This window comes from Wolbachia endosymbiont (group A) of Lasioglossum morio (genome assembly GCF_947250585.1).
GTDB classification, from domain to species: Bacteria; Pseudomonadota; Alphaproteobacteria; order Rickettsiales; family Anaplasmataceae; genus Wolbachia; species Wolbachia pipientis.
Genome location: NZ_OX366327.1, coordinates 115,343 through 173,013 on the forward strand (window position 1 = coordinate 115,343; position 57,671 = coordinate 173,013).

At 35.3% G+C, this 57,671-nt stretch carries 55 protein-coding genes, 5 tRNA genes and 1 pseudogene (2 of these 61 running past the window's edge); 32 read left to right on the forward strand and 29 right to left on the reverse strand.

Annotated features, from left to right (window positions below):
* A protein-coding gene (locus OOK89_RS00585) for an acyl-CoA carboxylase subunit beta (RefSeq protein ID WP_007548724.1) crosses the window boundary here: on the forward strand, positions 1-615 show its end. It extends 912 nt beyond the left edge of the window; 615 of the gene's 1,527 nt are visible here — the last part of the coding sequence; the start codon falls outside the window, past its left edge; it ends in the stop codon at positions 613-615.
* 53 nt (positions 616-668) lie between these two features.
* Here OOK89_RS00585 and OOK89_RS00590 read toward each other — a convergent pair.
* Positions 669-741, reverse strand: a tRNA-Thr gene (locus OOK89_RS00590).
* Between the two features lie 19 nt (positions 742-760).
* Here OOK89_RS00590 and OOK89_RS00595 point away from each other — a divergent pair.
* Genes OOK89_RS00595 through pdxH form a run of 3 tightly spaced genes read left to right on the forward strand, consistent with a single transcriptional unit; the run spans position 761 to position 2,295 of the window.
* Positions 761-904 carry a hypothetical protein gene (locus OOK89_RS00595; RefSeq protein WP_162530961.1) on the forward strand — a complete coding sequence of 48 codons (144 nt, stop codon included), beginning with the start codon at positions 761-763 and terminating at the stop codon, positions 902-904.
* On the forward strand, positions 870-1,685 hold the full coding sequence (gene mutM / locus OOK89_RS00600) for a bifunctional DNA-formamidopyrimidine glycosylase/DNA-(apurinic or apyrimidinic site) lyase (RefSeq protein WP_006280314.1): 816 nt from the start codon (positions 870-872) through the stop codon (positions 1,683-1,685). The genes OOK89_RS00595 and mutM overlap by 35 nt, the downstream gene beginning before the upstream one ends.
* Positions 1,686-1,701: 16 nt before the next feature.
* Positions 1,702-2,295 (forward strand): pyridoxamine 5'-phosphate oxidase, encoded by a 594-nt coding sequence (gene pdxH, locus OOK89_RS00605; RefSeq protein ID WP_012673369.1) that lies wholly within the window; start codon positions 1,702-1,704, stop codon positions 2,293-2,295.
* Positions 2,296-2,298: 3 nt separating this feature from the next.
* Here the strand turns inward: pdxH and OOK89_RS00610 are convergent.
* Positions 2,299-2,375, reverse strand: a tRNA-Met gene (locus OOK89_RS00610).
* 62 nt (positions 2,376-2,437) lie between these two features.
* Here OOK89_RS00610 and OOK89_RS00615 point away from each other — a divergent pair.
* From OOK89_RS00615 to OOK89_RS00625, 3 genes are all read left to right on the forward strand, one after another.
* The gene (locus tag OOK89_RS00615) at positions 2,438-4,600 is read left to right on the forward strand and encodes a ComEC/Rec2 family competence protein (protein WP_264719048.1); all 2,163 of its coding nucleotides are present in this window, start codon (positions 2,438-2,440) and stop codon (positions 4,598-4,600) included.
* Positions 4,601-4,661: 61 nt separating this feature from the next.
* Positions 4,662-6,359, forward strand: coding sequence for a hypothetical protein (locus OOK89_RS00620; protein ID WP_264719049.1), 1,698 nt, complete (start codon positions 4,662-4,664; stop codon positions 6,357-6,359).
* Positions 6,350-7,294: an RluA family pseudouridine synthase gene (locus OOK89_RS00625; protein ID WP_264719295.1), complete on the forward strand. Its 945-nt coding sequence runs from the start codon at positions 6,350-6,352 to the stop codon at positions 7,292-7,294. The genes OOK89_RS00620 and OOK89_RS00625 overlap by 10 nt, the downstream gene beginning before the upstream one ends.
* Before the next feature lie 11 nt (positions 7,295-7,305).
* Here the strand turns inward: OOK89_RS00625 and OOK89_RS00630 are convergent, their stop codons facing one another.
* The 3 genes and pseudogenes from OOK89_RS00630 to OOK89_RS00650 form a co-directional block, all read right to left on the reverse strand.
* The gene (locus OOK89_RS00630; RefSeq protein WP_007549043.1) at positions 7,306-7,656 is read right to left on the reverse strand and encodes a diacylglycerol kinase; all 351 of its coding nucleotides are present in this window, start codon (positions 7,654-7,656) and stop codon (positions 7,306-7,308) included.
* A gap of 97 nt (positions 7,657-7,753) precedes the next feature.
* A pseudogene (locus OOK89_RS06565) lies at positions 7,754-8,533 on the reverse strand (EndoU domain-containing protein).
* Positions 8,534-8,582: 49 nt separating this feature from the next.
* Positions 8,583-9,779, reverse strand: a complete 1,197-nt coding sequence (locus OOK89_RS00650; protein ID WP_264719050.1) for a phosphoglycerate kinase — start codon at positions 9,777-9,779, stop codon at positions 8,583-8,585.
* Positions 9,780-10,683: 904 nt separating this feature from the next.
* Between OOK89_RS00650 and OOK89_RS00655 the strand changes: the two genes are divergently transcribed.
* The 7 genes from OOK89_RS00655 (at position 10,684) to OOK89_RS00685 (ending at position 19,901) form a co-directional block, all read left to right on the forward strand.
* Positions 10,684-11,205: a cytochrome b gene (locus OOK89_RS00655; protein ID WP_010082022.1), complete on the forward strand. Its 522-nt coding sequence runs from the start codon at positions 10,684-10,686 to the stop codon at positions 11,203-11,205.
* Between the two features lie 5 nt (positions 11,206-11,210).
* Entirely contained in the window at positions 11,211-12,239 is a 1,029-nt protein-coding gene (locus tag OOK89_RS00660) for an NAD(P)H-dependent flavin oxidoreductase (RefSeq protein ID WP_012673374.1), read from the forward strand.
* A 122-nt stretch (positions 12,240-12,361) separates the two neighbouring features.
* Positions 12,362-13,585 (forward strand): hypothetical protein, encoded by a 1,224-nt coding sequence (locus OOK89_RS00665; RefSeq protein WP_264719051.1) that lies wholly within the window; start codon positions 12,362-12,364, stop codon positions 13,583-13,585.
* Between the two features lie 94 nt (positions 13,586-13,679).
* Positions 13,680-14,054 (forward strand): hypothetical protein, encoded by a 375-nt coding sequence (locus tag OOK89_RS00670; RefSeq protein ID WP_022626145.1) that lies wholly within the window; start codon positions 13,680-13,682, stop codon positions 14,052-14,054.
* 44 nt (positions 14,055-14,098) lie between these two features.
* A complete protein-coding gene (locus OOK89_RS00675) occupies positions 14,099-16,453 on the forward strand; it encodes a VirB4 family type IV secretion/conjugal transfer ATPase (RefSeq protein ID WP_010082026.1) in 2,355 nt (784 codons plus the stop codon).
* Positions 16,434-19,283: a hypothetical protein gene (locus OOK89_RS00680; RefSeq protein WP_264719052.1), complete on the forward strand. Its 2,850-nt coding sequence runs from the start codon at positions 16,434-16,436 to the stop codon at positions 19,281-19,283. Before OOK89_RS00675 ends, OOK89_RS00680 begins: the two co-directional genes overlap by 20 nt.
* Before the next feature lie 123 nt (positions 19,284-19,406).
* Positions 19,407-19,901 carry a WBM0748 family T4SS-associated protein gene (locus tag OOK89_RS00685; RefSeq protein ID WP_264719053.1) on the forward strand — a complete coding sequence of 165 codons (495 nt, stop codon included), beginning with the start codon at positions 19,407-19,409 and terminating at the stop codon, positions 19,899-19,901.
* Here the strand turns inward: OOK89_RS00685 and OOK89_RS00690 are convergent.
* A complete protein-coding gene (locus tag OOK89_RS00690; protein ID WP_007551030.1) occupies positions 19,898-20,389 on the reverse strand; it encodes an SH3 domain-containing protein in 492 nt (163 codons plus the stop codon). The two genes, OOK89_RS00685 and OOK89_RS00690, sit on opposite strands and share 4 nt — an antisense overlap.
* 70 nt (positions 20,390-20,459) lie before the next feature.
* Between OOK89_RS00690 and OOK89_RS00695 the strand changes: the two genes are divergently transcribed.
* Entirely contained in the window at positions 20,460-21,824 is a 1,365-nt protein-coding gene (locus OOK89_RS00695; RefSeq protein ID WP_264707396.1) for a pyruvate dehydrogenase complex dihydrolipoamide acetyltransferase, read from the forward strand.
* A gap of 69 nt (positions 21,825-21,893) precedes the next feature.
* Positions 21,894-22,718: a hypothetical protein gene (locus tag OOK89_RS00700; protein ID WP_151807644.1), complete on the forward strand. Its 825-nt coding sequence runs from the start codon at positions 21,894-21,896 to the stop codon at positions 22,716-22,718.
* Positions 22,719-22,763: 45 nt separating this feature from the next.
* Here the strand turns inward: OOK89_RS00700 and OOK89_RS00705 are convergent, their stop codons facing one another.
* Together OOK89_RS00705 and recR are read right to left on the reverse strand one after the other, a co-directional pair.
* Complete coding sequence (locus OOK89_RS00705; protein WP_264719054.1) at positions 22,764-23,984, reverse strand: KAP family P-loop NTPase fold protein; 1,221 nt, start codon at positions 23,982-23,984, stop codon at positions 22,764-22,766.
* A gap of 3 nt (positions 23,985-23,987) precedes the next feature.
* On the reverse strand, positions 23,988-24,587 hold the full coding sequence (recR, locus tag OOK89_RS00710) for a recombination mediator RecR (protein WP_425383625.1): 600 nt from the start codon (positions 24,585-24,587) through the stop codon (positions 23,988-23,990).
* Positions 24,588-24,955: 368 nt separating this feature from the next.
* Here recR and OOK89_RS00715 point away from each other — a divergent pair, with 368 nt between their 5' ends.
* Positions 24,956-25,066 (forward strand): WPE palindromic element domain-containing protein, encoded by a 111-nt coding sequence (locus OOK89_RS00715; protein ID WP_080717651.1) that lies wholly within the window; start codon positions 24,956-24,958, stop codon positions 25,064-25,066.
* 599 nt (positions 25,067-25,665) lie between these two features.
* Here the strand turns inward: OOK89_RS00715 and ndk are convergent.
* Complete coding sequence (ndk, locus tag OOK89_RS00720) at positions 25,666-26,085, reverse strand: nucleoside-diphosphate kinase (protein ID WP_174515674.1); 420 nt, start codon at positions 26,083-26,085, stop codon at positions 25,666-25,668.
* Positions 26,086-26,203: 118 nt separating this feature from the next.
* Between ndk and OOK89_RS00725 the strand changes: the two genes are divergently transcribed.
* The 3 genes from OOK89_RS00725 to OOK89_RS00735 all read left to right on the forward strand — a co-directional run bounded on the left by OOK89_RS00725 (position 26,204) and on the right by OOK89_RS00735 (position 28,841).
* Complete coding sequence (locus OOK89_RS00725; protein WP_264719055.1) at positions 26,204-27,025, forward strand: hypothetical protein; 822 nt, start codon at positions 26,204-26,206, stop codon at positions 27,023-27,025.
* Entirely contained in the window at positions 27,026-27,973 is a 948-nt protein-coding gene (gene hemH / locus OOK89_RS00730) for a ferrochelatase (RefSeq protein ID WP_264719056.1), read from the forward strand.
* Between the two features lie 70 nt (positions 27,974-28,043).
* Positions 28,044-28,841: a hypothetical protein gene (locus tag OOK89_RS00735; RefSeq protein WP_264719057.1), complete on the forward strand. Its 798-nt coding sequence runs from the start codon at positions 28,044-28,046 to the stop codon at positions 28,839-28,841.
* Between the two features lie 3 nt (positions 28,842-28,844).
* Here the strand turns inward: OOK89_RS00735 and gshA are convergent, their stop codons facing one another.
* On the reverse strand, positions 28,845-30,005 hold the full coding sequence (gene gshA, locus OOK89_RS00740; RefSeq protein WP_151807649.1) for a glutamate--cysteine ligase: 1,161 nt from the start codon (positions 30,003-30,005) through the stop codon (positions 28,845-28,847).
* A gap of 115 nt (positions 30,006-30,120) precedes the next feature.
* On the opposite strand from gshA, the gene hslV reads away from it, so the two are divergent.
* Positions 30,121-30,675, forward strand: a complete 555-nt coding sequence (hslV, locus tag OOK89_RS00745) for an ATP-dependent protease subunit HslV (protein WP_006280198.1) — start codon at positions 30,121-30,123, stop codon at positions 30,673-30,675.
* Between the two features lies 1 nt (position 30,676).
* The gene (gene hslU / locus OOK89_RS00750) at positions 30,677-32,167 is read left to right on the forward strand and encodes an ATP-dependent protease ATPase subunit HslU (protein ID WP_264719058.1); all 1,491 of its coding nucleotides are present in this window, start codon (positions 30,677-30,679) and stop codon (positions 32,165-32,167) included.
* Between the two features lie 68 nt (positions 32,168-32,235).
* Here the strand turns inward: hslU and OOK89_RS00755 are convergent, their stop codons facing one another.
* Together OOK89_RS00755 and OOK89_RS00760 are read right to left on the reverse strand one after the other, a co-directional pair.
* Positions 32,236-33,177: an FKBP-type peptidyl-prolyl cis-trans isomerase gene (locus OOK89_RS00755; RefSeq protein ID WP_264719059.1), complete on the reverse strand. Its 942-nt coding sequence runs from the start codon at positions 33,175-33,177 to the stop codon at positions 32,236-32,238.
* Positions 33,170-33,961, reverse strand: a complete 792-nt coding sequence (locus OOK89_RS00760; protein WP_264719061.1) for a polyprenyl synthetase family protein — start codon at positions 33,959-33,961, stop codon at positions 33,170-33,172. The genes OOK89_RS00755 and OOK89_RS00760 overlap by 8 nt, the downstream gene beginning before the upstream one ends.
* 145 nt (positions 33,962-34,106) lie before the next feature.
* Between OOK89_RS00760 and acpP the strand changes: the two genes are divergently transcribed.
* The 3 genes from acpP to OOK89_RS00775 are packed head-to-tail and all read left to right on the forward strand — an operon-like array spanning position 34,107 to position 35,781.
* Positions 34,107-34,367, forward strand: coding sequence for an acyl carrier protein (acpP, locus tag OOK89_RS00765; RefSeq protein ID WP_006279836.1), 261 nt, complete (start codon positions 34,107-34,109; stop codon positions 34,365-34,367).
* 13 nt (positions 34,368-34,380) lie between these two features.
* Positions 34,381-35,652, forward strand: a complete 1,272-nt coding sequence (fabF, locus tag OOK89_RS00770) for a beta-ketoacyl-ACP synthase II (RefSeq protein WP_015589434.1) — start codon at positions 34,381-34,383, stop codon at positions 35,650-35,652.
* A 3-nt stretch (positions 35,653-35,655) separates the two neighbouring features.
* Positions 35,656-35,781: a hypothetical protein gene (locus OOK89_RS00775; protein WP_255324783.1), complete on the forward strand. Its 126-nt coding sequence runs from the start codon at positions 35,656-35,658 to the stop codon at positions 35,779-35,781.
* Positions 35,782-35,821: 40 nt separating this feature from the next.
* Here the strand turns inward: OOK89_RS00775 and OOK89_RS00780 are convergent, their stop codons facing one another.
* Entirely contained in the window at positions 35,822-36,046 is a 225-nt protein-coding gene (locus OOK89_RS00780) for a hypothetical protein (RefSeq protein ID WP_010082031.1), read from the reverse strand.
* Here OOK89_RS00780 and OOK89_RS06570 point away from each other — a divergent pair.
* The 3 genes from OOK89_RS06570 (at position 35,955) to thyX (ending at position 39,025) form a co-directional block, all read left to right on the forward strand.
* Positions 35,955-36,728, forward strand: coding sequence for a CPBP family intramembrane glutamic endopeptidase (locus OOK89_RS06570; RefSeq protein ID WP_416635899.1), 774 nt, complete (start codon positions 35,955-35,957; stop codon positions 36,726-36,728). The two genes, OOK89_RS00780 and OOK89_RS06570, sit on opposite strands and share 92 nt — an antisense overlap.
* Positions 36,729-36,883: 155 nt before the next feature.
* A complete protein-coding gene (gene murA / locus OOK89_RS00790; protein WP_006279833.1) occupies positions 36,884-38,161 on the forward strand; it encodes a UDP-N-acetylglucosamine 1-carboxyvinyltransferase in 1,278 nt (425 codons plus the stop codon).
* Between the two features lie 9 nt (positions 38,162-38,170).
* Positions 38,171-39,025, forward strand: a complete 855-nt coding sequence (gene thyX, locus OOK89_RS00795; RefSeq protein ID WP_015589436.1) for an FAD-dependent thymidylate synthase — start codon at positions 38,171-38,173, stop codon at positions 39,023-39,025.
* 72 nt (positions 39,026-39,097) lie between these two features.
* Here the strand turns inward: thyX and OOK89_RS00800 are convergent, their stop codons facing one another.
* The gene (locus OOK89_RS00800; RefSeq protein ID WP_264719063.1) at positions 39,098-40,882 is read right to left on the reverse strand and encodes a hypothetical protein; all 1,785 of its coding nucleotides are present in this window, start codon (positions 40,880-40,882) and stop codon (positions 39,098-39,100) included.
* Positions 40,883-41,026: 144 nt separating this feature from the next.
* Between OOK89_RS00800 and priA the strand changes: the two genes are divergently transcribed.
* Positions 41,027-43,369, forward strand: a complete 2,343-nt coding sequence (priA, locus tag OOK89_RS00805; RefSeq protein WP_264719065.1) for a replication restart helicase PriA — start codon at positions 41,027-41,029, stop codon at positions 43,367-43,369.
* A 9-nt stretch (positions 43,370-43,378) separates the two neighbouring features.
* On the opposite strand, the gene petA is transcribed toward priA, so the two are convergent.
* The 7 genes from petA to OOK89_RS00840 form a co-directional block, all read right to left on the reverse strand.
* Complete coding sequence (gene petA, locus OOK89_RS00810) at positions 43,379-43,978, reverse strand: ubiquinol-cytochrome c reductase iron-sulfur subunit (protein WP_264719066.1); 600 nt, start codon at positions 43,976-43,978, stop codon at positions 43,379-43,381.
* An 86-nt stretch (positions 43,979-44,064) separates the two neighbouring features.
* Entirely contained in the window at positions 44,065-46,773 is a 2,709-nt protein-coding gene (gene gyrA / locus OOK89_RS00815; RefSeq protein WP_264719067.1) for a DNA gyrase subunit A, read from the reverse strand.
* 52 nt (positions 46,774-46,825) lie between these two features.
* Positions 46,826-46,898 (reverse strand) — tRNA-Val (locus OOK89_RS00820).
* Between the two features lie 81 nt (positions 46,899-46,979).
* Entirely contained in the window at positions 46,980-47,855 is an 876-nt protein-coding gene (locus tag OOK89_RS00825; RefSeq protein WP_264719068.1) for a tetratricopeptide repeat protein, read from the reverse strand.
* Between the two features lie 29 nt (positions 47,856-47,884).
* On the reverse strand, positions 47,885-48,121 hold the full coding sequence (locus tag OOK89_RS00830; RefSeq protein WP_264719069.1) for a hypothetical protein: 237 nt from the start codon (positions 48,119-48,121) through the stop codon (positions 47,885-47,887).
* 1,087 nt (positions 48,122-49,208) lie between these two features.
* Positions 49,209-49,610 carry a DUF1284 domain-containing protein gene (locus OOK89_RS00835; RefSeq protein WP_264719070.1) on the reverse strand — a complete coding sequence of 134 codons (402 nt, stop codon included), beginning with the start codon at positions 49,608-49,610 and terminating at the stop codon, positions 49,209-49,211.
* The gene (locus OOK89_RS00840; RefSeq protein ID WP_264719071.1) at positions 49,607-50,134 is read right to left on the reverse strand and encodes a biotin transporter BioY; all 528 of its coding nucleotides are present in this window, start codon (positions 50,132-50,134) and stop codon (positions 49,607-49,609) included. The genes OOK89_RS00835 and OOK89_RS00840 overlap by 4 nt, the downstream gene beginning before the upstream one ends.
* Positions 50,135-50,219: 85 nt before the next feature.
* On the opposite strand from OOK89_RS00840, the gene OOK89_RS00845 reads away from it, so the two are divergent.
* Positions 50,220-50,807, forward strand: a complete 588-nt coding sequence (locus tag OOK89_RS00845; RefSeq protein WP_006279823.1) for a nitroreductase family protein — start codon at positions 50,220-50,222, stop codon at positions 50,805-50,807.
* Complete coding sequence (dapF, locus tag OOK89_RS00850; RefSeq protein ID WP_264719296.1) at positions 50,788-51,576, forward strand: diaminopimelate epimerase; 789 nt, start codon at positions 50,788-50,790, stop codon at positions 51,574-51,576. Before OOK89_RS00845 ends, dapF begins: the two co-directional genes overlap by 20 nt.
* An 8-nt stretch (positions 51,577-51,584) precedes the next feature.
* Here dapF and sucD read toward each other — a convergent pair whose 3' ends face one another.
* From sucD to hemF, 8 genes are all read right to left on the reverse strand, one after another.
* Positions 51,585-52,460 carry a succinate--CoA ligase subunit alpha gene (sucD, locus tag OOK89_RS00855; protein ID WP_015589444.1) on the reverse strand — a complete coding sequence of 292 codons (876 nt, stop codon included), beginning with the start codon at positions 52,458-52,460 and terminating at the stop codon, positions 51,585-51,587.
* 3 nt (positions 52,461-52,463) lie between these two features.
* Positions 52,464-53,615: an ADP-forming succinate--CoA ligase subunit beta gene (sucC, locus tag OOK89_RS00860; RefSeq protein WP_264719072.1), complete on the reverse strand. Its 1,152-nt coding sequence runs from the start codon at positions 53,613-53,615 to the stop codon at positions 52,464-52,466.
* 37 nt (positions 53,616-53,652) lie between these two features.
* Positions 53,653-53,853 carry a 30S ribosomal protein S21 gene (gene rpsU / locus OOK89_RS00865; protein WP_006279819.1) on the reverse strand — a complete coding sequence of 67 codons (201 nt, stop codon included), beginning with the start codon at positions 53,851-53,853 and terminating at the stop codon, positions 53,653-53,655.
* A 199-nt stretch (positions 53,854-54,052) separates the two neighbouring features.
* Positions 54,053-54,126 (reverse strand) — tRNA-Pro (locus OOK89_RS00870).
* Between the two features lie 217 nt (positions 54,127-54,343).
* Positions 54,344-55,030, reverse strand: coding sequence for a 16S rRNA (uracil(1498)-N(3))-methyltransferase (locus OOK89_RS00875; RefSeq protein WP_006279818.1), 687 nt, complete (start codon positions 55,028-55,030; stop codon positions 54,344-54,346).
* Between the two features lie 28 nt (positions 55,031-55,058).
* Positions 55,059-55,130: transfer RNA gene (locus OOK89_RS00880), tRNA-Glu, on the reverse strand.
* A 68-nt stretch (positions 55,131-55,198) separates the two neighbouring features.
* Complete coding sequence (locus OOK89_RS00885; RefSeq protein ID WP_264719073.1) at positions 55,199-56,410, reverse strand: hypothetical protein; 1,212 nt, start codon at positions 56,408-56,410, stop codon at positions 55,199-55,201.
* Positions 56,411-56,491: 81 nt separating this feature from the next.
* Positions 56,492-57,316 carry an oxygen-dependent coproporphyrinogen oxidase gene (gene hemF, locus OOK89_RS00890; RefSeq protein WP_064124995.1) on the reverse strand — a complete coding sequence of 275 codons (825 nt, stop codon included), beginning with the start codon at positions 57,314-57,316 and terminating at the stop codon, positions 56,492-56,494.
* Positions 57,317-57,476: 160 nt separating this feature from the next.
* On the opposite strand from hemF, the gene OOK89_RS00895 reads away from it, so the two are divergent.
* On the forward strand, positions 57,477-57,671 hold the 5' end (the start) of the coding sequence (locus OOK89_RS00895) for a response regulator (RefSeq protein WP_151807519.1). It continues 2,286 nt past the right edge of the window; 195 of the gene's 2,481 nt are visible here — the first part of the coding sequence; its start codon is at positions 57,477-57,479; its stop codon lies off the right edge, out of view.

Sequence of the window (57,671 nt, forward strand, 5' to 3'; positions counted from 1 at the left end):
TTTGCTCGTAATATCATAACTGGTTTTGGTAGAATTGGAGGAAATACTGTCGGTATTGTTGCAAATCAACCTATGCACCTTGCAGGATGTTTGGATATTGATTCTTCAAGAAAAGCTGCAAGGTTTGTAAGGTTTTGTGACGCATTTAACATTCCCATCATCACACTTATTGATGTTCCAGGATTTCTGCCAGGTACAAATCAAGAATACAATAATATAATACAACACGGAGCGAAACTGCTTTACGCTTACGCTGAAGCGACCGTGCCAAAAATTAGCCTTATCACTAGAAAAGCGTATGGTGGTGCATACATTGTTATGAATTCGAAACATCTAAAAGGTGATATAAATTATGCCTGGCCAACTGCTGAAATAGCTGTGATGGGCCCTGAAAGTGCAGTTGAAATTATATTTAGGCATGAAAAAGACCAGCAAACGTTAATCAAAGAATATAAAGAGAAATTTGCTAATCCATTTTTTGCTGCATCACATGGATACATTGATGACATTATAGTACCAAGTAAAACAAGGTATCACTTTTGTAAAGCATTAGAGCTACTCAAAAACAAGAAGGTAGAAAGGATATGGAAAAAGCATGACAACTTACCTCTGTAACTTTCTTCTAAGCCTTGCTTACAAGTTATGCAATATTATAAGTGTAATCAGTGTGCCGTTACCAAGACTCGAACTTGGGACCTCGTCATTACCAATGACGTACTCTACCACCTGAGCTACAACGGCAGGCTTATGTATTATGATAATGAATAATACAAAAAGGAATAAAGAAAAAGAAGAGGAGAAAAAAAGATTAGCGAAAGCTTTAAAGCAAAACATTTTGAAAAGAAAAAAACAGCAACAGAGTAGACAAGATGCCAGAACTACCGGAAGTGGAAGTCATATCTAACTTCTTGCTTGATAAAATTAAAAACAAGCAAATTAGTAATGTTATAGTTAATAATTGGAATTTACGTGCCCCAATAACAAAAAATATTGATGATATGCTAAAGGGCAAAGTCATACGCAACATCAAGCGTAGAGGTAAGTATACGATCTGGAATACAGATGGTAGTATGGCTGTAATCATACATCTTGGCATGAGTGGAAAGCTTATATATGCTGAACACGATCAAGCGCAGAATAAACATGATCACGTAGTGTTTTTGTTTTCTGACAATACTTCAATAATTTTTAATGACCCAAGAAGATTTGGATTAGTTATTGTTTTAAATAAAGAACAGGAAATAAATTTTTTTGACGATTTCGGAATAGAGCCCCTCACGGATGAATTCAGTGGAGACTATTTACAGGAGTTGCTGAAAAACAAAAAAGCAAATATCAAATCAGCATTAATGGACAATAAATTAATAGTTGGCGTAGGCAACATATATGCTTCTGAGAGCTTGTTTAGAGCCCGCATATCACCACTCAGGCCAGCAAAAAACTTGACCTATAGAGAGTACGAAAAACTTGCTGCTGAAATAAAAAATACTCTGAGTGATGCAATTGCTGCAGGCGGCTCAACACTGAAAGATTATGCACAGCCATCTGGATCTGCTGGATACTTTCAAAATAACTTTTACGTATATGGTAAAGTTCAAAAACCTTGCAAGATTTGCAATAATATCATAACACTTATACGACAAAATGGCCGTAGCACTTATTTTTGCAACGCGTGCCAGAATTAAGATTTTATTTTTTGATATGATATTTTCATCTGAAAAAGATCCGATTGATTTATTTTCAAAGTGGTATAAAGAAGTACTCAATTCGTCATATAGAGAACCAACTGCAATGACGCTAGCAACGTGTAGCAAAGACTGCATTCCATCTGCAAGAGTAGTATTACTAAAGGAATATAGTAAAGAAGGTTTTGTGTTCTTCACTAACATAAATAGTAGAAAAGGAAAAGAATTGACCGAGAACCCTAAAGCTGCATTAGTGTTTCACTGGATAGAATTTTCTAGGCAGGTAAGAATTGAAGGAGAGGTTAAACTCCTAAACAGTAAAAAAGCTGATGAATATTTCTCTTCTCGAGCACGTGATAGTCAAATTAGCGCATGGTGCTCAAAACAATCGAGCATTCTGAAAGATTGGCAAGATTTTGAGCAAGCTATAAAATTAAAGGAAAAAGAATTTCACAATACACAAGTTTCTCGTCCTGACTTTTGGGTGGGATTTTGCGTAATCCCAAAAGTAATTGAATTTTGGCAAGAAGGTGAATATAGGAAGCATATTAGATTTAGATACACTCTTGTTGAGGGAAGCGATTGGAAAGTGGAACAACTATATCCTTAAAAATGGTTGCGGGAGTAGGATTTGAACCTACGACCTTCAGGTTATGAGCCTGACGAGCTACCGAGCTGCTCCATCCCGCGTCGTTGCTTATTTAGTTATTATATATACAAATAATGAAAAAAGAAAAATAAAATTTCACCACATGCAAATATCGACACACTTATTAACTTTTCTTGACATAATAGTTAGTTATATACGTAACAATCTGCGCAATGAACAATATAACTTGATACTGTGGTTTCCTGTTTTTCAGTGTGTAGGAATTCTAACCTATTTTTCCCTAAGTTTTGAACCAAGCTGCATATCTATTTTTCTTTTGCTTTTACCCACACTAATTTTGATTGCAATATTGTATAAAAGGTACGCGATATTGTGTATCGCTTTAATTGCAGTGCTCATAGGATTTACAGCTAGTAAATTAAGAACAGCTTTAGTTGATACTCAAATTCTTGATAAAGAGAGATATGTAAAAGATATCGTTGCCACAGTGAAGGATATTAACGACAGGGGCTCATATAAACAATTTCTGCTTTCTGTTGAAAAATCCCCTACTATCTCAAAATCCTCTCCTGTTATCCCAGTGCCCCCTTTTGTCATCCCAGTACTTGATACTGGGATCCAGAAAAAAAAGATATGGATTCCAGCGTCACGCGCTGGAATGACACCGGATAGAGCTCTAGATAACATCAGAATATCAGTTAGAACCAAAGTGGAAAAAGGCATTAAAATAGGCGATCAAGTAAAATTATCAGCAAAACTCTTCCCTCTAAAGATTGCGCCCTCGGAGTATGCATACGATTTTGCAAGAATAGCATATTACCAGAAAATAAGTGCAACAGGCTTTGCAACAAGCAAAATAGCCCTGCACAAAAAGGCTGAAGCAAGGAAATTTCAAGAATATATAGAATCTTTCCGTCAATACATTTATGAAAACCTGCAGCAAAATATCAAGAAACCACATGCGGATATAATCTCTGCATTACTGATCGGTAAAAAAGATGGCATAGATCAAAAAACTATGGACGCGATACGAGATTCAGGTATAGCACATTTGTTTGCCATATCTGGTTTGCATTTATCATTCGTTGCTGGTCTGTTTTTTGTAGTGTTTCGTAATTTATTCGCAATATCTGAAACTTTGACTCTTAAGTATAACACCAAGAAAATATCTGCATTCCTTACTATCTTGCCAACCACGTTTTATTTGTTGATTACCGGTATGCAAATTTCTGCTCAGCGTGCCTACATCATGGTGATTTTAGTACTCGTTGCAATAATGATAGAGAGAAAATATCGAGGGTTAATAGCAATTGCGTTTGCTGCTGCAGTGATACTTATCATAGAACCTGAAGCAATTTTAAAGCCAGGCTTTCAGATGTCATTTTCTGCTGTTTTGGCACTGGTTGCCAGTTATCAAATTAATGCTAATAAATTATTCAAAATAAAAATAATGAAATATTTTGTGTCGATAATGATCAGCTCAGTAATAGCAAGTTTAGCAACTGTTCCGTATACGATATATAATTTTAATTATTTTTCAATTAGTGGCATTATCACAAATTTAGTTGCTATACCAATAGTTACATTAATTATTATTCCACTTGGAATAATTTATGTCTTATTGATTCCTTTAGGTATTGAATGGATTATAGCGCCATTTATAGAGCGCCCAATTAACAGCATTTTGTATATAACAAACGCTATCGCTAGTCTTCAATATTTGGTTATTCCCATTCGTACTTTTCCTGCCTCATCAATTATTATAATAACACTTGGTTTATTGTGGCTATGCTTATGGGAAAGAAATTGGCGTTTCTTCGGAATTTTCTTTATTGTGCTGGGTATTTTCTCTGGTGCTATGTATAGAACTCCTGATATCTTGATAAATGCTGATAATGTTGCTGTAAAAGAAAGTGATAACTTACTATATTCTCTCACCAGGAAAAATAGGAACTTTGTTGTCAAAACATGGGCGAAGCAAAATGGGCAGAACCAAATTTTGAATCATAAAAAATACAATAACTCAGATAAAAGGCTAAAGTGTAACGATTATGGCTGCATATATAATAAAGGAAATAATAAGTCAGTGTTGCTAGCTTATAAAAAAGAAGATATTTCAGAAAATTGTGATAAAGTTGATTTAACAATTCAATTAAGTGAGTTTGACTATTCAGCTTGCAACGCTAAAATTATTAAACATGCTGATCTAGAAACGTATGGCACACATTCTGTTTGGTTAACAAATCGTTACGTAAAGATTAATACAGTGCGCTCCAATAGGCCTTGGCACATGTTGAAAAATTAAGAAACTTGATTTTAAGGTTTGGTTAATGTATACCTAAATAAGTTTAAACTAGAAAAATGTTATGGTTACAGACACTCAAGATCCTTTCAAAGACTATTTTGATTTTTTAGGATTTAGAAAACTTTCTGACCAGCCCAGTAGAATTTTGAGCTCTATAAGAAAGTATTCTGGTACTATATCGATAGCAAGTACCATTGCTACTCTTATAGCATTTACTGCCTTTTCTATTCAGCCTGTTACAGTAAGTATTGCTGGGTTTGCGTTCACGCCAGCACCTCTTGCCTTTATTCCTCTTATAGTTCTCTTATTTACTGCTGTTATAAACTTTATAAATACACAAAAAATAAAAGAGAATGAAATAGATAAAAAAATAGGAAACTATCAAGTTGATGAACAGTACAGCCAGATTGCTCAAGAAGCTAAAAAAATTGAAATTGTAACAAATTTAGATAAAAAGGGGGAAAAGCTTTCAATAGTTTTACCAATTTCTAAGACGCAGAGAGAAATACTAGAAGATATAGAAGCAGAAAATAGAAATAGGATTCTCTTGTTTACTGGATCATATGTATTTGGTACTATTATAGTAGTTTCAGCAATATCACAATCCATTAATGCTCCAATAATATTAATAGCTTTATTAGTCGCTATTCTTTTATGCATCATATCAACACTTAGCAATCTAATAAGTAATAGCGTGGATCATGAAAATCATACTATTAGAAAACACAGTTCTTTAGGTCTTCTATTTCCATACTGGTCTGGAAAGGGCATGGTTGTATCAGTAGTAGAAAATAAGCTTGGTAAAAGGGAAAATGAACTAATATCTCTAATGAAAAAACTACTTAGTCCGCTTTGCAACTCATTTGACAGTAACCTTAAAAAAGCTTGCGATTTACTTGATAATAGTCTTTTAAAGCCTGCAAATATTAACATTAAAGAAACGCTTGATCACCTAAAAAAAATCAGAGAAGACATCAAAAAAGATTTAGATTGGCTACATGCAGAAATTTCAGAAGTTTTAAACAACACTAAAGAATTGACAAAAAAAGCACATTCACTAGATATTGAAGGTACTTTTTCTAGGTTAGAGAATGCTATTAAAATTGCTGAAGATAAAATTGAACGATTTGAACCAAGCCGCTTTGTAGGCTGGCTTCAATCAACTACGCAGTCTAATAATAACGAGTTCCTTAGCATGCTAAAAAAGTTAAAAGAGGATACAGAAGAGGAAAAAACGGAATTGAAGGAGCAATTAAACGTAGTAAGGAATGAATTAGAAGAAATAAAAAAGAAGCAAGCTCAACCAAGTACGCCTGATTTAGAAGCTAACAATGGAAATAATACTAATAAATTATTAGTATTAGAAAATAAAGTCAAAGAACTACGTGACACAGTTAGAAAGTTAGAGCTGGAAGCAGAACAAAATAAGCTGCAGCAAAAGAAGGAAAAGTTAGAGCAAAAAAAATCTGAACAAGAAAAAACAGATGAATGGAAAGAAAAAATCAACGGCAAACCAAGTGACTTTCTATATTATTTATTAGAATCTATTAAGCTGGAAGAAAAAGATAATAAAGAAAAAAAGGTTGAGGCAACATTACGAGATTTTGATAATAAAGTTACAATCTACTGGAAAGATGGCTCTCAAACAATTTGCCATATTAAAAAACAAGGTGATCTGCAAATTGAGTCTAGTGCAACAATGTTTACAGACCCAAATGTTCAAGCAGCATGGGAAATGGCGCGGGGTAAATCACTATAGATCACTCAATAATAACCTTAAGTGTTAATAATGATAAAGAGAAATTAAGGTTAGACACCTATATAGCTGAAAAATGCAACATATCACGCAGCAAAGCGCAAAGATTGATACAAAATGAGCAGGTGAAATTACTTGGCATACCGATAATTAATAATGATCACATAGTAAAACCAGGTGAAGAGTATATAGTACATCTCGTTCAACCTGACATATCCACATCAATTGAGCCTAATTATGACATAAAACTTGATATCGTCTATGAAGATGAGGACATTATAGTTCTGAGTAAACAAAGTGGATTAACAGTGCACCCAGGTGCTGGGACAAACAATGATACGCTTTTGAACGCAGTTATCGCTCACCTTAATGTAAGACCAGGAATTGTTCATAGACTCGATAAAGATACTAGTGGGCTAATGGTAATTGCAAAAAATGAAGCAGCCCATAGTTTTTTGTCTGAATTGTTATCGAATCGCAAAATAAAGCGGGAATACTTAGCAGTAGTTTGGGGAACATTATCTTCTCAGCAGGGAACTATAGAAACTAACATTGCTCCAAAGCGTGGTAATAAAGAAATGATGTGTGTTACAAAAACAACGGGCAAATTAGCAATCACTCATTACTCAGTAGAGAAAGTTATAGGACAAGCAAGCCTCGTTAAATGCACTTTAGAAACAGGTAGAACGCACCAAATTCGAGTCCACATGAGCCACATAGGACATTCCATAGTTGGTGATCAAGTTTATGGAAAAAATAGTAGTAAAAGCACAAAATATGCTAAAAACTCTAGTTTCATTCGTAATTTCAATAGACAAGCACTACATGCTTATACACTGGGCTTATATCACCCCAAAAGTAAGGGATACATGGAATTTGTCTCTGATTTACCGCAAGATATAAAAACTTTAATTGGTGAGTTTGACAACATATCTTAATAACATTCGTATTAACCTATCAATATTATCATCCATGTTATCAGGAAGTTAATTAATGAAAGAAAAACTGCTGCACTACCTAGATCTTTCACCTTTTTTGAAAGTATGTGTTGTTCACTGGAAATACGCTCAATTGTCGTTTCAAAAGCAGTGTTAACAATTTCCACAATTAACACCAGGAATAGGCTGCTTATCATTACTGCACGTTCTAGATTACTTACATCCAAAACAAACAAAATTGAGACACATACTATAAAAAGCAGTAACTCCTGTCTGAACGCAATTTCTGATATAAAAGCTGATTTTATTCCTTCACAAGAGTATTGAATTGCTTTTATTAGACGAATAATGCCCTTCTTCATTATTATTCACAAAACCCTTTAATCAAAATTTTAACTCATTTGGATTTGCTACACCCTATAGCATTTTTATCATTTGTTCACCCTATTGGTTTTGAAATTAAGATTTACCGCAACTACAATAAGTACTCTTATCATCACATTTTGGTGTTAAGTCAGGATAGAACGTGAGTATAGCATCATTCTTTCTTACAAACACTGATTGATAATTGTCATCTTCCATTTCATATAGACACATTCCATCTTTTCCTAATTCCTTAAACGCCTTAGTTGCAGAAATTATCGGCATGAAGGTTATATGCGTATCCATTTGGGCATTTAACTTTCACTTCCCCATCCTTACCCAAATATTTCATTCCAAATGTATAAACCGGCGGCTTAATATCTGATTCATTGCACAGGATTCCAACTGCCCATTTATCCTCTTGAGCTTCAACATATCTACCTACAAAATGCATACCACCTAATTTATCGTTTGGCTCACCACAAAAAATATGTCCAAACCCTATAGTTTCTTTTTCACTTCCACTATTTGTAAACCAAATGTTAGCCAGTTCATCTTTAAGTAACTCCAAATCCGCATCTGGCGTAATCACTTATATATTCCTTTCACTACTTCTTGATGCTGCGGACAACTAAGTAAAATTTTGAAATCTTCTTTATCTGGATGTGCTCCCCAATCTCCACAAACTTTCAACACTCCTCTATCGAAGTCAGTTAATTCTGAAACGGTGGCTGGTTGTGAACTGAAAAATGGTTCAAAATTGACTTCAACATTTTCTTCTACATAGCCGGTGTGAAAATAATGATCCTTAATATAAAAAATAAATCCTATTATTGGTATTATTAAACACAAAATTAGTTTAACTGTCTTCGACATAATCACGTTCACAAAAAAGCTAGCCTATAAGAAATAATTTAAAAAAGTTTTAATCTAATCGTTTTTGCAGAGCAGCAACTCCCGGCATTTCATCGCCACTTAACCAATCTAAAAATGCTCCTCCACCAGTGGAAACATATGTAAAATCCTTATCGGTAAGGCCTGCAGCGCTTATTGCAGATAGACTATCGCCTCCCCCTATTATGCTGGTTAACTTTCCTTTGTGCGTTAAGTCACTTACGACTTTCATTATCCCTATTGTACCGCTTGCAAAAGCTGAATGTTCAAAAACACCAATAGGTCCATTCCACAGCAGAGTCTTACTGCTTGCTATTATACTGCTTATTGTACTCAAAGTTTGTGGTCCGATATCCAAAATTATATCACCGTCCAAAATGGACTCAGTTCTTCTTGAAATACTAGTGCTGTAATCAGAGTTTACTGCAACCAGAACGTCTTCTGGCACAACTATTTTGCAATTGTTTTTATTTGCTGTTTCAACAATATTATGTAGAAGGTCGTCAACACCATTTTGAAAGAAAGATTTCCCTATATTTACTTTGCTAAATGACAAAAAATTATTGGCTATTGCACCACCTAGAACTAGGTAATTAACCTTTTCTGTTAGCTTCATAAGCACTTTTATTTTAGTTGATATTTTAGCTCCCCCAACTATCGCAGTAATAGGTTTAGCTTTAAACGATACAGCTTTTTCAAGATACTTTAGCTCATCTTGCAAGCAAAACCCTGCATAAGAGGGTAAAAATTCTGTAATGCGTGAAATAGAAGCGTGAGCTCTGTGAGAGCAAGAAAATGCATCATTTACATATATATCCGCTAGAGATGCTAGTTGTTTGGCAAAATTTGAGTCACTTTGCTCTTCCTCTTTATAAAATCTTAGATTCTCTAGTAATATTATATCTCCTGCATCCATAACACTTACTGCTTTTTGTACTTTTTCACCAACGCAATCGTCAATGAATTTCACTTTTTTATTTAGTAACTGCGATAAAGTGTCAATTACATTTTTTAGCGACAGATTATTGTCTCTGGCCTTTGGGCGTCCAAAATGTGATATAATAATAATCTTTGCACTCGCATTCACTAAATACTGAATAGTAGGCAATGCTCTCAAAATACGAGTGACATCACGAATTTCTCCATCTTTTATAGGAACATTGAAGTCAACTCTAAGTAAGACGGCTTTATTGTGAAGATCACAATTTTCTATACTAGGTATGTTCATTACAAAATTGAAGCTATAAAGTCACTATACAGCAGTTTGATCTAAAGTAAAGTTTTAAGCTTACGAACGTTTAAGGAAATTTGCATGCCAAACGCTTGACACTGGAACCTTATCGTCATGCCATCACGAACCGTCATACCGCCGCGGCGCTAACAAGAGATCCCGCTAACAAGCAGCGGGATGACGAGCTTATCGTCACGCTGCCACGAACCGTCATACCGCCGCGGCGCTAACAAGAGATCCCGCTAACACGTAGCGGGATGACGATTGTCGTTTAGCCATAAATATTTAAGAAATTTACTAAACAGAAAAAAAGGCAAAAGAAGCCCCGTGGTTGGCTAATTACTTACATTATACTTTCAAGTATGGCGTTTTTTTATTCTAAACGCTTAATAACCGCGATTTAGCTGCTTTTTAATGCAACTAACCTTTAGTCATAAATGTTTAAGAAATTTACTAAACAGAAAAAAAGGCAAAAGAAACCCTAGGGTAGCTAATTATTCACTATCCATTTTTTAAGTTGGCGTTTTTTGATGTTTTAAATGCTTTATAAGCGTATTTCAGCTTGTATAGGTAAAAACCTAGAAATTTGATAAAGACATAGAGTGCACATAGTGCAAAAAATTAAACATGAGACGCCAGATACGTTGAGTTTTTTTGTCATTTAATCTGTACAGAGAAGATAAATAAATAGCTTCAGTTTCATGATAAGGGGGCTGGCGAAGGGTGTCAAGTAAGTTTTGCATTTGATCCGTTTCTATGACTTAGATGCCAGTGCCTGCTACTTGACTCTCGGCTGGGTCGAATTTGTATAGCTACATTGTCGGTAAATCTAAATTGCTTTAATAATTTTGATTGAAAAATAGTTTTTCTATTATATAAATGCTACTTTAGGGTAATCAAAATGGAAGACGATAAATATAGCCTAGGTTTAAGGGTTATCCATTGGTTGATGGCTGTTTTTATTATCGGTATGCTTTGTTCTGGACTTTATATGAAAAGCCTGCCACTTAGCAATGAAATTAAGTTCAACATATACGCTATTCATAAGGCTTGCGGTATCACTATTCTTGGATTAATCATAGTACGCATATTTTTTCGCGTCTTTACTTATGTTCCACCACTTCCAGCAAATTTTTCTCGGTTTGTAATCAATATAAGTAAAGCAGTACACTTTGGTTTATATTCTTTGATGGTGCTAATGCCACTATCTGGCTATGTCATGTCTTCTGCTTCTGGCAAACAGATCAAATATTTTTTTCATATCCCTTTGTTGATTAATCAAAACAAAGACCTAGCTAACACGGCTAATGAGCTACATTCGATGCTTGCATATTTTATGGTACTCTTTATAATCTTACATATACTTGGCGCTTTGAAGCACACATTTATAGATAAGCAAAACATTTTTAAACGTATGATATAGGTTATATGTTAAGTAGCCTCTGGAAAAAAGGAACAGATTTTCTTGGCAGTGAGTTTGCTATAATGGGTGGTGCTATGAGCTGGGTTTCAGAGAGAAACTTGGTCTCAGCAATCTCAAACGCTGGTGGTTTTGGTGTGATTGCATGTGGTGCAATGTTTCCAGACTTGCTAAAAAAAGAAATCATAGAGACGCAGCAATTAACTAACAAGCCATTTGGTGTAAATCTAATTACTATGCACCCAAAGTTGAGTGAGTTGATAGATGTGTGTATTGAAACGAAAGTGAGCCATATAGTGCTTGCCGGTGGACTGCCAACAAAGCCTAATATAGAAAAAATCAAGGGTGCAGGCATTAAAGTTATGTGCTTTGCACCAGCATTAAGCCTTGCGAAAAGGTTAGTAAAAATGGGAGTAGATGCATTAATAATAGAAGGAATGGAAGCAGGTGGGCATATAGGTCCAGTTAGCACTTCTGTTCTTGCACAAGAGATATTGCCTCATTTTAAAAATGAACAAATACCAGTGTTTGTTGCAGGTGGAATAGGAAGAGGTGAAATGATAATTAATTACCTGGAAATGGGAGCAAGTGGCTGTCAAATAGGTACATTATTTGTCTGCACTAATGAGTCAATTGCCCACAAAAATTTCAAGGAAGTGTTTATTAAATCGGCCGCACGTAATGCAATACCTTCTGTACAGATAAGTGCTGATTTTCCTGTAATTCCTGTAAGAGCTATAGCCAACAAAGCAAGTGATGACTTCATGAAGCGTCAAAAAGAAGTTATTGATGAATACCAAAAGGGACAGATCTCAAAAGAAGATGGGCAGCTTGAAATAGAAAAATTCTGGGCTGGAGCTTTAAGAAGAGCAGTAATTGATGGAGATGTTGAAACGGGATCTTTAATGGCTGGCCAAAGTGTTGGCATGGTTGATAAGGAAAAGCCTGTAAAAGAAGTAGTGGATATGTTAGTTCAACAAGCAAAGAATCATATTAATAGCAAATCTGTAGAAGTAGAAAGCCCAGAAAGCAAATAGTTAAGCGACCTTCCAATAAGCAAGTTGCCGCAATTATTTATAATATGGCATAATTGCCCAGTTTTAATGTAAAATTAACGCTAAAGAGGTATCTATACATTTTGTTATGTATGGAGGAGTCTATGCTAAGTTCTAAAAAAGATATTAACCAACAATTGCACGACACTATATACAAAAAGGTAACAAAAGAAAATCATAAATATGGAAGCCCACAAAAGGGAGATGGAACTATCAAAAAATGCATAGAGTTGTTCAAGGAAGGAGCTAGTCCTGAGGTATTAACTGAATTAGAAAAATCGCTGAGAGAACAATTAGAAAAATCACCAGAAAAACAAGAGGAATATCAAAAACATTATAAGTATTATATCGAAAACTTTCTTCCTGCATTGAAAGATGAAGTAATAAAATCAGAAGAACTAGCTGTACCTACAGTATTTAACAATGAAAGAGAACAATCACAAAGACCACAAACAATAAGAGGAAAAATAGTAAAAACAATTTTGGATATTACTAACAGGAGCAGCAGTGTAAGCTCAATACCAAATGCTGTTGAAGAAAATATTGAAGATCAAATGCAGCTAAAACATATTGAAGAGCAAAACAACACACAAGAAACACCCTTGAATGTAGCTGAGAAAAAAAGTGGTGATAATAAAATATTTAGTAATTCAGATGTTGCAGAGGAAGTGTTTGAAAAATATAGCAAGGTTGTGAAAGAAATAGAGGAGAAGAAAACTTCTAAACTCAGTAGTGGCAATGACTCAGATAGTGGAATAGACTCACCTAGAACGAGTAAAGAAAGTTTGAAATCACCAGTAAGTAGCAGAAGGAGCAGTTTAACTTTAGTAACAAGCACTTCATCTGAGGAAAGTTTAAACTCAACATTGAGCTCTGTTGAAGGAGATAATGGCTTACAACCAGAGGGTGGAGAAAAAACTGAGTTATTAGAATCAAATTTGGAATCCCCAAAAGAAAACGAGACTCAAGTGCAGCCAGAGCAGACTGTAAAAAAAGAGCCAAAAATGCAAGAAAATGAAAACTCAGATGGTCAAGCAAATCCAGATCAAGTTAAGAAAGATATCCTACTTAAAAACCAACCCAATAACAGAAATCTTCACGTTGCACTTGTAGCAGGTTGTGCTCTCTCCACAATAGGGTGCATTGTTGCAGGAGCAATGACATCAGGATTGATAGGAGCAGGACTACTTGCTATGGTTGCAGTGCTTGCTATAGCAGCAGTAGCTGAATTGCATTCAAACTTCCTATCAAGTAAATTAACATCCATTAATGTGAGTCCTCTTGTTGATGATAAGAGCTTACAGCATGTTCGCAGCGGTAAAAATTAAATATGTGTTACTTGTAGTGGATAAGTGAATTCAGTTCTTGCCTATTGATATAAAAGTTGTTATATTTGAGGAATGTTTAAAAGGTGTTTAGTTGATGCGCATTCAATTGAATAAAGTTTTGGTTTTTATAGCCTTATTAAGTTTCATTTTTGCATCATATTCTAGCGAAGCAAGTTCGGCGAGTGATGAATTAAAGGGTATACAAGAAACGGTAAAAAATTTTATTTCTTCATTTTCAGTTAAAGATACTGTAGAAAATATGAGTCCTTCAACAATCATAGGGTTGTGTATAGCTGCAGTGATACTTGCAGTAGTGTTCAGAGGTCTAATCTTTTTTATGATAATGTTTGGTGTACTGGTCCTGATGTTCGGTAGTACAGAAAAGGCAACAGACTACTTAAAAGAAAAATTTAACTTTGCAAAAGATATAAAATTACAATCCGATAGCGAAAAAAAAGATAAAAATTAAGATAGTATTTTTATCTTTTTTAATTATCTTTATTGAATACGCATATGCAGTTAAAAGTACCAACAGTTAACTCTAAGCTTAAAAAAAAGAACAACTTAGCATTACTAGAAAGCATTGATTTAGATTTTGTTCCTTATGCTTGTCATTACGATGAAGAAACCATACTAACAAAACAGGGAGAATTGTTAAAAATAATCAAGTTAGAAGATTATTCTTCTGTTGATAACTACAGCGACCTCAGAACTGAAATTAGAAAAAGCATATCAAAAAATATTAATAGCCTGTGTTTTACCGTTTGGATTCATACCGTTAGAAAGCGCAATAAACTGAGCTTGAAATGGAATAAAACTGAAGACTTCTCTGACAACCTACATTCAACGTGGTTTAATAAACTAACTGATAGTAAATTACAGTATATAAATGAACTATACATTGTAATATTGTTTAGCGATTTTGGCAAGCATACTAATAATTCGTTTTTTTTCAATAGAATAAAGAATAAGCATAAGTTGTCTTTACAAGAAAGCCATCAGGAGTTGCAAAAGATAACTGACGTAATTCAAAATGATTTAGGACCTTTTGGAGCTAAAAAACTGAGTCTAAGGTTTAGTGAAGGTAAAATATATTCTGAAATGATAGAATTTCTCCACTATATTGTTACATTAACGCACAAAGATTATCCAATACATGAAAGGGACCTGTCGCAATATATTAGAAATTTTAAAATAGCTTTTGGTTTCAATACGTTTCAAACAATATTTGAAAATCAACAGAAATTTGGCTCTATTTTCAGCATAAAAGAATACCGGGAAATCTCTTTAGGTAATATAGATAGATGCTTGCAGCTTGAATCTGAATTTATCATTACAGAAATAATGATATTTACTAGTAATAACAAAGCAATAAAAGAATTTAAAAAACAAATCAACATGCTGCAAATTAGTGAGGATAATACCTTACTTAAAAGCTCAGGAATTGAAGAAATAATAGAGCTTGAAAAGACCTCTAGTATAGACTTCTGCCAACAGAAAATTATTTTTACAATATTTGCAGATGATAGGAATAAGTTAGCTGAAAGTATTAGTGATTTATCTTCTATAATGTCATTAGTTGGCTTCATGATGTTTAGAACTGATTTACATATGGAAAGTCATTTTTGGGCACAACTTCCAGGCAATTTTGCTTTTATTACGCAACCGAAAAATATCTTAACAAAATACGCTTGCAGCTTTGCTATGCTGCACGATTTTACGTCAGGTACATTAAAAGGAAGAAGGTGGAAAGAAGCGGTAATGATTTTTTTCTCAAAAAAAGGAAATCCTTACTTCTTTAATTTTCATGGAAAAAGAAATAATGGCCATACTACGATACTCGGAGCTCCAAATTCAGGCAGAACTTCACTCATTAATTTTCTATTATCAGAATCAAGAAAGTTTAACCCAAGAATTGTCATATTGGATAACACTGGAAAATCAATAATTTTTACTAAAGCAGTGAGTGGTAAATATTACATAATCGATCCAAAATATAAGGACAAAAGCCTAAAATTTAATCCACTAAACATTGAAGATAGTGCTTCCAATCGCAATATGTTGGTTGAACTGATCAGAAGAATGGTAGCCGATACGAGCTTGGTGGACGTAGAAGAAAAGATAAGAAAAATTGTGGATTCTATATTTGCTATACCCAAGGAATCACGTTCTATTTCACAAATTTCTGAGGTGCTCTTGCTCCTTGGGGGTAAGATAAGTAGATGGTGTGACGATGGTGACTTTGCTTACTTATTTCAAGATGGTGATGAATCAGATATTGACTGGGAAACAAAAATTATATCTCTCAACACCGCAAACCTTACAAAACAAAAGGAATGTATGTCCGTGATACTTTACTATTTTTTATATTCTTTTGAGGCAAAATGTGATGGCTCGCCTGCAATACTTGTTTTGGATGAAGCATGGGAGATAAGTAATATTTTTCCTACAGAGAAAGAGTTTGATAACTGGATGCAAAGAATGACGGAACTAAATGTTGTAGTAATCCTAAGTACTGAGAATTTAAATCTCGCATTTGCTAGCAAATTTACTCAATATTTAGATAAACATGTTGATACAAGAATCTTGATGCCGAACGTCAATGCAAATAGATTATACATGAAGGCATTTTCTCTATCGAAAGAGGAGCTGAATATAATTCTGCAGACGCCAACACAGGAAGGTTTATTTTTGATAAAACAGTACAAAGGATTAGTAACCTTAAATCTGGATTTGAAGGATATGCAAGAAATACATGTACTTTCAGCTAACAAAGAGACTATAAAGTATATGTATGAGGCAATAAAAGAAAAAGGAGAAGAAGTTAATGAGTGGTTACCGGTGTTTTATGAGAAGTGTAAAGCTTAATTTCTTATTGATATTCTTATTGATATTTGGTCTTTCATATCAAGGGTCTGCTGATTGCCCATGGAATGCGAAAAGTAATACTGAAGTTTCTTCAACATTTGGATGGACAGGATGGCGTAAAGAGATCCAAGTTATAGCTATAAAAGATCAAGGCATTGATGGTTATTTCAATCCGAAAATTAAGGTATGCAGTAAGGGTGGAGAGAATTATCCGGAGTATTGCTATGAATTATATAGTGGAACTTCATGTAAAATAATATATGGCAATGGCACAACTCAAGCTTCCGGTGCTGGTGTTTCTGCAATGACTTTCATTGATTGGGAAGGAAATAAGACATCCATTGGTGCAAAAATGGGAGAAGGTTTTAAATGGAAATGGGCAGATGGTCTAACTGATGAAGAAAAAGAGAAATTTGCTAATTCTCCTAAGATATGTGCTTGCATGCAAAAAGGTGCTTGTATGAGTGGTGCTTCTGCATGGGGTGCTAAAGCATTTTCAGGATATAATATTTTCCGCCCAGGCAATATGGAAAACGTTTGTGATACTTGCTATCAAACAGAAATAAAATGTGCTCCTGTTCCACTTGCACCTGGTCCTCCTCCATTTTGTGAGCAACTTGCAATGTCGCTTCCACAAGTTAGAATTGTTCCTATAACAGATAAAGATAATGATTACTTCAACCCTAAAGTTAAGGTAATAGCTGGTGATCTAATAGAAGAAGACGGAAAGATTGGAAAAGAATTAGATTTCCCTAAAGGGTATGGAGAAAATAAAGCTGAGTGGCGCTCTATTTTAGACAAAGATGGCATCACGTACTACTTCAAAACCTATAGAAAAAAGGGCCAGCTCTGCGCTGAATACCATGGAACTCAAAGTATAGACAAAAAAAATCCACAGTTCGTCCGCTGTTTCCCTGCACCACCTGCTCCAGAGCCTGAAGTAGTAGAAATAGTACAAAGTAACACGTCTGGAAAGCAGAGTGACACGTTAAAGATAAGAATGAAGATGAGCGAGAGCACTTGTACTTATGAAGCACGTGGAACCTACAGTGATGGTTTATGTACTTTTAATGTTAATACCGCTGTAAATATTGGCCCCCTATCTTTAAAAGTAGTAAAACCAGCAATAGTAGCAAAAACAACTGATAGTAATATTGATAATATTATAGAAGGTATATTAGAAAGTAATCCGCAACAATTTAAAGTTCTGAAAGAATATGGCTATGTTCCTGATGTGCAAATTAAATGTTCTAAAGGCGGAAGTTTTTATAGTTTTAATGATTTTGAGAAAAAGTTAAAAGACAAATCTATTCAATGTGAATTTAATAACTCTGGGCAGCCGGAAATAGAAGTAAAGTATAAAGGAAATTCTAACAGTAAAATGCTTTGTCTTTCTGGATGGCAGCCAGAACCAGAGGAGTTTGTTCTTAAAAGAGAAAATAAAATAATACCACTAAAATTAATGGGAACAAGATATACTAAATACAATGCTGTTTACTCCAAGGAATCAAATCAGTTCTATTATCTTCCAAGCAAGGAAAATAAAAGAGCCGATCTCTTAAACAGAGATCAGAGTGAGTTAGATAAAATAATATTCAATAAACAAGGGTATGTTTTCTTCCCTGATGAAAATAAGCAGGAAAAGGGAAAATGCAGTTACTGTGTAAAAAGAAATGATGAGATAGACGATACATTTAAATCTAGTAAAGGACTGAAAGTAGTATACAAATTGACGGATGTAGAGCATAGAGAAAAATGTAATCAAGGTGATGATGGTTGCATCTGCTTTAATGGAACATGCAGCCGTTCAACACGATATGTAGATAAAGAAAACACTCAATCTTTTTATACAAAGATTTCACAAGATGCAAATGGCGTTGTCACGCAACAAGAAGCACCAATTAAAACAAACAGAACAGAGGTCTTTTACGCTGATAAATTGTGTAGGTTCGATTTAGAAGGTCTCAAAAAGAAATTAAAAGAAAAATTAAAAGAGATAATCAAGGAACATCTGAAAAATAAGAAACCAGATCTTGAAAAAAATAATGAAAAATCCTATGATCATAAAAATAAAGATGTTTATACAGATGACTTATCAATAAAATTTGATCGTATTAAAATAGAAGCGTGGGGAAGTGGTGAAGCAGGTCATATACAAGGTAGTGGCTGTGACAATCAAAAATGCCATTCTACTGAAAGCAGAGTAGGGATGCCAGGAGATTATATTAAAGCTAAACTGAAAATCGATCCTAATTATCCTATAATTAAGGTGCAAGTCACAGAGGGAGGGGGTAACCAGGAAAGTAACCTCTCAGATAAGGACGGGGGACCTGTTTTCATAGAAATGTGCAATTCGCAGAAGCAACATTGCCAGCAACTGATTACTGTTGCAGGTGGAGGTGAGTATAGAACATACGGTGGTAAGGGTTATGAGGAAACAGTAATTCATAAGCAAGATTTAAAGCTAGAGGAGAAAATTGTAAAGGCAGATAAACTGAAGTCTACACAAGACAATCAAATAGCATATATAGAAAATGGTGAAATCAAGTATGAAACAGTAGAGTGTGGAAGTGGTTTGAGAAGCAGTAGATCTGGTGCAGGTGGCTGCATTAATAAAAGCAAAGGAATTTATGGTAAAGGCTCTCCAGGGTATGTGAAGATTAGACCTATTATAAAGGAATTTGATGAAGAAGAAATAAATGCTGCTATTAAAAAAGTAATAGAGGATCTATACGATCTTGAAACTATGACTGATTTTTGGGTAGGGGATCTTAACGTGAATATAAGTGGGATAATTAAAGAGGAAGTCAAAAAAGAATTATCAAGGTAAAAAGATATAGCTCTGGAAATGATGCTCTTGTTTTAATAATTAATTAAAGTAAAGCATGTAGTAAATGGTGTAATTGCTGTATCTTAACAAAAAGGTATAACGAATGTAAGAGGAGGGTGCTTTATGTCTCTAAAGAATAAAATTTCTGAGTTAATAGAACAACAATTTAGCATTAAATACCATGACAATTATTTGGCTTACGCTATACATAAGTGGGCTGCAAGCGAAATATCTAATTCTATTGCTTTTTGCATAATTGGTTGTGGAAATTGCAAGATTGGATATCAAGATGTTGCAAATTCATTCAACATAACAAAAGAAGAAATTGAACAAGGCAATATTGCAAGCATAGAAAGTAAAATAAAAAATGAAGCTGAAAAATCAGGTAGCGAGTTTTCTGAGTTGATTTCTAGAATGGATCAATCGCTAAAAGAACAAAGTGGAAAGTCTATTGTACAAATTTTAGATTCATCTGCTGAGGAGATGTTAAAAAGTTTCTGTGATAGCCCTGTACAGTCTCCAGAGCATGAAGAAGTCAGTGCATCCTCTGCTTCACATGAAAAGCATGCTACAGAAGGTCCGGAAACTAGTGTTAATTCAGATCTTTTGTCAACCTAATCAACTCCATATATATGTTTTTTTTGTACCCATGCTTTGCGTTTTGGGGTGGAAAGAAAGCACCATTCTTCGTTGCATTTTTCTATCTTCATCACAACAAACTTGTCTATTTTCATAGTAATCTTGCTGTCTACACTCTGTTTTTGATATCCATAAGTATCTTCTTTTACAATCGCGTAGCGCTTATCACTAAGAAGATTGCCTTTTATCCATCCGCAGTCTTCATCTATATCGCAGACCTTTTTCCAACTCTCAAACTCTTCTATCACTTTCAGGGGCAGATTTTTGCAAGTGTATATCCATTTTACAGGATAGTGAAACCCTGGCCCCGTTCTCATGTTGATCTTATTTGATTTGGTTGAAACAAAGTTGTTAGCAAACAAGCTATGGCTAAATAATAAAAACAATAGGATAATAGTACTGAACCAAGATCCCAGTGTCACGCACTGGGATAACGTGAGGGATAGTGTAACAGACTTATTCATCATAATTCACGATTAGGTTGACATAAGATAAAGAGTAAATTAAAAATTGAATAGATCTTTAAATGCAAAATCAATGCCTATAGAAATATTAATGCCTGCTCTTTCACCGACAATGAGCAAAACTGGAGGAAAAATTGTAAAGTGGCATAAAAAAGAACAAGACAAAGTTGAAGTAGGCGACGTAATTGCTGAGATAGAGACTGATAAAGCCATAATGGAGTTTGAATCTATAGATGAAGGAGTCATAGCAAAAATTTTAGTAACAGAAGGAACAAGTGGCGTGTCTGTAAATCAACCAATAGCTTTAATGCTGGAAGAAGGAGAAGATGAAAGTGCACTTAACAACTATACTTCAACTTCCATCAATAGTGCAGTTAAAAAGGAAGTGACAAAAAGTGCTGTTGATAATCAAAAATCAGAACACCAAGATTTAAACGGAAAGCCAATAAGTCATTCTTCGGTGTCATTCCAGCGCGTGACGCTGGAATCCAACCCCTCAATGTCATCCCAGTGCTTGACACTGGGATCTAGAAAAGAAGAATGGATCCCAGTGTCAGCTACTCAGATGACAGAGGGTTATGCAGAAGGTAGAACAAAAATAAGCCCATTAGCTAAGAAAATAGCTCAAAATGAAGGGGTTAATGTGCAGCAATTAAAAGGTACAGGACCATATGGTCGCATAATTAAGGCTGATGTGTTGGAGTTTTTAGGCAGTGGTATACATACTGAAAGTCCTGAGAAAGATACCATAGTTGAAGTAAGCAACATGCGCCAAGTGATAGCACAGCGCCTGACTGAATCAAAACAGAATGTTCCACATTTTTATTTAACTGTAGATTGCCAGGTTGATAAGTTAATATCGTTAAAAAACGAGATTAACTCAGCAGATGAAAACAATAAAGTAACAATTAATGATCTAATCATAAAAGCTGCAGCTTTCAGCATGAAAAAATTTCCTGATATAAATTCTTCGTGGATAGATAATAAAATACTGAGATATTCAAATATAGATATTTCAATCGCTGTGGCACTTGAAGATGGGCTAATTACTCCTATAGTAAAAAATGCTGATAAAAAGGGTATTTTATCTATATCAAAAGAAGTGAAAGATTTAGTAAGCAGAGCAAGATCTGGAAAATTGAAACCTGAAGAGTTTCAAGGAGGAGGGTTTACTATCTCCAACTTAGGGATGTTTGGTATAAAAGCCTTCAGTGCTATAATCAATCCGCCGCAATCTTGCATTATGGCAGTTGGTGCATCTAAAAAACAACCAATTGTTATGAATGAGAAAATAGAAATAGCAGAAATAATGACAGTAACGCTCTCTGTTGACCATAGAGCAGTTGATGGGGCACTCGGAGCAAAGTTTTTAAATGCCTTTAAGCATTATATAGAGAATCCTCTGGTGATGCTTATTGAAACTGCGGTAATCTATTAGCATTGTTATTACAAAATTAATACCTCTAAGTTTATACTTTTATTAGTTAATAGGTTTAGAGGTAAAAAAATGAATACTACAGTAGAAAAAAATAATCCAAAAATTTTTCCTCAAAATGAAGGAAAGATTAACTCAAAAGGCATGGTTGCCCCACCTGTTCCTCCGAAATCTTCCCAAGCTAAATTTACTGGAATAAAAGCAATTTTTGAGCGAAATGTACCTCATTCTCAAGCAAATGATAGTAATAAAACAGTGAGTAGCAATCTTGGAAGAACATTTGGCCCAACAATGCAAAAACTCATGGAAGACAACATTCATAGCACTCCTAACAAACAACGCCGCAATTCAGGGGATAGTGGTATCAGTGATATTAGTAGCAGCACTTCTGATGATGAGGATAGAACAATAAAAGATAAAATGATGGAAAATGTTAAGCAGGATAACCATCAAAAAAGCTTTGATTTACATAAAGTACAAGCAACTGATGAATTAGAAACCGTAAAATTTCTCAAAACGCTAAGCAAGAAAGAAAGAGAAAAACTTGGTTTTTCTCCTAAACAGCAAAATAACCAAAAGGTTGAGACTAGCAAAAAAACTTATAATCCACTTGATTGGAATCCAATCTATCAAGGTAAAAAGCTCTTTAGCTTAGGCAATATGTCGAGTAATTCGTCTTCATGTAGTGAAAAAAGCAATATTTCAGATGTAAGCGGTAAGTCTAATAATTCAAACATTGTCAGATGTAATATTACTAGGAGTAACAGTAAGGAAGACCTTCGTAAACCTGATGCTTCACATAATGACAAATTTGCAGGTAAAAAATTATCTAATGTCAATGTAAGCGAATTAATCAGAAAGTTTGAACAAGGTAATGACATAGTAAAAGGGCGTTAATCAAATGTTACCCTATCTTTGTATATGTAAAGGTAGGGTATCTTTTCAAAATAGTATATCCTTTATAGCTTTGTTAATTTTTGACTCCCTCTCTGCAAAAGCAGTTTCTAGAGAGGTTTTAAGTTTTTCCCATTCTTCTTGACCATTTAGAACTAAAGATTTATATTCATTTTCAATTTTTTCCAATGCTCTTTGATATGAAAAACCTAATTCCTCATATATATCAATATTTATCGATTGCAGTATTACCAAAAATGAAAACAAATTCGGATCAGGTAATTCTTCTCTTGTGTGATTCAGAAGACACAGCTTTATTTTTTTTACGCAGTATTCTATTGTTTTTAACGATAGTGACAGGCTTTCTGCATAAAATATAAAACTATCTACAATCAAATTTTTTGACTTTTTCGGTAATTTAATATTTTCAAATAGTTCTTTTGTAAATTTTTCTATCGGTTGTTTTGGCAAATGTAAAGAGAGATCAGTAAAAGATTTTAGGTCAAAATTTGGTCCAAGTATTGTGCTGATTGCTCTTTGTACATTACTCTTATCTTTACTTACAGAAATAATGAAAACCAGCCCCTCCACATCAAGCATATACTTTATAGATTCCAAAAAATCGACAACGAATTTAGGACGGCACACATCAAGATTATCCACCATTATATAAATGTTTTTGTCTTTTCTGATTTTATTAACCACATCCGCTAACTGTGTTTTAAAATCTCTAGTACTCTCTTTTCTTCTTTGGAGAAGACTTAATTCACTCAAGACAAAACCTATGTCTTTTTTATCAGCCTCTTTTGCAGCATCAAGAAATACTGAAAGCATAGCAAGTGGAGATTTACTGATCAGCTTTCCTAGTGTGTTTAGAGAAAATAGCTCTTGGTTTATGTTCTTGAACTGTTGTATAACGCTTCTTTTTACTTCATACGATGCAAATAAATCTTCAAATAGAAAATTTAAAAAAGAAGGAAGTGGTTGGTCCAATGCATTGATATCCCATGCACTATAATAAGCTACAATTTCATTTTGCTGTTTTAACTCTTTTACCCATTCTTTCAAAAAAAACGTCTTGCCCCATCCATCATATCCTTCTAAAGATATTATTGTAAAAGACTGATCAATTGTTTTAATTATAGTGTTGAATTTACCTGAAAATTGCTTATAGTTTAGGCGGTCATTTTCCCAAGCCACCACTTTAAGTGGTGGCACTATTTTTTTCTTTTTGAATGTTATTAGCGATATAAGTTTTTTTAAGCACATGTCTTATTTTATATTTAACTCATATTCTTGTCTTGAAGTAAGTGCTATCCTCAGCGTTCCTTCATCAAGATAGTCAATTTCTCCGCCCATTGGTATGCCGCAAGCAAGGCGTGATATTTTCACATCCAAATTTTTTAGCAATTCAATTATATATTGTGCAGTAACTTGGCCCTCTAATGTCGGATTAATTGCGATAATTATCTCTTCAATTTTAGACTCTGTCACTTTTTTCAGAATAGTGTCAAGGTTGAGTTCTTTTGGACCTATGCCATTTATTGCAGACAATCTGCCACCCAAAACATGGTATAAACCTGAATATATATTTCCTTTTTCAAACGCCCATAGATCACCTAATTCTTCTACTACACACAGTAACTTAGTGTCACGTTTTGGGTTAGTACAAATAGAACAAGGTGACTTAGTATCTAGATTTCCGCAAACTTCACACTCTATTATAAGATCTGCTAGCTCTTTAATCAAAGATGCAAGTGGTAGCATAACTTTTTCTTTGTTTTGGAGTAAATGTATAACTAACCTGCGTGATGATGATGGCCCTAAACTTGGCAATTTAGAGAAAGCATGAACTAGATTTTTTATGTTAATGTTCATCCAATAAATTCAGAATAGGTAGTCAAATGGTAACATCAAACCCTTTGTAAAGAAAGTGGTAAGTTTCTCTTGATCCACTTTGATTAGCTATAGAAAAAATTTTTTACTCTAACGCAAAAAATTACTTCCGCACACTTAAAGCCTGATTATAATAGACTTCTTGCATAACCCAAACTAAGTAGAAAAAGGTATCATCCGAGTAGCTCTCCTTTGTCATCCCAGTGCCCAGACACTGGGATCCAGGAATTTTATTAAGTTTGTAAGCATAAAAGTATAGCTAACGTGAGCTCTACGTCATACTGCCGCGAACCGTCATCCCGCGATTCATTCGCGGTATCTCTTAGCCGCTAACACGTAGCGGGATGACGGTTGTCAGGCTAGCTGTCATCCCAGTGCCCAGACACTGGGATCCAGAAATTTTAATTGTAAGTAAGCATACTGGGTTGATAAGTATAAAAGTAGCTAGAAAATAAACATTTTTGATGAGATTATATGGAAAACTGGATGCCAGTGTCAAGCACTGGCATGACACCCTTCACGGACTTTTAAATTACTTTAGCTATAAATATTAAGAAATTTACCAAATGAAAAAAAAGGCAAAAGAAGCCCTGGGGTTATTATCCGCTTTAAAATATTGGCGTTTTTTATGTTTTAAACGCTTGACAAGCGAGATTCAGCCGCTTTTAATTGCAACTAACTTACGCTGCAAATGTTTAAGAAATTTACTAAGCAGAAAAAAAGACAAAGAATCCCCGAGTTAGCTAGTCTTTTACTATCTCTGTCGAGTATTGGCATTTTTTGATGTCTTGTAACGCTTTATAAGCGCGTTCAGCTTATTTAGATAAAAATCTAGATGTAGATGAAGTTTTGTAAAGACATACAGTATCTATATACTGCAAAAAATTGAACATAAGACGCCGATACATTAAGTAATCCTTACCTTTTAATCTGCAGATTGGCGAAAGCAAATACAATAGCTTCACTACCATGATAAGGGCGCTGGCGAAGGGTGTCAAGTAAGTTTTTTCGTTTCTATGTTGTCAGCTACTTGGATGACGCCAATCTGAGTTAACTACACCAACTCACATTCAGCAAAAAAGAAAGCTATCTCCTTACGAGCATTTTCTAGACTATCCGAGCCGTGGACTCTATTTTCACTAATATCATCAGCAAAATCACCCCTGATTGTGCCTTTATCTGCCTGCTTTGGATTGGTAGCTCCCATGATTTGTCTGTATTTACTTACTGCATTTTCACCAACTAAAACTTGAACTATCACAGGACCAGAAGTCATAAACTCTACCAATTCCCCAAAAAAAGGCCTATCTTTATGAATTTCATAAAACAGCTCTGCTTGTTTTTTTGTTAGTAACATCATTTTTTGTGCTGTAATTTTCAGCCCAGATTGTTCGATGTAGGAATTTATATTGCCTGTAATATTATTTTTTACTGCATCAGGTTTTAATATTGAAAGTGTCTTCTCAATTGCCATATTATTCCCTCATATTAAGTAAAATAGTATATTTATAGATTTATCTTATTATAAATTTTAATTTCATAAAAGTGATTTTTTATTTATAGTTAAGAATAAACCATCAAGGAGGTATTGTATGGGTGAATGTTGTAAAAATAACACTACTAAACAAGCTGAGCCTACCACTAAAAAACAAGCTAAATCTACTACTAAAAAATTAGTAAGTAACTTTAAGTCATCACTTTTTTGTGGAACAAAAGGATTTTTAACTTTTAATTTGGCCTTTTTAAGTTATTTGGAATATAGTTCACATCATAATACAGAATTAAAAAAAGGTGCTGCCTTTGCAATGAAAAGGAATACTATTCCATTGCTTGAAATGGCTATCATAGTGCCATTTGTTTGTTTTGCACTGCCAGCTATGCTAGGCAGTATGAGCCTCATGCAATGCGCACTTTTATGTGCTTCCTTAATGATTGCCACATGTTTTATTGTCAGAACTTTTCATCTGCGTGAGAAGTTAATGGAAAAAATCACTAACCATAGTAGAAAAGAAATAGACGCGGAATTTAAGAAAGATACTATAAAATTTCCTATCTTTGATCAAAATAGAAAACACACCGAGTATAATTCGCCTAACTCAGGGCGACTACTGGATGAAACAAGTAGCACCTCTCTTTTCGTTAAAGTTTTACTTTTTCCCCTCAAGGTTCTTCTGAATGTCCTGCAAAGTTGTATAATGCTATCTTTAGCTGCTGTTGAACTTCTTGAAACGGTACCAAGTCTTTTTGTCGATACATTTTTCGATTGGAACTTCACATCCACCAAGAGTAACCTGAAGAGATCAGGCCACTTATTGTATGCCAGTGTAAGAAATTTAGTGCCTATAACTAAATTTGATGAGTGTGTAGCTAATTTTATAGGCACCCCAGAAGTAACTTGTTGTAGTAGTGCGTAGGTGAAAAAGGCAGTTATCTTATTTAATCTTGGCGGGCCTGATTCACTAAATGCGGTCCGTCCTTTTTTATTCAACCTTTTTTATGACAGGAGAATAATCAATCTACCGAATCCCTTTCGGTTTCTTTTAGCAAAGTTTATATCTGCGAAACGAGAAAATACTGCACGAAAAATATACGAGGAAATTGGAGGTAAATCGCCAATTCTAGAGAATACAAAAATGCAAGCTAATGCTTTAGAACTAAAATTAAACGAAAATAGAAACCATGTACACAAGGTATTCATCTGCATGCGCTATTGGCGTCCATTTGCTGACGAAGTTATTGAAAGTGTAAAACAGTTTGATCCTGACGAAGTAATTCTGCTGCCACTGTATCCACAATATTCAACTACCACAACTCTGTCATCCATCGAGAATTGGCAAAAAAATGCTAAACGGTATGGCCTAAAATGCAATACAAAAATGATTCACCGTTATTATGATAACCAAGATTTTATTGAAGCTCACACTAATCTGATAGCTAAGTACTATAAATTGGCTAGAAAAATCGGTAAACCAAGAGTCCTATTTTCAGCCCATAGCTTACCTCTTAGTATCATTAAAAAGGGCGACCCTTACGCTTCACAGGTAGAAAGAAGCGTAGAGTTAATAGTAGAAAAGTTAGCTATCAATAACTTAGATTGGTCAATATGTTATCAGAGTAAGATTGGTCCTGTAAAATGGCTAGAGCCAAGCACTAAAAGTGAGCTATTACGCGCAAAAGCTGATGGTGTACCTGTAGTTCTATCACCTATATCTTTTGTTTCTGAGCATTCAGAAACTCTAGTTGAACTTGATATAGAATATAAAGCAATTATCAAGGATGGATATTACTTTCGTGTGCCAACTCTCAGTACCGATCCCTTGTTTATAAAATGCTTAGCCGATTTGTGCATAAATCTCCCTTAAAGTCCTGATTCATAGGGCTTTTCTTTTAGGATTTTATGTGATAGAATAACAGGAAGTTATTAACTATTTCATGCCAAACAAGCTAAAAAAGAAATCTAACATACTCGCACAAAAGGTGCATGATATTTATGATCATGATTTCAGGAAGGTAATCTGCATCACAACAGGTTTAACAGCCCTATTGTGTAAGATTTCACTGCAATTTTGCTGCGAGTTCATTGACAATAATAGATCCAATATCTTTCTTATACGGAATGTTGCTCGACTAGTAAAGTTTCCGACATCTATTCTATACATTGCCCATTCTGCATTTACTCTACAGGATCTAATTAAGGATTACAGAAACCCTGAGAGTAAAAAAGAGCTGGCAAAAATTGTGGGTAAATCGGCTAATCTTGCAAGCAGCATCATAGAAGCATTGATGATGTTGAAAGTCATCCATTTTTTTACTAGGAGTAATGCAGACGTAATAAGTCACATTCACTTAACATCAACGATCCTATTTCTGTTTATTTCGGAACCTATAAGCTACTATTATTCATGGAGAAAATACCTAGATAATAAGGATCCTGAAAAGTCTGCTGAGTGTAAGAAGGACCTTATTATCAGCACATTAACTTTGTCATTAGGTTTATTAAACTTCATATTAAGAAGGATAGAGACTCCAACTATACCAATAAACTTAGGTAATGGTATAATCTATAATTTCAACTTAAGCGTAACAGTCAGCATAATATATAGTGCAGTATTTCTTGCAGTTCAGCTTGACAAATTGTTTCAACAACCTGTCAATGATGATCCTTCCACTGAACTTGATGATGTTCATAATATAAACGGTCATTCTAATGACAGCACTGTAGAGGTATAAGAATTAGGGATGAAAAGATTTTATTTCTACTGCCAACGCTAGTACTGCTAATTTGCTAACAATACTCCAAAGTGATAGAATTTTACCTTCTACAACCTGGCTAACATCATGAAACTCACAGTCAGTGGCATTCAAGCTAGAATATACATCTTTTCTGCTATTACATCGGTATAAGTAACATGTTGGAGTATCTCCTATATAGTATATTAGCGGTTCTGCAGAACTGCTTTTAAACATGTCAATGGTTGGTACACCTTCTTGTATAATAACGCTATTGATTGCTATTCCTTCTTTTATCTTTTTCATTTTATGACGCTTTTTTTTATTGAGGTTTAATATTTCCTCTCCACTTGTTGCTGTTATAATGCCCATCCCATATGTGCCATTGCTTGCTTTGATAAAAACGTAAGGTTGTGTTTTTATTTCATATTCCTCATATTTTTTTTGCACTAGAGATAATATTTGGTCAACTTTAGTTGCTACTGCTCCTAGTGACAAATCATCATCAAAATCAACTCCATCACAGCTCTCTGTAAGCACAGAAATTAGCCATGGGTCTATTTTAAATTTGCCACAAAACTCAGATGCTAATTCTTGATAGATTTCAAAATACTTAAATTTCTGCCTGCTATGCCAACCGTATAGTGGGCTTGGTACTATATCTTGCTTTACGTCTTTCAGCGTGTCTGGAATGTGGCTCGTCATATCACGGTTCAGTATAATAACATCAGGCACAAATCCTGAAGTTGTCTTTAGCAGAGAGTTTTCTTTCACAACAGTTTCATACTGTTCTATTAAATTGTATACTTCATTATATAAAAGGCCAATTCTAGTCTCAAAACCTGCGAGTTGTAGTATTTTCTCTATAACAAATACGTTTTCTATATACATTTTATTGCGTGTATAATTTTCCGGTATTATAAGAACCTTTTTGTATTGATGTCTTTTAAAATAGCTTTTTATCAATCTTGCTGCCATCGTTCTTGATTCTTCACTTAAGTTATTGAACCCCGCAGGAAATAAATTAGCGTCTACTGGAACGATTTTATAGCCAGAGTTTCTAAGATCTATAGAGCTATAAAATGGCGATGTAAGGCCATTAAATTTTGCTTCGAACCAATTATTTATACTTTTTTCCAAATCTGGGTGAATTATGTTTTGCATCTGCACTTTAAATGTTATAAGGAAGGTATTATATTATAAGCTATAGTTGAACATATTTAGTAAATTTGACTAAAGATTAAAGTATAATGAGATTCTTATTTAAAGTGATAGAAAAATGATTCAACACGATAACAATAAAATGTATGGCACTACTATATTATCAATTAGAAAAGATAAAAGTGTAGTAGTAATAGGTGACGGACAAGTTTCACTGGGCCACACTGTTATAAAATCTGGAGCAAAAAAAGTTAGGCGTCTTTCTGGTGATTCCGTAATTGCTGGATTTGCCGGGGCAACAGCCGACGCATTTACTCTTTTTGAAAGATTAGAATCTAAACTTGACAAGCACCCAGGGCAATTAATGAGAGCATGTGTTGAACTTGCAAAAGACTGGAGAATGGATAAATATCTGAGGAAATTAGAAGCTATGATGATCGTTGCAGATAAATCTATTTCATTAGTAATTACGGGAACAGGTGATGTTCTTGAACCTGAAGATGGAGTCGCAGCTATTGGCTCTGGGGGAAATTTTGCTCTATCTGCAGCAAGAGCTTTAATTGACATTAAAGGAATATCAATAGAGGAAATTGCGAAAAAGGCTATGAAGATAGCTGGCGATATATGTGTTTATACAAATCATAATGTAGTTATTGAAAAGATAGAGGAGTGATATGTCTTCCAAGCAAAAAACTTTATGCACCAATTTTTCCAATCAGTCCATAACCCTTTCAGAAGGGCGGTCTTGTAGTAGTGACACCTACGATGAAAAAGATAACCTCTATAAAGATACTAAGAGTGGTTTTGATTCAAATGACAGCGATGTTCAAGTTAATGACAGCACTCAAGTTTTGTTAGATGACCTGCCACCACAGAAGATAGTTAAAGAATTGGACAGATTCATAATCGGACAGGATGATGCAAAGCGTGCTGTTGCTATTGCGCTCAGAAATCGTTGGCGTCGCAATCAGGTTCCATTTCCATTGCGTGATGAAATCATACCTAAGAATATATTGATGATCGGTCATACAGGGGTTGGTAAAACTGAAATAGCTCGTCGCTTAGCAAAACTTGCCGGTGCACCGTTCATAAAAATTGAGGCAACGAAGTTTACTGAAATAGGGTACGTTGGACGTGACGTTGATTCGATAATACGCGATTTAGTTGATGCAGCAATAGTTTTAGTTAAAGAGAAAGCCCGTAAAGCCTTAGCTAAAAAGGCTTTAATTTTAGCTGAGAAAACAATAGTAAACTCTATGGTAGGCGAAAATGCAACCGAAGAGAGTAAAAAAATTTTTAGAGAAAGGTTGAGGAATAAAGAGTTTGAGGACGGAGAAGTTTCTATTAACGTCAGAGAGAGCAAGAGTATGTTACCTACTTTCGATATACCAGGCATGCCAGGTGGGCAAGTTGGTGTGATGAATGTAACAGAAATAATGGGCAAGATGTTTAACGGGAGCAAAAAAACAAAAACTATTACGGTGAAGGTAAAAGAAGCGCGTGAAATATTAATTAATGAAGAAAGTGAAAGGCTAATGGATGAAGATAAGATAATCAAAGAAGCCATTGATCTTGTTAGTAATGACGGTATAGTATTTTTGGATGAAATAGACAAAATTGCAGCGCGTACAGAAGTAAAAGGTGAAGTAAACAGAGAAGGAGTGCAACGCGATCTGTTACCATTACTTGAAGGAACAACTGTTACAACTAAGTATGGCCATGTAAAAACAGACTATATATTATTTATTGCATCTGGTGCTTTTCATCAGTCTAAACCATCTGACCTCTTACCGGAATTGCAGGGCAGATTACCGATCAGGGTAGAACTTAAGGCACTTACTCAAGAGGATTTAATAAGAATATTAAAGGAACCAGAATCTAGTTTGTTAAAGCAGTACATAGCTTTAATGAAAACAGAAAATGTGACACTTGAGTTCACTGATGATGGTATAAAAACCATAGCTGAAATAGCGTTTACAGTTAATAGGCAAGTGGAAAATATAGGCGCAAGAAGGCTTCACACTGTCATGGAGAAGCTTTTAGATGAAATAAGTTTCATTGCTTCTGAGAAAAATAGCGAAAAATTCATTATAGACAGCAAGTATGTAAAAGATAAACTTGAGTCAATTTCGAAGCAGCTTGATTTATCTAAGTTTATACTTTAGGAAAAACGAAAAGCCTACTTTAAGTAGTATAGAGAGTGTTCAGAAGATTAGCCAGTAGACCTAAAATTTCAGCTATATTCTTTAGGCTGTTTTTCAACAGTAGAATGGTGTGCTGCGACCTCTTGCTTAACATCTAAGCTTAAGTCAATTATTGAGATATTTTCTTCATCATAATCTATGTCTTTTATTAACATATCGTCAGTAATAGTCAAAAGGTCAGGCGGAGAAAGAATAGTTCTTTTATTACCAGCTCTCATTCCCACAACTCCAAGCTCTATAGCAAGTGGTATTTTTTTATCGCCAACCCTAAATTGCACTGTTTGATCTTTGACTATATATTCCCCATTATGCTCCTTTACGCTATATTTAACCGATATCTCATTACCGCACCTTACTTGTTTTCCAGTCTTGTTAATTAAGTCATTAAAAACCATCAGATTATTTACTGAGTCGGGATATTTATCCTTTACTTCGATCAGTTTGACGTAATAAGAATTAAAATTCATTTTGTTCTCATTGGCAATAGTAACTACACGCTCTCCGCCTTCTTTCATACCTATTGCCCCTAAACTCACTTCTTTTAGGTCATCTTGACCTATTTTCAAAGTAACATCAGAAACTTTGCTAGGGAGTGTTGCTGAGTTATTATTAGAAATTTTATATATTTGCAATAGGACTTCCAGGCCACAAAAAGCCTTGCTGCCACTGCCTTCAGTAATTTCATAAAAATTTATCGAATCCTCTTCTTTTTGCTGCGTCATTTCTTCTAAATATTCTGTTAGCCCATGCTTTTCAATATAGCGGTCAAGTGCTGATTCAAGTATTGGCTTCACTAGGTAATATGCTATCGTCTGTATCAAACCACCATGCGTGGCATTTATCTCATAAAGCTTGTCCTTTTTTTCCGGTTTACCTTTGTTTATATAGACAATAGTAAACACAAAAGCAGAAGTTAAAGTGAGAATCATTACTACGGAAATAAGCATTTGTAATATAATTTTTCTAACCATCTTTCTTTACTTGATTCAATAAATCATATAAATAATTAGTATCCCCTGAAAGCGCACTCAAATTATCCAAGCCTTGTTTAAAGAGGCCGTCTATATAGTCCTCTACTTCACTTTTACCAAGCACAGACATTAGGTTATTTGTTTTATCTTGTTCGTAGTCTTCAATATCATCCTTAGCTTGAAAGATAAGCCCTAGGTTTATCCCGAAGTTATATAACGCTCTCCGTTGTTCATCTGTAGCACCCCCTATTATAGCACCTATTTCACATGAAGCTGCAAATAGTTTTGCGGTTTTCATCAAATGAATTTCTTTTATTTTGTTAAAATCTGTGTCAATATCTAAAGCCTGTCCTCCCACCATTCCCCTAATTCCTATTGCTTGAGAGAGCACTTTTATGATCTCACAGCGTTTCTCATTTAACGAAGATAATACCTCAAAAGCCAGAGTAAGTAGTGCATCTCCGGCAAGCACTGCTGTTGCTTCATCAAATTTTTTATGGCAGCTTAGCTGGCTTCTGCGAGTATCACTGTTGTCCATGCACGGTAAATCATCGTGAATTAGAGAGTAAGCATGAACAAATTCAATTGCTGCAGCAACTGATATTACTTTTTTAGCTTCCGCGTTAAACACTTGCGATGAAGCTATGACTAAAAAGGAGCGTATATGTTTTGCAGGAGCAAGGAGTATATAACGCATAGCTGATATAAGCTTATTCTCGCTATTTTCGGGTAAGAGTTTGTTTACTTCTACAATAAGCAAATTTTTTGTTGTTTCGTCTAGCATTTTTGAATTGTTAATTGTTTAGCACGTAACGCTAGCCAGCTAGGGCAGTAGAAAACTTTGCTGTAGTTTACCAGTTATAAAAGATATTGCAAACATAAAAATTTTTTATAACATCAAAGAATAGGTTATTTTTTTGGTAAGAAATGTGAATAGCGAACTAGCAAAGAGCACTAGAGAAGACATAGAAGAAAAAGTGAAAAAGATTATACTAGAGCACATTAGTAAGGATGTAGAGAAATTCAACAGCTCTTCAAAGCTTTCGGAGCATGGTACAGACAGTTTAGATGCAGTTGAAATCATCATGGCGGCAGAAGAAGAGTTCGGGATAGAAATTCCAGATGAAGACGCACAAAAAATGGAAACTATGGAGCAAATAGTTGAGTACATTAATAATAAAAAAGGCTAATAGTTAGTGTTAAATGAGCAGAAGAGTAGTAGTCACTGGTGTTGGTTTAATCACTCCACTAGCAGCAGATGTTGACAACACTTGGTTAAGGCTAATAAAAGGTGAATCCGGCATAAAAGCAATCAATACGGATAGATTTGACTCTTCTGATCTTGCTTGCAAAATTGCAGGGCAGGTGCCGTTGCAATCAGACAACATTGAGCACCATTTCAATCCACTAGATTATATTTCTGAGAAAGACTCAAAAAGGACAGATCGTTTTATCCATTACGGTATTGCAGCAGCTATTCAGGCAGTAGATGATTCATTAATTTTGGAAAGCCAAAATATCAATCGGGAACGTGTTGGTGTGACTATTGGCTCTGGTATAGGTGGTCTTCCGTCAATTCAGGAAAATGTTATTACCATGCAGGAAAAAGGGCCCAGACGTGTCAGTCCATTTTTTGTCCCTGCAAGTCTAATAAATTTGATATCTGGCCATATTTCTATTAAATACGAATTTACAGGTCCAAACGATTCAGCAGTAACCGCATGTGCAACAGGTGCGCATGCAATCATAAACTCAGCAAGAACTATAAAACTTGGTGAAGCGGATGTGATGATTGCAGGTGGAGCAGAAAGTGCACTGTGTAGAGTTGGAATTGCAGGTTTTGCATCTATGAAAGCGTTATCAACTAAATTCAATGATAAACCCAAAGAAGCTTCCAGACCATGGGATGCAGAACGCGATGGTTTTGTTATGGGTGAAGGAGCAGGTATATTGGTGTTGGAAGAATACGAACATGCAAAAAAAAGGGGAGCAAAAATATATGCTGAACTGAATGGATATGGACTCACAGGAGACGCACACCACATCACTGCACCGCATCCAGAAGGAAGAGGCGCATTTAAAGCAATGCAACTTGCTCTTCATAGTGCACAAATTAATCCCAATCAAGTAGGGTATATCAATGCACATGGAACTTCAACACCACTTGGAGATAAAATCGAAGTGATAGCAATGAAAAAGTTGTTCGGCGATTACGCTTATAAAATACCCGTTTCTTCAACTAAATCCTCTACAGGGCACTTGCTTGGTGCTGCAGGAAGCGTTGAGGCAATATTCAGTATTCTTGCATTAAATAATGGGATTATTCCACCAACCTTAAATTTACACAAGCCTTCAGAAGGATGTGATTTAAATTTTGTACCGTTTAAAGCTCAGGAGCATAAAATTCAATATGCACTTTCTAATTCGTTTGGTTTTGGTGGCACTAATGCATCGCTCATATTTGGACAAGTTTAGTTGATGTCACCCCAGTGTCTTCCTCTTGTCATTCCAGTACCCTCCTCTTGTCATGCAAGCAGCTCTCCTACTGTCATCCCAGCACGTGACACTGGGATGACAAACGGTTGTGAAATGGAATACATATAAAAATTAAACTATCAATAGCAATTCAAAAAGAAAAAATATTCTATTCATCCCTGAAGAAGTATTTTATTGACAATTTATGAATAAAGATCAATAATGCAGAAAAGGAATTGATGGGCGTATGCATGAATTTAACCACTATTAATTGTACATTATTTGTTGTAATTACATATTTTTTGACGTGCATTATAGCTTGGTGCTTACCTTTCAAAGACATAACATTATTAACAACATTTGTTCCGGCTTCAGTTGCAATTTTGCTAACCATTTATAATAAACAGAAGGTAAGGGATCTTTTTAAACTTAGTTCGCCAAAAAACTGTCTATTAGGGTTTATACTTATTCTGGTAAGTATGCTAATTTCCAATGGTCTTTTGTCAATTTACTGCGGTTTTTCATTTTTCCGAGAGTCTTTTACGTTAGACCGTGTAAAGGATTTGAGTGCAGTTTTGAGTCCATTAGTGATGTTATTTGTTTTATTATCAACCTTTGTGATGTGGATCATTATGTCTCTTGGTGAAGAGATCGGTTGGCGTGGCTATCTTTTGAAAAATCTTAAAAGCAAAATATCAAATTTTTATATCAGAGCAATTATTGTCGGTATTATTTGGTCAGTATGGCACATACCAACTTATGTGGTTGCTGGCTCAGCTTTGTGGAAGGATGGCTTTACATTCCCGACTATTTGTGCTTATACCCTTTATATTTGTGCAATGTCTATAATGTTTACCTGGTTGTTTGAAAAAGACAACTCGATTTGGCCAGTAACTATTGCTCATGCAACAAATAATCTTGTGTATAGTGTTTTGAGCATTCTAATGCCGTCTCCTCCTCTGTCAACTTTCGATGCAGTAATTCGCCTTACATTAGGAGCAGCTGGTTATTTCATTGTTGCAATTGGTGTTATTTGGTTTGATAAAGCTCGAGAGCGTCATTTGAGTAATTCATAGTATAAAATTTCGGGGGCAATTCGCATCAGGTGTCATGCAGGTAGCATGACACTGGGATGATGAGGAAGAAAAAGCAAATTTTGCCTTTTACGGTCAATCTATTATACTTAGTAAGACTTCAATAAACTAATGAATTATACTTTATATCTCATTAAATGCACAAGATATTAATAAGAAATAACTACAAACCTTTGGTCGGAAAAATCAAGATTAATGGCTCAAAAAATGCTGTTTTACCAATAATGGCAGCAAGTCTATTAAGTAGCTCCCCGGTAATTTTGCATAATGTACCTGATTTAATTGATGTGCATCTAATGTCTAAGTTGCTTGAAAGTCTTGGAGCAGAAGTGAACTTTATGCACAATAAAAATTATAAAGCGAACCATACTTTGAAAATTGACTGCAGCAATATCAACAATCACGTGATGCCATATAAAACCGCAAGTAAGCTAAGAACTTCTTTTCTAATATTGGGTCCAATGCTTAGCAGATTTGGCAAAGCGAGAACAGCATTTCCTGGTGGATGCAACATTGGAAAGCGTCCCGTTGATATGCATATTAAAGCATTAGAAGAAATGGGAGCTAAAATTGAAATTGACGGCTATAATATAATTGCAACAGTGAAAGGAAAGCTACAAGGAAAAGAAATCACATTTGAGAAAATAAGTGTTGGCGCAACAGAAAATGTAATAATGGCAGCAACATTTGCAGAAGGAGTGACAACAATAAACAATGCTGCAACTGAGCCGGAAGTTCTTGATTTAATAGATTTTCTGAAGAAAATGGGTGCTGATATTGAAATTGATAATACAAAGGTCATAATAACAGGAGTTGAAGCACTAAATGGATGTGTTCATAAAATAATACCAGATCGCATAGAAGCAGGCACCTATGCACTAGCTGCTATAATAACCGGTGGTAAGTTGGAGTTGGAAGGAATAAATCTATCTGATATAAGGTGTATTACAAATGAGTTGGAGACTATAGGAGCTATGGTTGAACTGTATGATGGAGGCATTGTTATTTCCAGAAAAAATGGCTCTATTAAGTCTGCTAACGTTGCGACAGATCCATATCCCAATTTTCCCAGTGATATGCAACCACAACTGATGTCTGCAATGTGCATCGCTGATGGGATATCAGTAATTGAAGAGAACATTTTTGAAAACAGATTTACACATGCAGATGAATTGAGAAAGTTAGGTGCTAATATCAGCATCGAGAAAAGCAAAGCTACTATAAGTGGAATAAAAAGCTTATCTGGAGCTAATCTATATGCTACTGACTTAAGATCAACAGCAGCTTTGGTGCTTGCTTCTTTGGTAGCCGGTGGAGAAACTATAATAAACAATTCACATCATTTATGGAGAGGATATGAAGCAATGCATGAAAAACTCAATTCATGTGGAGCTGATATCTCCATTTCGTCTTGAGGATATTTTATGAATGAAGCAACCAAACGAACTATAGTAAAAGAAATAGATGCAATCTTATATGAAGAACATAAGGTATTAGACCATGGATTTATTCGAGTAGTGGATTATATGGGCTCTGATAGCGCTATAGTTCAAGCTGCTCGTGTTTCTTATGGCAAGGGAACAAAACAGATAAGTCAGGATGAAGCACTTATAAAGTATTTAATGAGACATCATCATACAACTCCATTTGAAATGTGTGAAATTAAGTTTCACGTGAAACTTCCAATTTTTGTTGCAAGGCAATGGATAAGGCATAGAACTGCAAATGTGAATGAATATTCAGCAAGGTATTCAATACTTGATAATGAATTTTATACACCTAAACCAGAACAAGTTGCAAAACAATCTGACAATAATAAACAAGGTAGCGGGGAAGCTTTTGATCCAGATACCTCAAAGGAAATAATAGATTCTCTAACAAATGACTCTAATTTAGTATATTCTCATTATGAAAAATTTATTGAGCAGGGGCTTGCAAGAGAAATTGCCAGAACTAACCTAATGCTTAATTACTACACGCAATTTTATTGGAAAATAGATCTGCATAATCTCCTTCATTTTTTGAAGCTTAGAGCTGATAAGCATGCCCAATATGAAATCAGAGTTTATGCAGAAGTTATGCTGGATATAATAAAAAAATGGGTTCCACTGGCCTACAATGCCTTTGTTGAATATTGCCTAGAATCAGCCTGTATTTCAAGAACTGGTCTAGAAATAATTCGCAAATTAATTAAAGGGGAAAACGTTACTAGAGAAGAAAGTAATATTGGTAAAAGAGAATGGGGCGAGCTGATGTCTATACTTGATAAACAATCTTAAAGATAAAGGCATACGTGTCAATCTCCTCTGTCAGTTAACTCTCGTTCACCAGATTGAATCTTGCTTTTTACATCACATTAACTCATCACTTTTATAGAACATCTCATTAAAATCATTTAGAGTTCCAAAATCCTGACCCTTGATAAACAGGTGATCATTAGCAACATGTGCTTCATCAAGAGTAAACAGCTCGTAATGATGATTGTGAGCGGGCCTAACAATTTCATTATATAAAACCATTACTTGTTCGTAGTTATATCCATCGCCAGCATGATATTTACCACGTACGGTATCATAAAAATTCTTTACATCATCATATGTCACTTGCAGCTCCACCTTATACTTTCCCACTTCAAGAGGACTTCCTGTTTTTATTTTTAAGGGATGTTGTGAATTTGCAACACTGTTAGAAGTTTCTGCTTCAATATCAGAATTTTTATCCATATTTTCTATCACACTTGCCATAACAGTTTCTTGTTCATCTTCTGTTGGTTTTGTTTGTTTTTCAGTCTTATTACTGCTACTGTCAGTTTCCACAGTTACTTTTTTTACTTCTATATCTTTTTGAGCTTTCTCATTACTTTGCTTGTGTATTTCATCTCCATGCAATTTTTCCTGCAGAGCTTTTTTCGTATCAGCATAATCATCACGATTGCTTTGCAAAGCTGGTTTATAACTGCTGCTATCATCCGCTTGCATTTGATCTATATAGTTAGATTCTTCTTCCTGTATAGTATTTTTTGCGTTATCCTCACCAACCGTTCCTTTCTCCCCAGACTTGGCTTCACTCTCTACCACAACTTCTTCGTCTACTTGCTCATCATCAATTGTAAATTCAGTACCTATCTGATTGCTATCTTCCTCCAATTCATTAGATAATTTTTCAGATAGCTGGTCACCACTCAAATATGGTTCCTTTGAATATTTAGCATAATTATGGGGATCGGTTCTGTTTTCTGAATAAAACCCACTTTCAAAGTCTGAGTAGGAGCTTTGATTGAGCACAAAAAATAAGTTTTCATAATTAACCAGCATATCACTATCAGGGCTAACAAAATTTAAATATTCATCGCCTTCCCATTCTGGGTGGTGTCTATACTCTGCTATGTAGTATTTACTAGAGTCGAGAGGTATCTTGTCACCTTCTTCCCCATCAAGTTGTAAAACTACTGCTGAATGCCCATTACCTAAATCATTACCTTTTACCACTTTGAATATTTTAATCTCATCCTTTTCTACAAGTTCTTTTAACTCCTCGTTCTTTTCATTTAACTCTTCCTCCCTTTGTCTTTCTGCTTCTCTCTCTCTTGCCAATCTTTCTGCTTCTTCATCAGCTTTCTTCTGCAGTTGTGAGAATACATTTTGTGATATATCTTGTGTGGTTAAGCTATTTGTGTTGCTTAAAAAATTATCTAACACATTTGATGCAATTGGTGACAATTCACCGTGATCATCAAATACTTTTTCCTTTGCTTTATCATAGTGATTTGGGTTATAGATTGCATACAGAGGATAAAAACCATAATCTGCAATTGACGCTCCGTCAGGTGATAGTTCCATTGAGAATCCATAGTAATTAAGTGGAAGATTGGAGGTTAAATATTTACCGTTATCATCCCTAACGTGTAGCTCACTTCTACCATTGTGCTCACTATATTTGTTGTAGTAGATATAAAAATTCTCATGGTTAAGATTGAAGTGATCATCTAGATTATCGAATTGAATTGTACTGCCAAGCTTCTCGCGCAAAAGATTTTTGCTTTCATCTGTAAGCTTTATATGTGCAGAAAAGTAGTATCGATCTATAGGTTCGCCTTTTTCTATTTCAAAGTTCAAAGTAATCTTGTCGTTGACCATTGGTAGCCTCCACAAATTCTATAAATCATTTTATTTATCAATCATACGGTCTGTACTATGAAAAATGTGTTAAACGTTAAGATTTTCTCTGTACCGATTCATCTATATTGCCAAGCTTAATAAAGTTACAAGCTCTTTAAAACAATGTTAAACTCAATCACTATGGCAAAAACAGTTGACGTATTACTATCACTTCCAATTGATCAGTTATTTTCATATGCAATTGAGGAAAATACTGAGATTTTACTTGGAGATTACGTAGTGGTGCCATTTGGCAAAAAACGCTTAATCGGAATAGTTTGGAAATACAGTGATAAAAGTAACCGAGAATTAAAATTTATTGAGCAAAAAATCGATTTACCAAATATTAGACCAAAATTGATTGCATTTGCAGAGTGGGTTGCACAATACAATTTAATACCTATTGGTATGCTTGCCAAAGTGATAATGGGAGGAGTGTTAAAAGTAAATCACATAGATAAATTGGTTTGTGTTGAACAAAAGCAGGAAACAAGTGAAATAAGTTGCCAATTAAGCCCTGAACAGCAGATAGCTAGTGATAAAATAATCAGCAATTTGAACGAGTATTCAGTGACTTTGCTTGACGGTGAGACAGGATCTGGAAAAACGGAAGTTTATCTCTCTGTGATTGCACAATTGATTAAGAATTACACTGCCGTTCCAAATGCTGCTCAGACTTTACCATCCCAGTGCCCAGAGACACAACTGTACGAACATTGTGATTTGGGTCTACCAAGAGGGTGTCATCCGAGTAGCCTGACACTGGGATCCAGTTTTTCATATAACCTCATTACAAATGTTTATTTTAACTTAAAACCAATACCTAATTTACAATCAAAATTCCTGGATTCCAGTGTCAAGCACTGGAATGACACCTTTATACTCAAGGCAAAACCCACTGTAACATTTAGCATACCGTCTTTGCCACGTACTAGTATGACACCAGAATATGTTGAAATGACATCAGGAGAAGGTAATACACAAATTTTAATCCTCCTACCTGAAATTGTTTTAACTTCACAATTGGTAAATCGTGTTCGCGGTCAGATATCAAAAAACTTAGTTGAATGGCACTCAGGGCTCACTCCAAAAACTCGCCGGAATAATTGGCTCAATATAGCAAATGGAAATGCGCAGATAATTATTGGTGCACGGTCAGCGCTTTTTTTGCCTTATAAAAACCTAAAATTGATTATCGTTGATGAAGAGCACGACTCATCTTTTAAACAAGAACAGGGAATTATATATAATGCTCGAGATATGGCGATAATCTTAGCCAAATTTGAAAATATTCCGATTATTTTATCATCAGCTACTCCACTGCTTGAAACGATTCATCATGTTAAAAACGGGAATTACAATCATGTAAAGCTAACCAAGCGATTCGGTGGTGCAGAATTGCCACTCATTAAAGTAGTAGATATGAGGAACAACAAGCAATGGATCTCCGATGAGCTTTTTGAAAGCATTAAACAAACCATAGAGAAAAAACAGCAGGTTATGCTTTTTCTAAACCGCAGAGGGTATGCACAACTGGCAATTTGTAAAAAGTGTGGATATAAAATTTCCTGCTTAAATTGTGCTGTTTGGCTTACATATCACAAGAAAAAAAATGCTCTTTTGTGCCACCACTGCTCTTATCAATTGAAACTTCCAGAAAAATGCTCTGATTGCCAAAGTGAACAGCCATTGTCCCTCTACGGCATAGGAATTGAAAGGTTACTTGAAGAAATGGTGAAATTAATACCAAACGCAAAAACTGCGATGATAAGCAGCGATCAGAAGTCGGTTAGTAACATCATTGATTTAGTGTTAAAGGAAGAGGTGAACATTATAATCGGCACACAGATAATTGCTAAGGGGCACAATTTTCCCAAATTAACTTTGGTTGGAGTAATAAATGCAGATTTGAGCCTCGAAAATTCTGATTTAAGAGCAGCGGAAAAGACGTATCAATTATTGCACCAAGTTGCAGGCAGATCAGGAAGGTTTAATGAAAAAGGAATGGTAATAGTGCAAACTAATAATCCTGAAAGTTCAATAATAAAAGCATTGCTGCATCAAAAAAGAGACTCATTTTATGAAATCGAACTTAAGTCAAGACGCGAAGCCAAAATGCCACCATTTAGCAGATTAATAGCGCTTATAATTTGTGGTAAGAATCAGATTGCAACACAAAAAGCAGCGAATGAAATAGTAAAATCTCTTCTTTGTTATCCAAGTAGCTTAACTACTTGTATCCAGGAAAAAAATGTAGGTGTAGACAAAAAGGAATTTGAAATTCTTGGCCCATCACCAGCAGCAATAAATTTTTTAAATAATAAGTATCGGCATAGGGTATTATTAAAAATACACAATAAACACAGTTTATCTATACAAAAAAAGCTGAAATATTGGATTAAAAATTGTAACTTGAATTCGAGTATTGCAGTGATAATAGATGTTGATCCTGTGAGTTTTTTTTAACGAGTTCCGTTAAGCCTTCTTGCCAATTACCACAACATTCTCACTGGGAAAAAAATAATCAGGTACAGCCATATTTTTCGGTGCAGGACCCCCAATCACTCGGCCTGATGTATCATAATATGAACCGTGGCAAGGACAGAACCAACCATTACCATCTCTTGTAGCGTGGTCAACCGGTACACACCCAAGATGTGTACATATTCCGATCATGATTAACCATTCGTCTTTTCCTTCGTATACTCTCTGCTCATCTAATTGAGGATCCCTCAAGCTCTTCACATTCACAGCTCTTGCAGCCTCAATTTCTTGCTTTGTGCGTCTACGAATGAATACTGGTTTACCTTGCCACTTTACTTTTACTCCATGTCCTTCCTGAATTCCAGACAAATTCACTTCCACTGTGGAAGTTGCTAGAACTTCAGCAGAAGGATTCATAGATTTAACCAGTGGCCAAAGCCCACTTACAGCTCCTATACCTGCCATAGCGCATGTAGTTAATGTTATAAAATCTCTCCTACTCTTATTTTTAGTAAGATCTTTAACGGGAGGTGTTTTTTTATCCTCTTTGTTTGCCAGTGGTTTTTTATTTTTAGTTAAATTTTTGTCCATTGATCTTTACTTAGCTATAAGTATATATTTTAATTTAAATACTGCGTATTAATCAACAAAAACTTGCGCTTTTTGTTTAACCTGTACTACAGTTGAGAAGAGATAGAGTTTTCAACTTCAGAAATACTATCTTCAGTGGAATCAGGATCTTCAATTTTCGCTACTGACACCACCTTTTCTCTACTCTCTGTTTTAAACAGAGTGACTCCTTGAGTGCTACGTCCTGCAATTCTGATATCATTTACTGAAATACGAATTAACTTTCCTTTATCTGTAATAAGCATGATATTATCACCCTGCTCAACTGGAAAACTAGCAACAACATTGCCGTTTCTGCTGGTAGTAAGAATATTGGTGATACCAACACCACCCCTGTTAGTTATTCTATACTCATACGCAGAAGTTCTTTTACCAAAGCCATTTTCGGTAATAGTTAATATAAACTCCTCATTCACTGCAAGTTTTAAGAATAATTCGTTATCTATTCCTAAATCATTCAAAGTCTTTTCCAATTTAGAATCAATGGAGTTATTAATTGCAGTTCCCAGTCTTTTTGCAAGTGGAACTTTTAAGTAAAGTTCTTTTGTTTCTGTTGCTACACCTATCCCATTTAATATGGTCATGGATATCACGCTGTCATTCTTTGCAAGTTTGATACCTCTTACGCCATCTGAATTGCGACTTTTAAATTGACGCACATCACTTACAACAAATCTGATACTTTTGCCGAATCTTGTTGAAAGAAAAACATGATCAATTTCATTGCATACTTTAACCGATATTAATTTGTCTCCTTCATCGAGCTTTATTGCTATTTTTCCATTGCTTGGAATATAGTGAAAGTCCGCCAAAGAGTTGCGCCTTATGTTTCCATAGGCAGTAGTAAAAACTATGTTTTGATTTTCATCATTTTCACTTGGTAACGGCATGATATTAGTTATAGTTTCACCATCGCTAAGCGGGAATATATTAACAAGCGCTCTTCCACGTGCAGTTGGCTCTGCAAGAGGTAACTTATAAACTTTTAATCTATAAACTCGACCAATGTTAGAGAAGAACAAAACGCTAGTGTGAGTATTTGTCACAAATAATTCTGTAATTACGTCTTCTTCTTTTAATCCCTGTCCTAGCTTTCCTTTTCCACCACGACGCTGAGTTCTGTAATGAGAAAGCTTCACACGCTTGATATAACCATTCATAGTTACGGTTATCACCATATCCTCTTGTGGAATTAGATCTTCAGCTTCAATGTCCGTATCTGATTCCTCTATTGAAGTTTTTCGCGGCACAGCAAATCTGTTCTTTATTTCTTGTAGATTGTTTTTTATTTCTTTCATCAACTTCTCTCCTGAGCCAAGAAAAGCGATATATTCTTTTATCAGGTTGATCATTGAACTTAGCTCAGCTTCTAATTTGTCTTTTTCAAGGCCTGTTAAACGCTGCAATTTCATGTCAAGAATAGCTTTCGTTTGCAGCTCAGTTAATCTATACACTCCATCTTTCAAAAAGCTCGTGCTGTCTGAGATTAATCCAATAATTGTGTTTATCTCAGCTGAAGTTTTCCATTCTTTATTTAAAAGTTCTCTACTTGCTTCCGCAGGATCTTTTGCACCACGGATGATTTTTATCACTTCATCTATGCTGAGGACCGCAATGTAGAGCCCTATATATATATGAGCTTTTTCCCTCGTTTTTCTTAGACGAAATTCTGTTCTCCTGATTAATACTTCTTTTCTAAAATCAACAAAAGCAGCTATGATTTCTTTTAATGACATCAAAGCAGGCCTGTTGTTGTTGAGGACTAAAGTGTTAACACTAAAACTACTTCTTAGTGGAGTTAGTCCCAATATTTGATTAAGTATAAAACTTGCTTCAGCATTTCTTCTGAGGTCAATTACTACTCTAATACCAGACTTATCAGACTCATCCCTAATTTCTGTTATGCCATCAATTCTTTTTTCTTTTACAAGCTCACCTATCTTCTCAATTAATTTTACTTTATTTACCTGGTAAGGTATTTCATCAATCACTATTGCTTGCCTATCTTGTGGCAGGTCTTCCATGTGAGTCTTGCCTTGCACAACAATTGATCCACGACCCGTTGCAAATGCTGATCTTATTCCAGACCTTCCAAGAATCGTTCCCCCAGTTGGGAAATCCGGCCCTGGCATCACTTCAAGTAACTCATCCAAAGTAACTTCAGGATTATCTACATATAACATACAAGCATCTATTATTTCTCCAAGGTTGTGAGAAGGAATATTGGTTGCCATACCAACTGCAACACCACTTGCACCGTTTACCAATAGATTCGGAAACTCTGCAGGCAGCACAACAGGCTCTGTTTCATTTCCATCGTAGTTTGGCCTAAAATCAACTGTATCTTCGTCAATATCATTCAGTAAAAAGTGCGACACTTTTTGAAGTCTTGCTTCTGTATATCGCATTGAAGCTGGTGGATCTCCGTCTATCGAACCAAAGTTACCTTGCCCATCAACAAGTGGTAAAAGAAGAGAGAAATCTTGGGCCATTCTAACCAAGGAATCGTAAATAGCTGCATCACCATGTGGGTGATATTTCCCCATTACATCCCCAACTATACGAGCTGCCTTTTTATATGGCTTACCGGCATCGAATCCAGCTCTTGACATTGCATATAATATGCGCCTGTGAACAGGTTTAAATCCATCCCGCACGTCAGGTATAGCCCGGCTTATGATAACGCTCATTGCGTAGGAGAGATAAGAATCTTCCAGCTCTTTTACTATTGAGATTGGTACTATATTATCCTGCATTTTCTACACTTTAATTGAAGTAATTAATAATACTAACATTCAGTTAAGCAAATGGGCAATGACAGACTTGAACTGCCGACCTCCTCGGTGTAAACGAGATGCTCTACCAGCTGAGCTAATTGCCCCTTTAGATCTAATTCTATAGCTCAATATTATTATTGTAAACAAAAATAGCGATAAATTAGCTTTAGGTAAGCTATAAGCTTTTATGAAATCTTTGAGTGCGTGCTGTGAAGTTTTATAAATTTTAGTCTTGCTGTCACTTTGTATAAAGGTATTTTTTCACTCACATCTTTCGAAGTTGTAGCCATGTTCAACAACTTTAAGTAGAATATTGTAGCATTTTTAAAATCTGAAAGTTTATCTAGAATAACAGCTAAATTATAAGTATAAAAAATATTGTTTTCATCGAGGGAAATAGCAGTTATCATATACTCTTTACCTTTTACATAATCCTCCTTTTTCATATAGATCAGACCTAAATTTGCTAATAAAGGAGCATAATTTTTATGTATATCATACAATTTTAACATTTCACTCAACGCCAGATCAGGATCATATTGTGAGATTATCGTCAGAAAATTTTTTAATATGTAAGGGTTACTAGGGTGTTCTTTTAACAGTCTTGTGTAAATCTCTACAGCTTTTTTGTATTCTTTATTAGCGTAATAAATGTTCCCCAATCCAATTAAAGCATTTTTATGATAAGGAAACTTTGCGGTAATCTGATTAAGGAGAGAAATAGCTGTTTCATTATCTCCTGACTCAAAGGAATCTTTTGCTTTTTTTAAAGTAGAGTATATGTCAAAACTCTTGCCAGAATTCTGCGAAATTTTGATATTAAATTTGTCACTTTTTCTCTCAATAACATCAAGATCTTTATATTTTTTATCAGCTTTTATATGCTTGACAACACTATCAAAGGCCTTCTGTATCTCCAAATTTTCACTAGCATAGGTAACAGAAGACCTCCATAAAATCACAACGCAAATTAACATGCAGACAAACATAGATCCTAGTGTTGTGGCATTGGCTGCAGCGTGTAACCAGTAAACCTTATTTCTTTGAGCTATGCGCAACACATTACAAATTCATAAATGCTAAACCTATCTCATACAACAATAAAGATATTATTAATTGGCGATGCTGCGTAGAATGCACTTATCTTTTGTCTTCCATATTTCGCTTCATTAGACTTCTTGCATAATCCAAACTTAAGTAGAAAAAAGGCAAATAGTTCTAAGTTTACCAACACCGTCATGCAAGTAGCCCCTCCCTGCCATCTAAGTAGCCTTCTTCTCCTGTCATTCCAGTAGCATCCTTTTTTTGTCATCCGAGTAGCTGACACTGGGATGACACCCTACTTAACCGTCATACTGCCGCGGTATCTCAGCCGCTAACAAGTGGCAACTGTTTTCCCTCGTCATACCGCCGCGGTATCTCATCCACTAACAAGAGATCCCGCTAACACGTAGCGGGATGACAGCAATCCTACGTCATACCGCGATTCATTCGCGGTATCTCTTAGCCGCTAACAAGCAGCGGGATGACGAATTGCTTAACCGTCATTCCGCCGCAGACCGTCATACCGTGATTTATTCACGGTATCTTATCCGCTAACACATAGCGGAATGATGAAGTTATCGTCATGCCACCGCGAACCGTCATCCCGCCGCGGCGCTAACAAGAGATCCCGCTAACACGTAGCGGGATGACAGCAATCCTACGTCATACCGTCACGGTATCTCATCCGCTAACACATAGCGTAATGACGAATTACTTAACCGTCATGCCGTGATTTATTCACGGTATCTCATCCGCTAACACATAGCGGAATGATGAAGTTATCGTCATGCCACCGCGAACCGTCATCCCGCCACGAACCGTCATACCGTGATTTATTCACGGTATCTCTGAGCATAGATCCCGCTAACACGTAGCGGGATGACGAGGTTATCGTCATACTGCCGCGAACCGTCATACCGCCGCGGTATCTCTTAGCCGCTAACAAGCAGCGGGATGACGGTTGTCGTTTAGCTACAAACATTAAGAAATTTACCAAATGAAAAAAAAGGCAAAAGAAGCCCCGTGGTGCGAGTTTTGACTCTATATTACTGTAAGTGGCGCTGTAATAATGTGCTAACGCTTAAAATAAGCGCGATTTGGCTGAATGTAGAAAAAATAAAAAAGACATGCAGCCGCTATAATTTTATGTAATCCGCCAATAAATACTCTGAGTTTTTTACTGAATTTTGTCATTGAGCCTGCAGGTCAAAAACAAGTTTTGAGTCATAAATACCCTTATTATCATAATAAAGGGGCTGGCGGAGCTTGTCAAGCAAGTTTTTTGTTTCTACTGAATGACAGTTGTGACTTGGGAGGTAGTGCAAGAAGTCTATTTCCACAAAAATGCTTCGATTTATCTTAACATTTTGTCAACTATCTTTATAGGAATGACAATTTAAAAGGGCATTTTTACATATTCCATATGGCTGCCAGTTGCACCCCTCGCATGCGTACTCGAATTTCTTTAAAGACATTTTCTCCCTAATCTTTTTTACCGCTTCACTCCAGGTCAAAGTCTCGCCAATTTTAATTCCTAAAATTTCCATATGCCTTCTATCTAGCTCTAAAACTTTAGCTTGTTCGGTGCATTTACCTTGTTTAGTCTGATTTGGACAAGCACTACAAATACTATCAAGGTTACCAACTACTTCGATTTGAGTACTAATTACTTTGCTTGCTATCTTTTTATAATTTTCTATAAAATCCCGAGAATACCCATATCCCCGAAACGCGAGGGTGCACATAAAATGATGAGGGCGAAATTTTATCATTTTTTCAAATATTGCAAAGCTGCTACAAGTAGAAAAATTTTTATCAAACCAGGAAGGATAAATGGTAAAACACCCACCATTATTGCTTGTTCCAGACCCAAGTAAACAGCAAGCCAACTAACACCACAAATAAAGATTACAACTGTACCAGCCAGACAACTTAAAGAATTACATACAAATGATTTATACTTAGAGTTCAGTAATTCATTTACTTTGCTCATTACCATAACAGCAGCTAAACAGCCAATTAAATATCCACCTGTTGGTCCAAGGAGAGCGTGATAACCACCAGAAAAATTTGCAAGAACAGGCAATCCTGCTGCACCAAGTGATAGATATGTAAGCACAGAATAGAATGCTGTTCTGCGGTTAAATTTAAGCCCAATAAGCATTACTCCTAAAGTTTGCAATGTGATAGGCACAGGCTGCAATGGTATACTTATTTGAGCCATCAAGAATAAAAGTAAAACGCAAGACAATATTTCAGCCAGTGTTGATCTGTTGCTAGATTGTGTTATAAACATACCTTCCCAATAAAAATAACTTATTAAATGTAATATATGTGTATGAGAGGTTTTGCAATTTAAATTTTGCTTATATTGTGCTACAATGAATTATTTATGCACTATTAAATTAAAAATGATGAGTAAACAAGATCTATTATCGTTGATGAAAGCAAGACACAGCGGACGTTCATACGATCCTACAAGAGCAATATCTCAGGAAGACATGGATATTTTAATGGAAGCTGTAAGGCTGACTCCCTCATGTTTTGGTGATGAACCCTGGAGATACGTAATATGCAACAAACAGAACAATCAAAGCGCATGGGAAAAGCTGCTAAATTGCCTTGATGAATCTAATCAAAAATGGGCAAAAGATGCACAAGTGTTAATCATATCTTTAAGTGCTAAAAACTTCCGTAAACAAGGTAAAGGAGAAAATCTTTGGGCTAATCATGATACTGGTGCAGCAAATTATGGACTTATGTTACAAGCTGCAGTTATGAACTTAATGGCCCATCAAATGGGTGGATTTGATAGAGATAAAATAGTGAAAGAGTTCAATATACCCAATGACTTTAACGTAATGTCAGTGATAGCGGTTGGTTACGAAGAAGAGGGTGCTGAAACAAGTAAGAAGAAAAGAAGACCAATAGAAGAAATATTTTTTTATGATGAGTGGCCAAAATTCTGAAAATTTTATCAAAATGCACGGCACTGGTAACAATTTCGTTATCATAGACTCACGTTCAACAAACAATTTAGACTGGAACCATAGACAAATTGCTGATCAAAGCAGTTGTGATCAAGTGATAATTATAACAATGTCTAATGCTGCAGACTGTTTTATGCATATCTATAATGCTGATGGCAGTCGAGCTGAAATGTGCGGAAACGCAGCACGCTGTGTTGGATATTTGATAATGTCAGAAAAAGGTGCTGGATACTCCATTATTGAGCTAACAAGCAAACGCATTTTAGAGTGTTTTAAAGTGGGTGATAAATCCATAAAGGTTAACATGGGTAAACCTTTGCTAAAATGGCATGAAATTCCCTTGTCTACTGAGTGTGACACTCTTCACTTACCTATAGAGCTTGAAATGCTAAAAGATCCTGTTGCAGTAAATATTGGCAATCCTCACATAGTTTTTTTTGTTGATAACATAAGTGAAATACCATTGCGAAATTTAGGACCAAAGCTAGAAAATCACGCATTATTTCCTCGGAAAATTAATGTTAGTATTGCACAAGTTGAAAAGTCTGGAGAAATAGCTTTAAGAGTTTGGGAAAGAGGTACAGGCATTACTGCATCATGCGGTAGTGCAGCCTGTGCAGCACTTGTTGCATCCACACTACGTGGATATCTGGTTGCCCAACAGACTTCAGTAAATTTACCAGGAGGCAAGTTATTAATCGAATGGGCAAATAACGTATTCATGACCGGTGATATAGGGTTTTTGTGACCCTAATTCTAGTGATGCATTACTTCCAATACCTTCTTACCAATTACTGCAGGGGTTTCAGCAATTGCAATCCCGGCACTCCGCATAACTTCTAGTTTTGCACCAGCACTTCCACCGCTGGAGGAGATGATTGCTCCAGCGTGTCCCATACGTCTTCCTGGAGGTGCCGTTTGGCCTGCTACAAAACCAACGATTGGCTTTTTAGTTTTTTCTGTTTTCACAAAATGTGATACATCTTCTTCTTCGTTTCCACCTATTTCACCAATAACTACAATACCATGAGTATCGTCATCTTTTAAAAAGAGCTCCATACAGTCGACAAATGTCATACCATGAATTGGATCCCCCCCAATTCCGATACACGTGGATTGACCAAGACCAACAGCGGTTGTTTGTGCTACTGCCTCGTAAGTTAAAGTTCCGGAGCGAGACATAATTCCTATGTGTCCACGCTTATGGATATGGCCAGGCATAATTCCTATTTTGCATTCTTCAGGTGTAATAATTCCCGGACAGTTGGGACCAATCAATCGACTTTTTGAGCCGATAAGCGCACGCTTAACTTTCACCATATCAAGTATAGGAATGCCCTCTGTAATACAAATTATCAATTCTATTTTTGCATCTATTGCTTCAAGTATTGCAGCAGCAGCAAATTTAGCAGGTACATATATAACTGTAGCATTTGCACCGGTTTTTTCTTTGGCTTCTGCTACAGTATTAAAAACCGGTAAATTAAGGTGAGTGCTACCACCCTTTCCAGGAGTTACACCTCCCACCATTTTCGTTCCGTAATCAATTGCTTGCTCTGAATGAAATGTGCCTTGTGCACCAGTAAAACCCTGGCATATTAATCTTGTATCTTTGTTTACTAAAACGGACATGCTTTATTTTACCTCTTTTACTATCTTTTGTGCAGCATCACCCAGTTCATCTGCAGCAATAATATTTAATCCTGACTCTTCTAAGATTTTTTTTCCTTCTTCAAAATTAGTACCTGATAATCTAACCACTAGAGGAACTTTAATGCTCATTTCTTTTGCAGCCGCAACAATTCCACTTGCGATAATATCGCAACGCATTATACCACCAAATATGTTAACCAGAATTCCTTTTACGTTGCTATCAGACAATATGATTTTAAATGCTTCAGTTACAGTTTCTTTACTCGCTCCACCACCAACATCCAAAAAGTTAGCAGGCTCTGCTCCGTAGTATTTTATTATATCCATTGTTGCCATAGCAAGACCTGCACCGTTTACCATGCAACCAATACTGCCATCCATTTTGATGTAACTGAGCCCATATTTTGAAGCCTCTATCTCTTCTTTCACTTCTTCATCATAATCACGAAGTTCCATAATTTCTGGGTGACGATATAAAGCATTGTCATCGAAATTAATTTTCGCATCGAGCGCAATAAAATCTCCAGAGTTTGTTTCAACCAGTGGATTAATTTCAATTTGGCTCGCATCAGTTGCAATAAACGCATCATATATATTTTTTGCAACATTTGTTATTTTTTCTATTTGTTCTGGACTCAAATCAAAACTGCTGCTTAACTTGCTGCTATCAAAACTTGTAGCAGAATCAATATCAAATTTCACAATTTTTGCAGGAGAATTTTTTGCCACTTCTTCAATGTCCATTCCACCTTCTGAGGAAAATATGAATATTGGCCTACTGAGCTTCGGGTCGATTACCAGGCTTAAATAATACTCTTTCTTAATGCTTGAGCCTTCTTCAACGTACACTTTTCTTACTTGCTGCCCGCTTGGCCCTGTTTGATGAGTAACTAAAGTCATACCAATCATGTCCTTTACAAACTGTTGAGCTTCTTCAACTGACTTTGCTAGCTTTACGCCACCGGCTTTACCCCTACCACCTGCATGAATTTGAGCTTTAACTACAAACATGTCAGATTTTAATTGACTTACTTGAGTCTTTACTTCTTCCGCAGATGTAGCAACAAAACCTTTTGGCACTGGGACATTAAATTTATGCAAAACTTCTTTCGCTTGATATTCGTGAATATTCATAAAATAACCAATGATAAACTATTAACTTGAGTACAAACTACCAACCATAACGCTGCCTTCTGCACTCTTGTTGGTACCTCTTTTTTTTAGCTTCAGCTTTCTTTTTAGCTCTTTTTTCTGATTTTTTTTCATGATATTGTTTTTTCATTTTCAACCCTCTTCCTTCCTTTTGAATTGTTTTTTTCAATACTGGAAGAGCTCTGTCTACATCACCATAATGGACTGATACTTCTATCAAACTCTATACCTCCTTCGGTAATCATTTCAAAATCTATTTATAAATTAGAAAATTAACATTGTCAATTATTTTATAAACTTGAGCGTTAAAATGTAATATGCCGTAATTTACATGACAAATGATGTCATTCCAGTGTCCGCTACTTGCTTACTGATGGAGATTGCTCTTATGTTACAGCGTTCTTACAATTATACTAACATCGGGGCGGAGAGATTTGAACTCCCGACCCTTTGGTCCCAAACCAAATGCGCTACCAGGCTGCGCTACGCCCCGACTTCTTTACTCAGGCTATCAATAATTCAGGCAAAATGCAAGGTTCATTTGTTTATTTTAGAAAAAATATAATATAAGATTTAATATTATCTTAGAATACGTTTTTTATTAGCTCCTCTTTAGTAGCAAACTGCTTCGCAGGTGACCTATAGAGTTTAGCGCGTGCAACACTGAATCAGATTTCTTTATGGCCCAAACCTTAGCCATATTTAAAAATCTAGCTACACCAATTGGTGAAAGTTAGTGCAGCAACCACAGCGGTATCGACTCTTAAAATTCTTTTTCCTAGACTCAATTTTTGACAAAACTTATCGGCAAGATCAAGTTCATAAGATGAAAAACCACCTTCAGGGCCAACAATAATAGCAACATTTTTTTTGCCTTTCAGCACTTTGTCAGCTTTACCTGTTTCATCACACAAAACAAAATTTTTACTCTGGGAATCAGGTAACTCACAAAAGTTAATAGGAGGCAAAATCTCTGGTATACTTATCCTACCTGATTGTTCCGCTGCTTCGATTGCTTGTAATTTTGCTCTACTTAGGTTAATATTTTTTACCACTGTACGTTCCGTTGAAATAAATTGAATGCAGATTACTCCCATTTCAGTTGCCTGTCTTACTATGTTGTTCAAAGCAGCACTTTTTACCATGGCACAATACAGGTATAAATTTTCCTCATATTGCTGTTGTTTAGTGCATTCTTTGGGTGTAACTTCTGTCAATTTACGCGATATATTAACTACTTCTCCTAACCATTCTCCATCTTTTCCATTAAAAAGAGAGAGATTATCATACTTTTTAAGCCGCATTACATTGCAAATATAGTGACTTTGTTGTGGATTAAGTGCTAAACTCACGCCTTGTGATAAAGCTTCTTCAACATAGAGCCTAATTTTTCCCATTCAAAACTTTAATTATATTCTACTTGAGTGACTCTTACGGGATTTGAACCCGTGTTACCACCGTGAAAGGGTGGTGTCCTAACCACTAGACGAAAGAGTCAACTTGAATCTAACTAGGTTATATCGATTACATATATAAAGTCAATTCAATTATTTTGAATCACATAGTTAGAGGGATATATCAGTAATCTTATATCGACAGCCTCCTATTACTCCATGTTCAATACTCACTGAACCTATCTCAGATTTAGGAGCTAATTCTAATTGTTGTTCAACTTTTGTATCGGAATCATAGCCAGAATCGTAGCCAGAATCTCTACGCTCATATTTCTGTCTTATTTCTTCTACACTAAAGCCAGCCTTGGTCTTAATTTTTTGATCATTAGTCTGTTGCTGACTTATCGACTTATTAGCACTTAGCTCATTTAGCTTCACTTGCCAATCATTCACTTTATCTTGCACTAACCCATGGCAAGTTCCAGAATTAGCTTTTATGTCTTTTGCTTTTCTTTCTGCTCTTTTCTTGGACAAATCTACCCTAGCATAAATAGGTTCTGACGACTGTTCTGGCTCTTTCTGTTTTAGGCTAGTAGGCTTTTTTTGTTCTGAAAGATCATCTATAGTGCAATAAATAGGTTCTTCTGATATACTCAAATAACCACTATCTTCCAATGATAAATTTTCAGTGGATTTTTTATGTGAATCATATATTTCAGCATAAATAGATTCTTCTGATACACTCAAATAACCATTCTCCCCTAATGAGTTACTAACCTTAGCATCATACACCTCAGCGTAAATTGGCTCTTTTGAAGGCAAAGCATCATAATTAGTGCTCTTTGGCTTATACTCAAAAGTTCTAGGAGGTTTTTGAGGTGGTATTACATTGTTGTTCACCTCAGCGTACATAGTTATTGGCTCATATTCAGAGGTTCTAGGAGGTTTTTGTTGTATAGCTTCAACATTCAAATCATCTGTAGAATAATACTCTGCGCCTTTTCCTAGTAAAAAGGAAACTGTGGGGTGAAGAATTATCTCTGCTGGTAAGTTTTTCTCACTATCCAATTTTAGATTTTTTGATTCTGCTAAACTCTCAATAACACGAATTATAACATTCTTTCCATTCTCATCTATTGAGTGGATATCAGCTCCACGATTAATCAGCAATTCCATTATTTTGTGATCTGTAGCATGTCCTAAAGCCTGATTTAAAGCTTGATTATTATTTATATCAAATGATCCTGTATTCTTGAAAGACATAGTTTTTGAAAAGAATTTTCTAAAACTATTTAGTGTATTGTAGAGAATTAGAGTCAGTTTAACACCTTTTATGTCATTGTTTTTGACAGATTTAATTAAAAAATTATCTATTATGCCCATGATTATACCCCCTATATAAAAGCTCACTACCATGGTACAATTTTAAACTATGATGATTTATTTTCTACTAATAGCAGCTCTCTATAACCACTTAACAAGTGGTGGCATTGACATCATAATTGCATCTGGATTGCCGTCAGTCATTAAACCAAACCTTGTGCCACGATCGTATAACAGATTGAATTCTACATATCTGCCACGTTTTATTAATTGATTTTCTCGTTGTTCTTTTGTCCAAGATTTTTGTATATGTTTACGTATGATGTGCAAATAAATTTCCAAAAAGGCTTCACCTACTGCTTTTGTGAACTCAAAATCGTTTTCCCAATTACCAGAACTCAGATTATCATAGAAAATACCACCAATGCCACGTGGCTCTTTTCTGTGTTGTAAGAAAAAATAATTGTCACATTGCTCTTTAAATTTTGGATAATATCCGGTGTCAAATCTATCACATGTCATTTTGATTGATTCATGAATATACTTGCAATCTTCTTCATTTTTATATATTGGCGTAAAATCCATTCCTCCACCAAACCATTGTTTTGAAGTATATATCAGCCTTGTGTTCATATGTGCTGCAGGGATAAGGGGCGATTGCATATGAGACACTAAAGATATACCGCTTGCCCAGAACTCTCCGTTACTTTCACTTGCACCAGGAATTTCATTGATGGCTGAATCTGCAAATTTTCCGTGTACTTTTGAAACGTTTACTCCAACTTTTTCAAAAACATTACCAAAAATAATTGTAGATTCACCACCTCCACCACCTGGGCGATCCCACTTTCTCTTTTCGATCTTTGGCTCTGCGGATGATTGTTTTTCAATTAATAAGAAAGATTCTATGATCTTATCTCTTAGTGCACAGAACCATTTAAATGCTTGTGTTTTTTGTTTTTCCATAATATCCTCTTGCTAGCTTATTAACATTGTTATATCTGATATTTAAGGAACTTAATTAGATTTGGATGATAATTATCTATCAAAGACGTTAATAAATCTATAATAATTAAATCAATATAATAGAACATTTTCGTATGTACAACAATGCCAAGTAACAATAATGAATAAAAGATACATAGATAACAAAAAAGAGAACAGGGTTGACTTCATACTAAGAAATTATGGAATGTCAATTGTTGTGATGGCAGTTATTATGCTCTTACCTCCAGTAGCAATATCGATACTCTACTTTTTTGATATATATAGTCAGCATATTAATATAGAGATTAATTTATTAGTTAGCATTCTAACAACT

Excerpts from the sequence above, each read along its gene's own strand:
- OOK89_RS00595 (WP_162530961.1), top strand. The coding sequence starts at position 761 with ATGAATAATACAAAAAGGAATAAAGAAAAAGAAGAGGAGAAAAAAAGA.
- mutM (WP_006280314.1), top strand. The coding sequence starts at position 870 with ATGCCAGAACTACCGGAAGTGGAAGTCATATCTAACTTCTTGCTTGAT.
- pdxH (WP_012673369.1), top strand. The coding sequence starts at position 1,702 with ATGATATTTTCATCTGAAAAAGATCCGATTGATTTATTTTCAAAGTGG.
- OOK89_RS00615 (WP_264719048.1), top strand. The coding sequence starts at position 2,438 with ATGCAAATATCGACACACTTATTAACTTTTCTTGACATAATAGTTAGT.
- OOK89_RS00620 (WP_264719049.1), top strand. The coding sequence starts at position 4,662 with ATGGTTACAGACACTCAAGATCCTTTCAAAGACTATTTTGATTTTTTA.
- OOK89_RS00630 (WP_007549043.1), bottom strand. The coding sequence starts at position 7,656 with ATGAAGAAGGGCATTATTCGTCTAATAAAAGCAATTCAATACTCTTGT.
- OOK89_RS00650 (WP_264719050.1), bottom strand. The coding sequence starts at position 9,779 with ATGAACATACCTAGTATAGAAAATTGTGATCTTCACAATAAAGCCGTC.
- OOK89_RS00655 (WP_010082022.1), top strand. The coding sequence starts at position 10,684 with ATGGAAGACGATAAATATAGCCTAGGTTTAAGGGTTATCCATTGGTTG.
- OOK89_RS00660 (WP_012673374.1), top strand. The coding sequence starts at position 11,211 with ATGTTAAGTAGCCTCTGGAAAAAAGGAACAGATTTTCTTGGCAGTGAG.
- OOK89_RS00665 (WP_264719051.1), top strand. The coding sequence starts at position 12,362 with ATGCTAAGTTCTAAAAAAGATATTAACCAACAATTGCACGACACTATA.
- OOK89_RS00670 (WP_022626145.1), top strand. The coding sequence starts at position 13,680 with ATGCGCATTCAATTGAATAAAGTTTTGGTTTTTATAGCCTTATTAAGT.
- OOK89_RS00675 (WP_010082026.1), top strand. The coding sequence starts at position 14,099 with ATGCAGTTAAAAGTACCAACAGTTAACTCTAAGCTTAAAAAAAAGAAC.
- OOK89_RS00680 (WP_264719052.1), top strand. The coding sequence starts at position 16,434 with ATGAGAAGTGTAAAGCTTAATTTCTTATTGATATTCTTATTGATATTT.
- OOK89_RS00685 (WP_264719053.1), top strand. The coding sequence starts at position 19,407 with ATGTCTCTAAAGAATAAAATTTCTGAGTTAATAGAACAACAATTTAGC.
- OOK89_RS00690 (WP_007551030.1), bottom strand. The coding sequence starts at position 20,389 with ATGATGAATAAGTCTGTTACACTATCCCTCACGTTATCCCAGTGCGTG.
- OOK89_RS00695 (WP_264707396.1), top strand. The coding sequence starts at position 20,460 with ATGCCTATAGAAATATTAATGCCTGCTCTTTCACCGACAATGAGCAAA.
- OOK89_RS00700 (WP_151807644.1), top strand. The coding sequence starts at position 21,894 with ATGAATACTACAGTAGAAAAAAATAATCCAAAAATTTTTCCTCAAAAT.
- OOK89_RS00705 (WP_264719054.1), bottom strand. The coding sequence starts at position 23,984 with ATGTGCTTAAAAAAACTTATATCGCTAATAACATTCAAAAAGAAAAAA.
- OOK89_RS00715 (WP_080717651.1), top strand. The coding sequence starts at position 24,956 with ATGACGGTTGTCAGGCTAGCTGTCATCCCAGTGCCCAGACACTGGGAT.
- ndk (WP_174515674.1), bottom strand. The coding sequence starts at position 26,085 with ATGGCAATTGAGAAGACACTTTCAATATTAAAACCTGATGCAGTAAAA.
- OOK89_RS00725 (WP_264719055.1), top strand. The coding sequence starts at position 26,204 with ATGGGTGAATGTTGTAAAAATAACACTACTAAACAAGCTGAGCCTACC.
- OOK89_RS00735 (WP_264719057.1), top strand. The coding sequence starts at position 28,044 with ATGCCAAACAAGCTAAAAAAGAAATCTAACATACTCGCACAAAAGGTG.
- gshA (WP_151807649.1), bottom strand. The coding sequence starts at position 30,005 with ATGCAAAACATAATTCACCCAGATTTGGAAAAAAGTATAAATAATTGG.
- hslV (WP_006280198.1), top strand. The coding sequence starts at position 30,121 with ATGATTCAACACGATAACAATAAAATGTATGGCACTACTATATTATCA.
- hslU (WP_264719058.1), top strand. The coding sequence starts at position 30,677 with ATGTCTTCCAAGCAAAAAACTTTATGCACCAATTTTTCCAATCAGTCC.
- OOK89_RS00755 (WP_264719059.1), bottom strand. The coding sequence starts at position 33,177 with ATGGTTAGAAAAATTATATTACAAATGCTTATTTCCGTAGTAATGATT.
- OOK89_RS00760 (WP_264719061.1), bottom strand. The coding sequence starts at position 33,961 with ATGCTAGACGAAACAACAAAAAATTTGCTTATTGTAGAAGTAAACAAA.
- fabF (WP_015589434.1), top strand. The coding sequence starts at position 34,381 with ATGAGCAGAAGAGTAGTAGTCACTGGTGTTGGTTTAATCACTCCACTA.
- OOK89_RS00775 (WP_255324783.1), top strand. The coding sequence starts at position 35,656 with ATGTCACCCCAGTGTCTTCCTCTTGTCATTCCAGTACCCTCCTCTTGT.
- OOK89_RS00780 (WP_010082031.1), bottom strand. The coding sequence starts at position 36,046 with ATGGTTAGCAAAATTGCAACTGAAGCCGGAACAAATGTTGTTAATAAT.
- murA (WP_006279833.1), top strand. The coding sequence starts at position 36,884 with ATGCACAAGATATTAATAAGAAATAACTACAAACCTTTGGTCGGAAAA.
- thyX (WP_015589436.1), top strand. The coding sequence starts at position 38,171 with ATGAATGAAGCAACCAAACGAACTATAGTAAAAGAAATAGATGCAATC.
- OOK89_RS00800 (WP_264719063.1), bottom strand. The coding sequence starts at position 40,882 with ATGGTCAACGACAAGATTACTTTGAACTTTGAAATAGAAAAAGGCGAA.
- priA (WP_264719065.1), top strand. The coding sequence starts at position 41,027 with ATGTTAAACTCAATCACTATGGCAAAAACAGTTGACGTATTACTATCA.
- petA (WP_264719066.1), bottom strand. The coding sequence starts at position 43,978 with ATGGACAAAAATTTAACTAAAAATAAAAAACCACTGGCAAACAAAGAG.
- gyrA (WP_264719067.1), bottom strand. The coding sequence starts at position 46,773 with ATGCAGGATAATATAGTACCAATCTCAATAGTAAAAGAGCTGGAAGAT.
- OOK89_RS00835 (WP_264719070.1), bottom strand. The coding sequence starts at position 49,610 with ATGATAAAATTTCGCCCTCATCATTTTATGTGCACCCTCGCGTTTCGG.
- OOK89_RS00840 (WP_264719071.1), bottom strand. The coding sequence starts at position 50,134 with ATGTTTATAACACAATCTAGCAACAGATCAACACTGGCTGAAATATTG.
- OOK89_RS00845 (WP_006279823.1), top strand. The coding sequence starts at position 50,220 with ATGAATTATTTATGCACTATTAAATTAAAAATGATGAGTAAACAAGAT.
- dapF (WP_264719296.1), top strand. The coding sequence starts at position 50,788 with ATGAGTGGCCAAAATTCTGAAAATTTTATCAAAATGCACGGCACTGGT.
- sucD (WP_015589444.1), bottom strand. The coding sequence starts at position 52,460 with ATGTCCGTTTTAGTAAACAAAGATACAAGATTAATATGCCAGGGTTTT.
- sucC (WP_264719072.1), bottom strand. The coding sequence starts at position 53,615 with ATGAATATTCACGAATATCAAGCGAAAGAAGTTTTGCATAAATTTAAT.
- OOK89_RS00875 (WP_006279818.1), bottom strand. The coding sequence starts at position 55,030 with ATGGGAAAAATTAGGCTCTATGTTGAAGAAGCTTTATCACAAGGCGTG.
- OOK89_RS00885 (WP_264719073.1), bottom strand. The coding sequence starts at position 56,410 with ATGGGCATAATAGATAATTTTTTAATTAAATCTGTCAAAAACAATGAC.
- hemF (WP_064124995.1), bottom strand. The coding sequence starts at position 57,316 with ATGGAAAAACAAAAAACACAAGCATTTAAATGGTTCTGTGCACTAAGA.